Genomic DNA, 57095 nt, shown 5'->3' on the forward strand with positions numbered 1-57095 from the left:
CATTACCTTCAGCAAATTCACGCGGCCGTACATCGACAGCGTGGATAAAGCGCGGGCCATGGTACAACAAATCAACAAAGCCGCTGAAACCGACGGCTTCCGCCCGATCATCTTCGACACCATCGTCAATCAGGACATCCGTGAGATTCTCGCAACGTCCAATGGTTTCATGATCGACATTTTCTCGACCTTCCTCGCCCCGCTCGAGCAGGAACTGACCGAGCATTCTTCCTACACCGTCGGCAAGTCCCATTCGATCGGGCACAACTCCAATTACATGGAGCGTATCGAGGCGGTGAACTTCGCCCTCGACAACGACGACGGTGCGCGCACGCACTATTACGACAAGGCCGACCTGATACTAGTGGGCGTGTCGCGCTGTGGTAAGACGCCGACGTGCCTGTACATGGCGATGCAATTCGGTATTCGTGCGGCGAACTATCCGCTGACCGAAGACGACATGGAGCGCCTGACCCTGCCAGCCGCCCTGCGCGCCCACCAGCACAAGCTGTTCGGCCTGACCATCGACCCGGATCGTCTCACCGCGATCCGTAACGAGCGCAAACCCAACAGCCGCTATTCGAGCTACGCCCAGTGCGAATTCGAAGTGCGCGAAGTGGAAAACCTGTTCCGCCGCGAGAACATCCCGAACATCAATTCCACGCATTTTTCGGTGGAAGAGATTTCGGCGAAGATTCTGGTGGAGAAAGGCGTGGAGCGGCGTTTCAAATAGTTTTGTGGCGCCTGATCTGGCGCCATCGCGAGCAGACTCACTCCTACAGTTGATCTCCAGTGGACACAGATCACGTGTACGACAGAGATCCATTGTAGGAGTGAGCCTGCTCGCGATGAACGATCACACGGTCTCTGTCAGTGCGCGGTTTAAAGCCTCAAACCCCGCCAGCAACAAGCCGTCATCCCCCACCGAATTACACACACTCACCCGAATGAACTGCGGCACCGCCGCATGCCCCACCGCAAACGCCTCGGCGGTAGCAACCAGGTAGTTACGCTCTTTCAGATCAGCGGCAATCTGCGATGCGCGCCACTCCTCAGGCACTTCCACCCAGAAATGCGGACTGTGGCTATGGGTCTTGAAGCTCAAGCCCGCCAGTTCACCCGCAACCAATGCCTTGCGCCTGGTGATCTCGTTGATCTGCTCGTCCAGCAAACGCTCAGCCATGCCGTTTTCGATCCACTGGCTCGCCACTTCCATCGCCAACGGGTTGGCCATCCAGCAAGTACCGCGAATCGCCGAACTGAGGCGCCCGATCAAGGCCTGCGGCGCATGCAGATAGCCGACGCGCAACCCTGCCGAAACAGCCTTGCTCAAACTGCCGATCAACACCGAACGCTCCGGGGCGTAACAGCTCAGAGGCAGCGGGCGCTGACGGTCGAGCACCGCATGGGCTTCGTCTTCGAGCACAAGCAGGTTGTGCTCTCGACAGACCTCGGCAATCGCCTCGCGCCGTGAGGCAGACATGACCGCAGCCGTAGGATTCTGGATCGTCGGCGTGCAATACAAAGCCGAGACGCGATGCTGACGGCAGATGTCCTGCAGTGACGAAGGCAACAGCCCTTGGTCATCCATCGCGGCACCGATCAGTTTTATCCCGAGCTGACGTGCGACGCTGATCAATCCGGGGTAGGACAAATGCTCGGTGACCACGGTATCGCCGGCCTTGAGCAACCCCATCAACGCACACAGCAGGCCATGCTGCCCACCGTTGACGCACAGCACTTGATCGGCGTGCGGCACAAAATCCCCGTGCTGCAGCCACTCAGCACCCGCCGCGCGATGCCGTGGCAGCCCGCCTTCTGCGGTGTAACCGGTCAACTGTTGCAAGCGACGCGGATCACTGGCCAGGGCGTGCAGCGCCTGACTCAGCAAGGCGGTTTCCTGTCCGGGGATCGGCTGATTCCGACTCATGTCGAAGCAGGCTTGCGGTTCATCGCTGACATTGCGAAAGCCTTTGTCTTGCGGGCGTTCCATCCCGCGCTGACGCACATAAGTGCCATCGCCTACACGCGCCACCACCAGCCCAACTCGTTCCAACTCGCCGTAAGCACGACTGATGGTGCCGATGGTGACGCCCAGACTGTCAGCCAACAGCCTATGCGGCGGCAGCTTGCTACCGGCTTCGATGACTCCGGCGCCGATGGCTTTTTCGACCGCATCGGCGAGACGTTTGTACTTCACACCCACGCCATGGGCGAGGCCGTCGCGGAGGATTGACACCATGGCAATACTTACTTTGACACTCATTCTCGCCCCGAATAGCGTACTGAAAACAGGTTCAATCAGGGATAGACCTTTTCAGCGACGAGGTCAATCCTGCCGTCCGGAGCAGCCAGCATGTCATCGACCGCCGTCAGCACACCGTTGAACATCAGCAAGCCGTGGCTCGGCGGGTTCATCACCAGCCTGTTGTTTCTCATCGTCTGTCTGAGTTGGGGCACCACGTGGCTGGGGATAAAGATTGCGGTAGAAAGCGTGCCGCCCCTGACAGCCGCCGGCCTGCGCTTTCTGATTGCCTTCCCGTTGTTTCTCGGCTTCGCCGTATTACGCAAAGAACCGTTGCTGTTTCCCCGGCAAAGTCGCTGGTTTTTCGTGTTCGTCACGTTGTCGTACTTCAGCCTGCCGTACTACCTGCTCAACTACGGCGAGATGCACGTTTCTTCCGGCCTGACCGCACTGTTGTTCAGTGGCATGCCGGTGTTCATCCTGATTTTTTCCGCAGTGTTTCTGCGCGAGAAAATCCACTCCGCACAAATGTTCGGCATCGCCATCGGCTTCGGCAGTCTGTTCATGATCATCCGCAGCCAGGGCTTGCATCTGGATCAGGCGGAATGGCTTGGCGTGCTGGCGATTCTCAGCGCAGCGATCATGCATGCGCTGTGCTACGTGGTAACCAAAAAGCATGGCAGCGCGATCAGCGTGATCACTTACAACACCCTGCCCATCGGCATCGCCGGATTGATGCTGCTGGTGGTTGGCCTGGTTTTCGAAAGCCCGGCATTCACGTCCATCACCACACGCTCGTGGGGCGCCCTGCTCTACCTCGGGCTAGTGGCGTCGGTCGGCGGCTTTATCGTCTATTTCATCCTGCTCAAACGTTTGAGTCCGGTCCTTCTGTCGTTCGTCTTCATCATCTTTCCGGTGTTCGCCGTGATCATTGGCGCCTGGTACGAAGGCACGGAAATCTCTCGGGACCTGATGCTCTATTCGGCAACCCTGCTCGCCGGTTTTGCCATCACCAAGCTGCCCGTCAAACGCTGAAAAACATTCGCCGATTCACTGCAAGACTCACATTGAACATTGGAGGTTCATATGTCGGTACACACCATGGAAACCCTCAGCCTGTTTAACAATGCACCCTACCAGCGCGACTTCAGTGCCCGGGTCATCGCCGTGGTTGATCAAGCCGTCGTGCTCGAACACACCCTTTTCTACCCCACCGGCGGCGGGCAACCCGGAGATATCGGGTATTTCAGCCTGCCGGATGGCACGCGGATCAACGTCACGGGAACAGTGCGCGACCCTTTGTTGCCGTCGATCATCTGGCATCAGGTGGAGCAATGCCCGCCGCACCTATGCACGGGCGCCCTGCTCAATGCCAGCCTCGATTGGGAGCGGCGCTATCAACACATGAAGATGCACACGTGCCTGCACTTGCTGGGCTCGATCATCAATGCGCCAGTGACCGGGTGCAGCATCAGTGCTGACAAGGGACGTCTGGATTTCGACCTGCCGGAAATGACCCTCGACAAAGAGCGCATCACTGGCGAACTCAACGCGCTGATTGAGCAGGCCATTCCAGTCAGCACCCTGTCGATGCCAGCCTCGGAGTACCCCGCACTGCTGGAAAGTACCGGCAGCAAAACCGCGAAACCGCCAGTGATCCAGGGCGACCTGCGGATGGTCGAAGTCATCGGTATCGATATCCAGCCCTGTGGCGGTACTCATGTGCAAAACACCCGGGAAATCGGCCGGGTGTTTTGCGAAAAAATCGAGAAGAAAAGCAGGAACAACCGACGGGTGATCCTGCGATTTGAATGACAGCGCTGGTGCCGACCTCAGATCACCAACAGGTCGACAAAGCGGTTCACCGGGGTCGCTTCCAGCTGCGCCTGATCCTTGCACAACGCAAAGATCTTGGCGCAGCGCTGCCCGGTGAAGCGCGTGGCGAGGTTTGCCTTGAACTTGTCTTCGAGCAACGGAATGCCCTCGACACGGCGTCGACGATGACCGATCGGGTACTCCACCACCACGTTCTCGGTACTTGAACCGTCCTTGAAAAACACCTGCACGGCGTTGGCAATCGAGCGTTTGTCGGCTTCCAGATACTCACGGGTGAAGCGCGGCTCTTCGACAATGACCATTTTCTCGCGCAGCACATCGATGATCGGATGCGCCTTGTGGAAGTCGTCTTCGTATTGCTCGGCCACCAGATTGCCAAAGGCCAGCGGCACAGCGGTCATGTACTGAATGCAGTGATCGCGGTCAGCCGCGTTGGCCAGCGGCCCGACCTTGGAGATGATGCGAATCGCCGATTCATGGGTGGTGATGACGATTTTGTCGATCTCGTGCAGACGATTGCGCACTTGTGGATGCAGTGTGACGGCGGCTTCGCAGGCCGTTTGTGCGTGGAACTCGGCGGGGAAGCTGATTTTGAACAGGACGTTTTCCATCACGTAACTGCCGAACGGTCGCGAGAAACTGAAGGCGCGCTTGTCTTCGGGCTTCAACGCCAGATCGTTGTTGGTATGGCTGAACAACACATCGTAGAACCCCCACTGCCTGGCACTCAACACCCCCGGAATGCCCATCTCGCCGCGCATGGCGATGTCAGCCAGACGCACGCCGCGACTCGACGCATCCCCCGCCGCCCAGGATTTCCGCGATCCGGCATTCGGCGCATGCCGATAAGTGCGCAGCGCCTGGCCATCGGCGAAGGCATGGGACAGCGCTGACAGCAGTTGCTCGCGATTGGCGCCCATGAGTTTGGCGGTGACGGCGGTCGAGGCGACTTTAACCAGAATAACGTGGTCGAGGCCTACACGGTTGAAGGAGTTTTCCAGGGCGATCACCCCCTGAATTTCGTGGGCGATGATCATCGCTTCCAGCACATCGCGCAGGGTCAGCGCTGCTTCGCCATTGGCCAGACGTTTTTGCGACAAGTGATCGGCTACCGCAAGAATCCCGCCGAGGTTATCCGACGGATGTCCCCACTCGGCAGCGAGCCAGGTGTCGTTGTAGTCGAGCCAGCGGACGATGCAGCCAATGTCCCACGCTGCCTTGACCGGGTCGAGGCGATACGACGTGCCCGGCACTCGCGCGCCGAACGGCACGACGGTGCCCTCGACGATAGGGCCGAGATGTTTGGTGCATTCGGGGAAACGCAACGCCAGCAGGCCACAGCCCAGCGTATCCATCAGGCAGTTGCGGGCGGTGTTCAGGGCTTCGCTGGATTCGACTTTGTAGCTGAGGACGTAATCGGCGATGTCCTGCAGGACTTGGTCGTAGTCGGGACGGTTGTTCAGGTCGACGTTGGCGCTCATGTTCGATTCACTCTTGCAGTGGTTCGTTGATGGGAGCTCGGTTCAGGCTGGCAAATTTTTATTTTTGAAATGCAATCCCCTTGTAGGAGCTGCCGAAGGCTGCGATCTGTTGATCTTGATCTAAAAAAAGATCAAAAGATCGCAGCCTTCGGCAGCTCCTACAGGGGGTTATTGGTTGATCAGAAACAGTCGCCCGGGATGCGCACGTAGCCTTCCATCAGCACCCGTGCGCTGCGGCTCATGATGGCTTTTTTCACCACCCATTCGCCGTTTTCCAGGCTGGCCTCGGCGCCGACGCGCAAGGTGCCGGACGGATGACCGAAGCGCACGGCGTTGCGTTCTACGCCGCCCGCCGCGAGGTTCACCAGCGTTCCGGAAATCGCCGCTGCCGTACCGATCGCCACGGCTGCCGTGCCCATCATCGCGTGGTGCAACTTGCCCATCGACAGCGCGCGCACCAGCAAATCAACGTCACCCGCGCCAATCGCCTTGCCGCTCGACGCAACATAATCCGCAGGCTTGGCGACGAACGCGACTTTCGGTGTGTGCTGACGTTTGGCCGCTTCATCCAGATTGGCAATCAGGCCCATGCGCAGGGCGCCGTAGGCACGAATCGTCTCGAACATCTGCAAGGCTTTCGGATCGCTGTTGATCGCGCCCTGCAGTTCGGTGCCGGTGTAACCGATGTCTTCGGCGTTGACGAAAATCGTCGGAATCCCGGCGTTGATCATGGTTGCCTTGAAGGTGCCGACACCCGGCACTTCCAGCTCATCGATGAGGTTGCCGGTGGGGAACATAGAACCGCCGCCGCCCTCTTCTTCCGCCGCCGGGTCCATGAATTCGACCTGCACTTCAGCGGCTGGAAAGGTCACGCCGTCGAGTTCGAAATCACCGGTTTCCTGCACTTCGCCGTTGGTGATCGGCACGTGGGCGATAATGGTCTTGCCGATGTTCGCCTGCCACACGCGCACCACCGCCACGCCGTTGTGTGGAATGCGGCTGGCGTCGACCAGACCGTTGCTGATGGCGAACGAACCGACCGCTGCCGAGAGATTGCCGCAGTTGCCGCTCCAGTCGACGAAAGGCTTGTCGATCGAGACCTGACCGAACAGGTAATCGACGTCGTGATCGGCCTTGATGCTCTTCGACAGGATCACGGTTTTGCTGGTGCTGGAAGTCGCGCCGCCCATGCCGTCGATCTGTTTGTCGTACGGGTCGGGGCTGCCGATTACGCGCAATAGCAAAGCATCACGGGCCGGGCCGGGAATCTGCGCTGCTTCGGGCAGATCATTGAGGCTGAAGAACACGCCTTTGCTGGTGCCGCCGCGCATGTAGGTCGCGGGGATTTTTATCTGTGGTGCGTGAGCCATGGGTACTCCCTCAAAACGACCAAAGGACTCATCATCCCTTGGTCGCTTAACATGATTTAAACGGCAACCGCCGACTCTTCAAGGAAGTCCTGAGCGAAGCGTTGCAACACGCCGCCAGCCTCGTAGATCGAAACTTCTTCAGCGGTATCCAGACGGCAGGTCACCGGCACGTCGACGCGCTCGCCGTTCTTGCGATGGATCACCAGCGTCAGGTCGGCGCGTGGCGTACGTTCGCCGATCACGTCGTAGGTTTCGCTGCCGTCGATGGCCAGGGTGTGACGGTCGGTGCCCGGCTTGAACTCCAGCGGCAACACGCCCATGCCGACGAGGTTGGTACGGTGAATGCGCTCGAAACCCTCAGCGGCAATCGCCTCGACACCGGCCAGCCGCACGCCTTTCGCCGCCCAGTCACGGGACGAACCCTGACCGTAATCGGCGCCGGCAATAATGATCAGCGGCTGCTTGCGTTCCATGTAAGTTTCGATGGCTTCCCACATGCGCATGACTTTGCCTTCCGGCTCGACACGGGCCAGCGAACCCTGTTTGACCTTGCCGTTTTCCACGACCATTTCGTTGAACAGTTTCGGGTTGGCAAACGTTGCGCGCTGCGCGGTCAGGTGGTCGCCACGGTGGGTGGCGTAAGAGTTGAAATCCTCTTCCGGCAGGCCCATTTTCGCCAGGTATTCGCCGGCGGCGCTGTCGAGCATGATCGCGTTCGACGGCGACAAGTGATCGGTGGTGATGTTGTCCGGCAGCACCGCCAGCGGCCGCATGCCTTTCAGCGGGCGAGCGCCGGCCAGCGCACCTTCCCAGTACGGCGGACGGCGGATGTAGGTGCTCATTTCGCGCCAGTCGTACAACGGCGTGACTTTCGGGCCGGTGTCTTCATGGACGGCGAACATCGGAATGTAGACCTGACGGAATTGCTCAGGCTTGACCGAAGACTTCACCACAGCGTCGATTTCTTCGTCGCTCGGCCAGATGTCTTTCAGGCGGATTTCCTTGCCGTCGACCACGCCCAACACATCCTTCTCGATATCGAAACGGATGGTCCCGGCAATGGCGTACGCGACCACCAGTGGCGGCGATGCGAGGAACGCCTGCTTGGCATACGGATGGATGCGGCCGTCAAAGTTTCGGTTGCCGGAAAGCACGGCGGTGGCGTATAGATCGCGGTCGATGATTTCTTGCTGGATCAGCGGATCGAGTGCGCCGGACATGCCGTTGCAGGTTGTGCAGGCGAAGGCGACGACGCCGAAACCGAGTTGCTCCAGTTCCGTGGTCAGCCCCGCTTCGTCGAGGTACAGCGCCACGGTTTTCGAGCCCGGCGCCAGCGAGGATTTGACCCACGGTTTACGGGTCAGGCCGAGCTTGTTGGCGTTGCGCGCGATCAGGCCGGCAGCAATCACGTTGCGCGGGTTACTGGTGTTGGTGCAACTGGTGATGGCGGCGATGATCACCGCACCGTCGGGCATTTGGCCGGGGACTTCTTCCCACTGACCGGAGATGCCTTTGGCCGCCAGATCCGAAGTCGCAACGCGAGCGTGCGGGTTGCTCGGGCCGGCCATGTTGCGCACTACCGAAGACAGGTCGAAGGTCAGACCGCGCTCATACTGCGCGCTCTTCAGGCTATCGGCCCACAGGCCGGTGGTCTTGACGTAGTGCTCGACCAACTGTACTTGCTGGTCTTCACGACCGGTCAGTTTCAGATAATCGATGGTCTGCTGGTCGATGTAGAACATCGCGGCCGTGGCGCCATATTCCGGGGCCATGTTGGAGATGGTCGCGCGGTCGCCGAGGGTCAGCGCGGCGGCGCCTTCGCCGAAGAACTCCAGCCATGCACCGACGACTTTCTGTTTGCGCAGGTATTCGGTCAGCGCCAGCACCATGTCGGTGGCGGTGATGCCCGGTTGCAGCTTGCCGGTCAATTCAACGCCGACGCTTTCCGGCAGACGCATCCACGAGGCGCGACCGAGCATCACGCTCTCGGCTTCGAGGCCGCCGACGCCGATGGCGATCACGCCCAATGCATCGACGTGCGGGGTGTGGCTGTCGGTACCGACGCAGGTATCCGGGAATGCCACGCCGTCGCGCACCTGGATCACCGGAGACATTTTCTCCAGGTTGATCTGGTGCATGATGCCGTTGCCCGGCGGGATTACGTCGACGTTCTTGAAGGCTTTTTTGGTCCAGTTGATGAAGTGGAAACGGTCTTCGTTGCGCCGGTCTTCGATGGCACGGTTCTTCTCGAACGCCTGGGCGTCAAACCCGCCCGCCTCCACCGCCAGCGAGTGGTCGACGATCAATTGCGTCGGCACCACCGGGTTGACCTGCGCCGGGTCGCCGCCCTGCAACGCGATGGCGTCACGCAGGCCAGCGAGGTCGACCAGCGCGGTCTGGCCAAGAATGTCGTGGCAGACCACACGCGCCGGGAACCACGGGAAGTCGAGGTCGCGTTTGCGCTCGATCAATTGCTTGAGGGAATCGGTGAGCGTGGCCGGGTCGCAGCGACGCACGAGGTTTTCCGCCAGCACGCGGGAGGTGTACGGCAGGGTGTCGTAGCTGCCGGGCTGGATGGCTTCGATCGCGGTGCGGACATCGAAGTAGTCGAGCGGCGTGCCGGGCAGGTTCTTGCGAAATTCTGTGTTCATCGGGTCAGGACTCGGGTCACGGTAATTACAAAAGGTGGCTAACACAGTCCTGAGTTACACACTGCCTCTGTGGGAGCGAGCCTGCTCGCGAAAGCGGTAGATCAGTCGACATCCATGGTGAATGTCAGTCCGTCTTCGCGAGCAGGCTCGCTCCCACAGGGTCTTGCGGTGTTCTCTGGTTCCGGTCAGCCCACCATTCAGCGACGTTCGATTGGCACGAACTTGCGCTGTTCGACGCCGATGTACTCGGCGCTCGGGCGGATGATGCGGTTGTTGGCACGCTGTTCGAAGACGTGCGCGGCCCAGCCGGTCAGGCGCGAGCAAACGAAGATCGGCGTGAACAACTTGGTCGGGATGCCCATGAAGTGGTACGCCGAGGCGTGATAGAAGTCGGCGTTGGGGAACAGTTTTTTCTGTTCCCACATGGTCTTGTCGATGGCTTCGGAAACCGCGAACAGCACCTTGTCACCAACTTCGTCAGCGAGTTTTTTCGACCAGCCCTTGATCACCTCGTTGCGCGGATCGCTGTCCTTATAGATCGCGTGGCCAAAGCCCATGATCTTGTCTTTGCGCTCGAGCATGCCGAGGGTGCCTTTGATCGCCTCTTCCGGCGATGAAAAGCGCTCGATCATTTCCATCGCCGCTTCGTTGGCGCCGCCGTGCAGCGGGCCACGCAGCGAACCGATGGCTGCGGTGACGCAGGAATACAGGTCGGACAGGGTCGAGGCACAAACCCGCGCGGTGAACGTCGAGGCGTTGAATTCATGCTCGGCGTAAAGGATCAGCGACACGTTCATGACTTTGACGTGCAGTTCGCTCGGCTTTTTGTCGTGCAGCAGGTGCAGGAAGTGGCCGCCGATGGTTGGCTCGTCGCTGACGCAGTTGATGCGTTTGCCATCGTGGCTGAAGCGATACCAGTAGCACATGATCGCCGGGAACGCGGCCAGCAAGCGGTCAGTCTTGTCGCGCTGCTCGGAGAAGTCTTTCTCCGGCTCAAGGTTGCCGAGGAACGAGCAACCGGTACGCATCACGTCCATCGGGTGGGCGTCAGCCGGGATGCGTTCGAGCACTTCTTTCAGCGCTTGTGGCAGGTCGCGCAGCTTGCTCAGTTTTCCTTGGTATTCGTCGAGTTGCGCCTGGGTCGGCAGCTCGCCGTACAGCAGCAGGTACGCCACTTCTTCAAATTGTGCATCGGCTGCCAGTTCGCGTACGTCGTAGCCGCGATAGGTCAGCCCGGCACCGGCCTGGCCCACGGTGGACAGTGCGGTTTGCCCGGCAACCTGGCCCCGGAGCCCGGCGCCACTGAGTACTTTTGCTTCGGCCATTGCTGTCTCCAATTTTCTTGAATTTGTAGGGGAAACTTGTGGGAGCGAGCCTGCTCGCGAAGGTAGATGGAACACCTCGGTGCATCAGGGACACCACGTTATCATTGGCGTCCTTCGCGAGCAGGCTCGCTCCTACAGGGAATGAATCAGCCTTTCTTTTGTGCGAACAACGCATCGAGCTTCTGCTCGAACGTGTGGTAATCGATGCGATCGTAAAGCTCCATGCGAGTCTGCATGGTGTCGATGACATTCTGCTGAGTGCCGTCGCGGCGGATCGCGGTGTAAACGTTTTCCGCAGCCTTGTTCATCGCACGGAACGCCGACAGCGGGTAGAGCACCAGCGATACGTCAGCGCCGGCCAGTTGCTCGGTGGTGTACAGCGGCGTCGCACCGAACTCGGTGATGTTGGCCAGAATCGGCGCTTTCACGCGGTTGGCGAACAGCTTGTACATCTCCAGCTCGGTGATGGCTTCCGGGAAAATCATGTCGGCACCGGCCTCGATGCACGCTGCTGCGCGATCCAGTGCCGATTCCAGACCTTCAACGGCCAGTGCATCAGTGCGCGCCATGATCACGAAGCTGTCATCGGTGCGGGCATCGACGGCGGCCTTGATGCGGTCGACCATTTCCTGCTGGCTGACGATCTCTTTATTCGGACGATGGCCACAGCGCTTGGCGCCAACCTGATCTTCGATGTGAATCGCCGCTGCGCCGAACTTGATCATCGACTTGACGGTGCGCGCGACGTTGAACGCCGAGGAGCCGAAACCGGTATCGACGTCCACCAGCAACGGCAGATCGCAGACGTCGGTGATGCGGCGCACGTCGGTCAGCACGTCATCCAGCCCGGTAATGCCCAGGTCCGGCACGCCGAGGGAGCCTGCGGCCACACCGCCACCGGACAGGTAAATCGCCTTGAAACCGGCGCGTTTGGCCAGCAGCGCGTGGTTGGCGTTGATCGCGCCGACCACTTGCAATGGATGCTCGCTGGCGACCGCATCGCGGAAACGCTGGCCGGGAGTGTTCGGGTTGGAACTCATGACTCACCTCGTTCAGTGGCTGTCTTATTGTGGGCGCCGTCCTGGTAATGACGGGCGATGTTGCGTTTCGAGGCGCCGATGTGACGGCGCATCAACAATTCCGCGAGCTCGCCGTCACGGTCGGCGATGGCATCGAGAATCCGGTGGTGTTCGGCGAAGGCCTGGCGCGGACGATTCGGCGTGGTGGAAAACTGGATGCGGTACATACGCACCAGTTGATACAGCTCACCGCAGAGCATCTGGGTCAGCGTGCGGTTGCCGCTGCCTTGGATGATGCGGTAGTGAAAGTCAAAATCGCCTTCCTGCTGGTAATAACCGACGCCGGCCTGAAACGCGGCGTCGCGCTCGTGGGTTTCCAGCACGCGGCGCAATTCGTCGATTTCTTCGACGCTCATGCGTTCAGCCGCCAGACGGCAGGCCATGCCTTCGAGGGATTCGCGGATTTCGTAGAGCTCAAGCAATTCGGCGTGGCTCAGCGAGACCACCCGCGCACCAACGTGCGGCACGCGCACCAGCAGGCGCTGGCCTTCCAGCCGATGGATAGCTTCGCGCAGCGGCCCACGGCTGATGCCGTAAGTGCGCGCCAGTTCCGGCTCGGAGATCTTGCTGCCCGGGGCGATCTCGCCTTTGACGATGGCCGCCTGAATGCGCCGGAAGACGTTTTCCGAGAGTGTCTCGGAATCGTCGCCGCTGATGACCGGGGGATCGAGTTGATCCAGCATGATTGTCGACACCTTCAAATCCAATGCGGCAAAAACTAGCCAATTAGCCTGCATCAGTCAAAGGATAAATGGATATTGTCGACAATCGTCTAATAACCCTCTTCAACAGCCCCAAGGGTTATAGACCCGCTCGGGCGCTGGCGCCATAAACCCACCGTGCTAGAATGCCGCCCGCATTTGCTGGCCATTTGTACGGCTTGTCATAAAAAGCTGATAGGCACACGCAGGAGCTTGCGCAGTATTGCCAGGTACCTGAACCGACAACGGAACGCTGCGCACCAGGATTTATGAGACTCAAGCCTTTCCCGACATTTTTTGCTCTGTTTTGCCTGCCGGGCCTCGCTGCGGCGGGTGAGAAAACCGTGTACGGCCTCAACGAATACGCCTCCCTTGATGGCATCAATCTGGAAGTCGCGGCCAAACTCGACACCGGGGCAAAAACCGCCTCGTTGAGTGCCCGCGATATCAAACGCTTCAAACGCAACGGCGAGTCCTGGGTGCGCTTCTATCTGGCTATCGACGCCGCGCATTCGCACCCGATCGAACGGCCGCTGGCCCGGGTCAGCAAGATCAAACGCCGCGCCGGCGACTACGATCCGGAAGAAGGCAAGAAGTACACCGCCCGCCCGGTGATCGAGCGGGATATCTGCATGGTTTCGGCTTTGCGCAGCATCGAAGTGAACCTGACCGACCGAAGTGCGTACCAATACCCGCTTTTGATCGGCTCCGAGGCGCTGAAACGCTTCGATGCGCTGGTCGACCCCAGTCTTAAATACGCTGCCGGCAAACCCGCCTGCACCATCGCCGCTCATACCGCCGAGTAATTTCCATGCGTTCTCTAACCTTCCACCTGAAAATCCTGATCACCATTCTGGTGCTCCTGGGCGTTTCGGTTACGGCCTATCAGATTTTCGTGCTCGGCATTCCGGTAACCGAGGACGCCACCGACGACTTGTGGAACATCGACGCCAAGGTCGAGTTCGTCGCCAGCACCAAGGACCCGGTAAAGATCCAGATGTTCGTGCCGCCGTTGAGCCGCGACTACGTCAGCCTCAACGAAAGCTTTATCTCCAATAACTACGGCGTCGCCGTGAATCGCGTCGACGGCAACCGCAAGGTGACCTGGTCGGCACGTCGGGCCAAGGGCAATCAGACGCTGTATTACCGTCTGGTGCTGACCAAGCGTTACACCGCCGAAAAAACCAAGATCAAAGGTCCGACCTTCCGCGACAGCATCGCCATCGAAGGCCCGGAAAAAATCGCCGCCGAAGCCCTGCTCGCGCCGATTCGTCAGCACTCGGCCGACGTCGAAACCTTTATTGGCGAGGCAATCAAACGCGTCAACAACCTCAACGACGACAACGTGAAGCTGCTGCTGGCCGGCGATCCGTCGACGCCGCACAAAGCCAAAATCGTCGAACTGCTGCTGTCCATCGCTCACGTGCCGGTGGAAAAAGTCCACACCATCCGCCTCGTCGCCGATCAGCCGCAAACCCCCGAACTGTGGCTGCGCAGCTTCAATGGCAACGACTGGCTGTACTTCAACCCGGAAACCGGTGAGCAAGGCCTGCCAACCGACCGCTTGCTGTGGTGGACCGGCGACGAAAACCTGATCACCGTCGACGGTGGCAAGAAAGCCAACGTGACTTTCAGCCTGAACAACAGCGAGATGAACGCGATTCGTCTGGCCAAGCTGACGGACGAGAACACCGACGCCAACTTCCTTGAATACTCGTTGTACGGCCTGCCGCTGCAAACCCAGCAGACCTTCATGATCATGGTGATGATCCCGATCGGCGTATTGGTGATCCTGATTCTGCGCAACCTGATCGGCCTGCAGACGCTCGGCACGTTTACCCCGGTGCTGATCGCCCTCGCCTTCCGTGAGACTCAGTTGGGCTTCGGTATCCTGCTGTTTACCGTGATCACGGCGCTGGGACTGTCATTACGTTCGTATCTGGAACACTTGAAGCTGCAAATGCTGCCGCGGCTATCGGTGGTACTGACCTTTGTCGTGGTATTGATCGCGGCGATCAGCCTGTTCAGTCATAAGCTCGGTCTGGAACGCGGCTTGTCGGTAGCGCTGTTCCCGATGGTGATTCTGACCATGACCATCGAACGCCTGTCGATCACCTGGGAAGAACGCGGCGCCAGCCATGCCATGAAAGTGGCGATTGGCACGTTGTTCGCGGCGTCCCTGGCGCACTTGATCATGACCGTGCCTGAGCTGGTCTACTTCGTGTTCACCTTCCCGGCGATCCTGCTGATTCTGGTCGGCTTCATGCTGGCGATGGGTCGTTATCGCGGTTATCGCCTGACTGAACTGGTGCGTTTCAAGGCTTTCCTGAAGAAGGCTGACGCCTGATGTTCGGTTTCTGGAAGACCTGGAAGGCCCTGGAGGCGCGGGGCATCATGGGCATCAACCGGCGTAACGCCGACTACGTGCTCAAGTACAACAAGCGCAGCCTGTACCCGATCGTCGATGACAAGATCATCACCAAGGAACGGGCGATCAAGGCCGGCATTCATGTGCCGGAATTGTATGGCGTGATTTCCACCGAGAAGGAAATCGACAAGCTCGGCGAGATCATCGGCGGACGCAGCGACTTCGTGATCAAACCGGCGCAAGGCGCCGGCGGTGACGGCATCATCGTCGTCGCCGACCGCTTCGAGGGCCGCTATCGCACGGTGTCGGGCAAGATCATTGCCCACGAAGAGCTTGAACATCACATCTCGAGCATCCTCACCGGCCTGTATTCGCTGGGCGGCCACCGCGACCGCGCGCTGATCGAATACCGCGTAACCCCGGATCAGATCTTCAAGAGCATCAGCTACGAAGGCGTGCCGGACATCCGCATCATCGTGCTGATGGGCTACCCGGTGATGGCCATGTTGCGCTTGCCGACCCGTCAGTCCGGCGGCAAGGCCAACCTGCACCAGGGCGCCATCGGCGTCGGTGTCGATCTGGCGACTGGTTTGACCCTGCGCGGCACCTGGCTGAACAACATCATCACCAAACACCCCGACACCACCAACGCGGTGGACGGCGTGCAACTGCCCTACTGGGACGGTTTCATGAAACTCGCCGCCGGCTGTTACGAGCTGTGCGGGTTGGGGTATATCGGCGTGGACATGGTGCTCGATCAGGAAAAGGGTCCGCTGATTCTGGAGCTGAATGCGCGGCCGGGGCTGAATATTCAGATCGCCAATGACTGCGGGCTGACCTTGCGCACGCATGCCGTTGAAGCCCGACTGGAAGACCTTAAGGCGCGTGGGGTGACTGAGTCGGTTGAAGAGCGGGTGGCGTTTACTCAGGAAATGTTTGGGCATATTCCAGCGGTCGAGGGCTGATCCAAGACCGCATCACGGCCATCGCGAGCAGGCTCACTCCTACAGGGGGAATGCGTTCCATATGTAGGAGTGAGCCTGCTCGCGATGGCTCATTCACAGCCACCACAAGACTTGACCCTGCCGCCAATCTGCCAATCCCCGACATCCCCTCTAGGAGCATTCCCCCCAGAGGACTACAATCCCCACCCCGCCTCAATGGCCGATCTGCCCCGCCCATGTTGACCTGTTCCGTTCACCCGCTGCCCTACCGCGCCAATCCCGCCGACTACTTCGCGGCCATCCGCCACGCGCCCGGCGCCGTGCTGCTCGACAGCGGCCGGCCAAGTGCCGACCGTGGCCGTTATGACCTGCTCAGCGCCTGGCCGCTGGAACAATTGGCGGTGTTGCCGGACGAAAGTGGCAGCCATTTCCTGCAACGTCTGCGAGATCACCTGAACGGTTTGGGCGAAGCGCAATTGCCTGCGGCTTATCAATTACCGTTTGCCGGCGGGCTGATCGGTTATCTGAGCTATGACTTCGGTCGGCATCTGGAGATTCTGCCAAGTCATGCGCGTGATGATCTGCAACTGCCGGATGCACGGTTCGGCTTGTATGACTGGGCACTGGTCAGTGATCACCAGGCCGAGACCAGCCAATTGATCTTTCACCCGTCGGTGGACGACAGTCAGCGGCAACGCCTGATCGACCTGTTTACAAAACCGGTGTCGGCCACCCTGACACCGTTCAAATTGAACAGCCCGATGACCGCCGATCTCTCGGCTGACGACTACCGCCAGGCGTTCGAGCGTATTCAGCATTACATTCAGGCCGGTGACTGCTATCAGGTCAACTTTGCCCAGCGTTTCCGCGCTAGCTGTCAGGGCGATCCGTGGCAGGCCTACGGCAAGTTGCGCGAAGCCTGCCCGACACCGTTTTCCGGCTTCCAGAGCCTGCCCGATGGTGGCGCGGTGCTGAGCCTGTCGCCGGAGCGCTTCGTCAAAGTCAGCCAGTGTCATGTGGAAACCCGCCCGATCAAAGGCACCCGCCCTCGAGGCCTGACACCCGCCGAAGATGCCGCCAACGCCGCCGAACTGCTGGCCAGCCCGAAGGATCGCGCGGAAAACCTGATGATCGTCGACCTGTTGCGCAACGACCTCGGTCGCACCTGCCGCATCGGCTCGGTACGGGTGCCGGAGTTGTTCAGCCTGGAAAGCTATCCGAACGTGCATCACTTGGTCAGCAGCGTGACCGGTGAACTGGCGGATGATCGCGATGCACTGGATCTGATCGCCGGCAGCTTCCCCGGCGGCTCGATCACCGGCGCGCCGAAGATTCGCGCAATGCAGATCATTGACGAGCTGGAGCCGACCCGGCGCGGTTTGTATTGCGGTTCGTTGCTGTATCTGGATGTGCGTGGCGAGATGGACAGTTCCATCGCGATTCGCAGTCTGTTGGTCAAGGATGGGCAGGTGTGCTGCTGGGGCGGTGGCGGGATCGTCGCCGATTCGGACTGGCAGGCGGAGTATCAGGAGTCGATCACTAAAGTGAAGATCCTCCTGGAAACCCTGCAGAACCTCTAGCTTTCTGTGGCGAGGGAGCTTGCTCCCGCTCGGCTGCGCAGCAGTCGTAAGATTTTGGGGAGCGCTTCGCACTCCAGCGGGAGCAAGCTCCCTCGCCACAGGGGACTGCTTACAAACTCAGTTCGCGGTTTGAGGCTTTGAGGAATTCCTGCTTCAACTCGGCAAAGGTGTGCACGGCAGGGAATTGTGGGAACTCACGAATCACATTCTCCGGCGCATGGAACAGAATCCCCGCGTCCGCCTCGCCCAGCATTGTCGTGTCGTTGTACGAATCACCCGCCGCAATCACCCGGTAATACAGGCTCTTGAACGCCAGAACCGACTGACGTTTCGGATCTTTCTGACGCAATTGATAGCTGGTCACCCGCCCGGTTTCATCCGTGATCAGGCGATGGCAAAGCAGCGTCGGGAAGCCCAGTTGGCGCATCAACGGCTGAGAGAACTCATAGAAGGTGTCCGACAGAATCACCACCTGAAAGCGCTCGCGCAGCCAATTGACGAACTCCACCGCGCCGTCCAGCGGCTTCAGCGTGGCGATCACTTCCTGAATATCCGACAGCTTCAAGCCATGCTCATCGAGGATGCGCAGACGCTGCTTCATCAGCACGTCGTAATCGGGAATGTCCCGAGTGGTAGCCTTGAGGGATTCGATTCCGGTTTTTTCGGCGAAGGCGATCCAGATTTCCGGCACCAACACCCCTTCAAGATCCAGGCAAGCAATTTCCACAAGACACTCCCGTTTGTATTGATTATTGAGTCGAGCGAGCCCGAACTCTAGCGACTCGACCGGCGCTGTGCAACGCAGAGGAGGCCCCGATTACCGCAGCTTTTTGTTACCATCGGCCCCATATAGAGCGCCCAGCGCCACCGACCTGTAGGAAGCCGCCCTGATGAGTGCAACGTTCGACGTCGTGGAACTCGCCACGACCTATGCCAACAAATCCGCGCAAGACATCCTCAAACTCGCCTTCGCCGAGTTCGGCGATGACTTGTGGATATCTTTCAGCGGCGCCGAGGATGTGGTGCTGGTGGACATGGCCTGGAAGCTGAACAAGAACGTCAAGGTGTTCAGCCTCGACACCGGTCGCCTGCACCCGGAAACCTACCGCTTCATCGATCAGGTGCGTGAGCACTACAAGATCGACATCGAACTGGTGTCGCCGGACTACACGAAGCTGGAACCGTTCGTGAAGGAAAAAGGCCTGTTCAGTTTCTACAAGGACGGCCACGGCGAATGCTGCGGCATCCGCAAGATCGAACCGCTGCGCCGCAAGCTATCCGCCGTCAAAGCCTGGGCCACCGGCCAGCGCCGCGACCAGAGTCCAGGCACGCGCAGCGCCGTGGCGGTGATGGAAATCGACACCGCGTTCTCTACGCCTGAGCGCACCCTGTACAAGTTCAACCCGCTGGCGCAGATGAGCAGCGAAGATATCTGGGGTTACATCCGCATGCTCGAGCTGCCGTACAACAGCCTGCATGAACGCGGCTTCATCAGCATTGGCTGCGAACCCTGCACCCGTCCGGTCCTGCCGAACCAGCACGAGCGCGAAGGCCGCTGGTGGTGGGAAGAAGCGACGCAGAAAGAGTGCGGGCTGCACGCCGGCAATATCATCAGCAAGGCGTAATTTTCCCAATCGAATGATCCCCTGTGGGAGCGAGCCTGCTCGCGAAAGCGTAGTTTCAGTCAACTTCTTCGTTGCTTGATTCACCGCATTCGCGAGCAGGCTCGCTCCCACAGTGTTTTATGCCAGGGCTCAGAAAATGTGTACACACGACTGTCACCATCGGTGCCATTTATGTGTGCACTTTTTTGTTTCCGCGCCCTGAAAAGTTACATCCCGCCTGAAAACTCCCCCCTCTCGCCCACCATGAAAATCCTTCGGCAAAAATAAATACCTGTTCAACCGGTCAATTTTTAACCATTTATTTTCAGATACTTGGCGCGCTTCAATAACTTTTCGAAATGAACACCGCTGCGCATAGATCGCCAACTGGCACAGATCTGGCTTAAGTGCATACATGTTTTGTATACAAAACCGCAAAACATGCACACACTTTCGATCCGCAAGCCTGAAGCGCTCTATCCCGTACAGGCTGCAGATGCCCCGTAACCAGTGATGCTTTCACTGCCGCGACGAAGATTTGTCGAGCCTTGCGGCTCATGCACAGTCATCGCGGCCCTGAACATCAGGAGCCTGCCGGAATGCGTACAAGTCTCTCCAATAACATCGCGCTGAATCTGCCCTCCGCCGCACTCGATCAACCCTTGCCGGACGACGGTCTGGTCGAGCCGTTGCAACTGAGCCCCCGTCTGCACAACAGTGATCTGGCGCCGACCAAAGCCGAAGGTCGGCGCTGGGGCAAATACAGCATTTTTGCCCTGTGGACGAACGACGTGCACAACATCGCCAACTACTCGTTCGCCATCGGCCTGTATGCCTTGGGGCTGGGCGGCTGGCAGATTCTGCTGTCGCTGGGGATAGGCGCGGCACTGGTCTACTTCTTCATGAACTTGTCCGGTTACATGGGACAGAAAACAGGGGTGCCGTTTCCGGTGATCAGCCGAATCAGTTTCGGCATTCACGGTGCACAAATTCCTGCACTGATACGCGCCGTTATCGCCATCGCCTGGTTTGGTATCCAGACGTACCTGGCGTCGGTGGTGTTTCGCGTTTTGCTGACGGCGATCCATCCGGGATTTGCTGAATACGACCACAACTCGATCCTCGGGCTATCGACATTGGGCTGGGTGTGTTTTGTGGCGATCTGGTTCGTGCAACTGGCGATCCTCGCCTATGGCATGGAAATGGTCCGCCGTTACGAAGCGTTTGCCGGCCCGGTGATTTTGCTCACCGTCGCCGCCCTCGCCGCCTGGATGTACTTCCAGGCCAACGCAACCATCGCCTGGTCAATCCGCGAACCGCTGACCGGCGGCGAGATGTGGCGCAACATTTTTGCCGGCGGCGCGTTGTGGCTGGCGATCTACGGCACGCTGATCCTCAACTTCTGCGACTTTGCTCGCTCCTCGCCCTGCCGCAAGACCATCAAGGTCGGAAATTTCTGGGGCTTGCCGGTGAACATTCTGGTATTCGCCGCGATTACCGTCCTGCTGTGTGGCGCGCAATTCCAGATCAACGGCAGGATCATCGAAAGTCCGACCGAAATCATCGCCTCGATTCCCAATGCGTTCTTCCTGGTCCTCGGTTGCCTGGCCTTCCTGATCGTCACCGTGGCGGTGAACATCATGGCCAACTTCGTCGCCCCGGCCTTCGTCCTCAGCAACCTCGCACCGAAATACCTGACCTTCCGCCGTGCCGGGCTGATCAGCGCGACCATCGCCGTGTTGATCCTGCCGTGGAATCTCTACAACAGCCCGTTGGTCATCGTGTACTTCCTGTCCGGTCTCGGCGCGCTGCTCGGCCCGTTGTACGGCGTGATCATGGTCGACTACTGGCTGATCCGCAAAGGCCGGGTCAACGTTCCGCAGCTCTACAGCGAAGATCTCAACGGCGCCTATTACTACAGTCGCGGAGTCAATTTCCGTGCGGTGGCGGCGTTTATTCCTGCGGCATTGATCGCCATCGTCCTGGCACTGGTTCCCGGTTTCCACAGCGTTTCGCCGTTTTCCTGGCTGATCGGTGCCGGGATTGCCGGAATGCTCTACCTGATCATCGCCAAACGTCAGCCGCACTACGCGGACGTCAGTGGCGAGTCCATCGCCGTCGATAACGTCTGCCATTAATCCCTTCGCGGCCCGGTTTTCGGGCCGCAGAACTGCCCGCTATAAGGACTTCACATGCGAATTCTCGTGGTCAACGTCAACACCACCGAATCCATCACCCAGGCCATCGCGCGCTCGGCGCAGGCTGTCGCTTCCCCCGGAACTGAAATCGTCGGTCTGACGCCGCACTTCGGTGCTGACTCGGTGGAAGGCAATTTCGAAAGCTATCTAGCTGCTATCGCGGTAATGGATCGGGTGATGTCTTACGATCAGCCGTTCGATGCGGTGATTCAGGCCGGTTATGGCGAACATGGTCGCGAAGGTTTGCAGGAACTGCTCAACGTACCGGTGGTGGACATTACGGATGCAGCGGCGAGTACGGCGATGTTTCTTGGCCACGCGTATTCGGTGGTCACCACGCTGGATCGCACCGTGCCGCTGATTGAGGATCGATTGAAACTGTCAGGCCTGTGGGATCGTTGTGCTTCGGTGCGGGCCAGTGGCCTGGCCGTTCTTGAGCTGGAACACGAGCCGCAGCGTGCTCTGGAAGCGATCGTGCATCAGGCAGAGTTGGCGGTGACGCAGGACAAGGCAGAAGTGATTTGCCTCGGTTGCGGCGGCATGGCCGGGCTGGATGAGCAGATTCGCCGGCGCACCGGGGTACCGGTGGTGGACGGGGTGACGGCAGCGGTGACAATTGCGGAATCGCTGGTGCGCCTGGGGTTGTCGACATCAAAAGTGCGGACTTATGCGACGCCGCGGCCGAAGAACATTATTGGCTGGCCGGGGCGCTTTGCACGGTAGACCGCGTTATCGTTCATCGCGGGCAAGCCTCGCTCCCACAGGTTATGAGTTGTTCACACATTTTGTGTGCGACGCGAGACCTGTGGGAGCGTGGCTTGCCCGCGATGGCCGCGCCTCGGTCTCAAGCCATATTCAGATAGCACTGAACCGCTGAGCCAGTCCCTGCTGCGCAAATTGCTCAATCACAAAATCGACAAACGCCCGAGTCTTGCCCGGCAACAATTTATGCTCGGCATAGTAGATAGAGATGTTGCCGTCATCGACAAACCAGTCCGGCAACACCCGCTGCAACGTTCCCGCCTGCAGATATCCCACCGCAAACGGCATGCTCACCAGCGCGATGCCCAAGCCCTGCGCCGCGGTCCTGCAAGCGGCCTCGGAATCGCTCATGGTCATCCGTGCCTTGAGCATCAACGGGCGACAGTTCTGCGGATTGCGCCCGACCAATTGCCAGGAACGCACGCGCCCGGTTTGCGGCGAGCGGATCAGAATGCCGTCGTGATGGTTAAGGTCTTCCGGTTCGATGATGTTCGGATTGGCCTGTAGATAATCGCTGGACGCCACCAATATCCGATGCGCCGGGCTCAACTTGCGCGCGATTACCCCTTGCGGCAGTTCGAAACCACCGCCAATGGCTGCGTCGAAACCCTGCCCGATCAGATCGACCTGTCGATTGTCGAAATGCCAGTCCGGATTGATTGCGGGAAATCGTCGCAGAAACTCACCGAGCATCGGCACGATGTGCAGACAGCCAAAGGCTGCGCCCATGCTGACTTTCAGCGTCCCCGCCGGTAGCCCTTCGACACTGGACAGATTGGCCACGGCATTTTGAATGGTCGTCAGGCTGCCACTGACCTGACTCAAGAACAACTGACCGGCTTCGGTCAGGGTCAGGCTGCGTGTACTACGCTGGAACAGCCGTACACCGAGCCGCCCTTCAAGCTTCGCGACACTCTTGCCGACGGCTGCCGGCGTCAGGCTCAAACGTCGAGCGGCCTCGGCAAAGCTGCCGACTTCGGCACTGCGCACGAAGCATTCGATACTGCTGAAGGTTTCCATGATCGCCACTATAAACTTCTGGTTTACACAGACTATAGCAATCATGGTCTACACGGTTGTCGATGCGAAGCCGATACTCGGCTCCAACAACAAGGCACTCCGCCTTGAAACATCTGGAGATCGAACATGACCACTCAACACCTCAGCGGCAAAGTCGCTCTGATTCAAGGCGGTTCTCGCGGCATCGGCGCTGCCATCGTCAAACGCCTGGCCGCTGAGGGCGCAGCAGTCGCCTTCACCTACGTCAGTTCCATCGCCAAAGCTGAAGAATTGCAAAACAGCATCACTGCAAACGGCGGAAAGGCTCTCGCCATCAAGGCCGATAGCGCTGATGCCGCGGCCATTCGCCACGCGGTCAGCGCAACCGTTGAAGCCTTCGGTCGCCTCGATATTCTGGTGAACAACGCCGGTGTGCTGGCCGTCGCGCCGCTGGAAGATTTCAAACTTGAAGACTTCGATCAGACTTTGGCAATCAACGTGCGCAGCGTATTCATCGCCTCGCAGGAAGCCGCCAAGCACATGGGCGAAGGCGCACGGATTATCAACATCGGCAGCACCAACGCCGACCGCATGCCCTTCGCCGGCGGTGGTGTGTACGCGATGAGCAAATCGGCACTGGTCGGCCTGACCAAAGGTCTGGCACGGGATCTCGGGCCGCGCGGCATCACCATAAACAACGTGCAGCCCGGCCCGGTCGATACCGACATGAACCCGGCCCACGGTGATTTTGCCGAAAGCCTGATTCCGCTGATGGCGGTAGGCCGTTACGGCAAAGCCGAAGAAATCGCCAGCTTCGTCGCTTACCTCGCAGGCCCGGAAGCCGGCTACATCACCGGTGCCAGCCTGACCATCGACGGTGGTTTCGGCGCCTGATCTTTCCAGGTCGCCAGAACGAAAAACGCCGCCCCTCTTTCAACAGAGGGGCGGCGTTTTTTCATGCTGCATTCAAGCCCATTGCAGCGCAGGCAAACCACAGGCACTCGGGGTGAACGCTTTCAACGTACGAAGAATCCCGTCGGCGTGTGCGTATTTTTCATCGGCCATGGCGGCGTCGGGAATGGCGATGGCGGTCATGCCTGCCGCTTTCGCCGCCGTGACGCCAAACGGCGAGTCCTCAAAAACCAGGCAATCCTCGGGGGCGACACCCAGACGCCGCGCCGCCGTGAGGAAAATATCCGGCGCCGGCTTGGCTGCACCGACTTCCGGATCATCTGCCGTGACAATGAAATCGAACAGCGCAAACCAGTCGCGGTGCAACGTGGTTTTCTGGCCGAACGACTGTCGCGACGAACTGGTGCCCACGGCGATCGGAATATTGTGCGCCTTGAGATGACGAATCAGTTCTTCGGCACCCGGCATGGCTTGCGCCTTGGGAAAGCGCTCGCGCATCAACGGCTCGCGAATCACCAGAAACTCTTCAGCGGTGATCGGCAACTCCAGGGCCTCTACCACGTAGTTGGCCAGATCGTTGGCCCCACGGCCGATGATGTTCTGCTTGATGTTCCAGTCGAAGGTACGCCCGTAACGCTGGGCAATCAGCGAGGTGACCTCGGTGTAGATGCCCTCGGTGTCCAGCAGCAACCCGTCCATATCGAAAATCACGGCCTTGATCGGGCCGAACGCCTTCAGCGGTGCATTCATCATCGGATCCGTTTTCAAAGACATCCCGGGCGACGACTGACGCCGCTACTCGGATCTGATTAAAGGGTTCAGCAGCATAACGAGCGTAACGGACATTGGGCAACGGGCAATGTCCGTTACGGCGATGAACAACTCGCGAGTATTTAGCGAAACATCCTACAAACATCCCCTACTTGCCCGACTTCTTTCCTTTTTGATCCCCCGCAAAGTCCGCGCACCTTTTTTGCTGTGCGCGAGTGACTGCGAATGTTCCAAACCGATCGGCTTCTGGCACTGAACAACAGCATCGGCCTGCTGGTGGTTGCCGCGCTCAATCCCGAACACCCGGACTTCGAAAACCTCATCCGGGAATTTCGCCTGTGCCTGAACAACTACGAAGCCTGGGCCGAACAGTTCTGGACCAGTTCGGCACTGGATGTCGAGCAGGTGTTCAAGGTCGGCAATGACGTACACCTCAGCGCGCCGGTCAAATCCCGTAAACCCGTCAGCTCATCGGTGTTCATGTGCCCTGCCAGCGGTCCGTTGACGCTGGTGCACATGTTCGAAGCCGCACGGTTTGTGCCGATTGGCGATACGCCGGTGACGCTTGAACCGGTGATTGCCGATGTCGCTGGTGTGTTGACCTTCGGCGAACCGCTGCATCACACCATCGGGCCGAGCGGCATTCTGGAGGTGACCGACTGCGATCGGGGCCAGCGTTATCGCATCACCTTCTTTCCCGATGTTTCCACGCAGCATGTGCAGGCGCTGTATGCCTCCTACGAAGGTGTTATCGGCGGTCTGGAAGACTGGCTGCGCGGCGAATGGGCGGGATTTCAGCCGCTGTGGGCGGAGTTTTCCGGCACCGGTTTTATTGAGCGTTACGGCCAACTGCAACAAGCGGACTGGCGCGGATTCGAGAAAGCCCTGCACGGCGTCTGGGATGACATCAAACAACTGTTCGCCCTGCTCGCCGACTTGCAGGTCAACAGCGAAAAGCTGCTGGAGTACCTCAGCGAGGTCGAACTGGACGCGCTGTTGCAGGCCTCCAGCGAAGCGATCGCCAACGGTCTGCTGATCCTCAGCGACGAGCCACTACTGTTCATACATCTGGCCGCATTCACCAGTTGGCTGAAGATGTTGCCGCCGCAGTATCTGGCCGAGGTGGTGGCTGAGGTTCGTGTCGAGCTGCTGATCAGTTTCCTGTTGATGCGGGTGTCTGGCGGCGTCGGCGTGCAACTGCGCTTGAGCAGCAAAGTACTGGCGAAGATCAAATCGCCGCGCGCGCGGGAATGGCTGGCGGCTTCAGCCTTGCGTCTGGCCGAGCTGACTTCCTCGCCGGATTTGTCTCGGCATGCCGGTGCTTTGAAGCCGCTGATGCTCAATGTACGTGGCGTTGAGTTGAAACCGACGCCGTCGATACCGTTGAACATTCGTCAGGCCGATTCTGTGGTGTTGACGGTGCCGAATCCCGCCCCCCTCGCCCGGGACAAGTCGCACGCGGTCACTCGGATGGAACGTCACGAGCCTCACAACGACGCGCCGGATCAGGCAAAAAACCCCAACGGTGACAGCGCCGATTGCGTGCCAGGTACTTGCACCAACGGCTGCCCGGTGTCGATGGTCACCGGCGAGGAACTGCTGACCCTGACCGATGGTGTGCTGGATGGTTTGCTGCCATTCGAGTTCACCCGCTTGTATCGCACCAGTGCCGCCGAGATTGATCTCGGGCTGGGGTTTGGCTGGAGTCACTCGCTGGCGCATCGGCTGGAGTTTGACGGCGATTTTGTGGTCTGGGTTGACCATGAGAACCGGCGCACGCGGTTTCCGTTGCCCAGTGTCGAGCGGCCGGCGATTCACAACAGCCTGTCGCGGGCGGCGATTTTTCTCGGGGATGAGCCGGAGGAACTGATCCTTGCGCTGGCCGGGGACACCGCACGGTTTTATCACTTTCGCGCTGGAAGGCTAACGGCGATCAGTGATGGCTATGACAACCGTCTGCGTATTTCGCGGGATCGTCAGGATCGTGTTCAGCGCCTGGATAACGGTGCGGGGCGGGCGCTGTTGTTGTGCTACGACCGGGCTCATCTGGTTGCGGTGGATTACCAGCGCTTCGATCCGACGCTAAGTCTTGCTGAGCCTTGGCACACCGAGCAAACCCTCGTCAGTTACGGCTACGACGCCTATCAGCACCTGATCGAAGCGTGTAACGCCGTCGGCGACAGCGAGCGTTACGACTACGACGATCAGCACGTGATTCTGCAGCGCCAGTTGAGCGGTGGCGCGAGTTTCTTCTGGGAATGGGAACGCGCTGGCAAAGCGGCGCGCTGCGTGCGGCACTGGGCGTCGTTCTCGCAGATGAACACCCGTTACGTCTGGAATGACGACGGTAGCGTCGCGGTGCATTACGTCGATGGCACTGAAGAAACCTACGTTCACGACGACCGTGCACGGCTGGTGCGTAAGGTCGAAGCCGATGGTGGTGAGCATCTCAAGGCCTACGACGCCGCCGGGCGCTTGATCGCCGAGCAGGATCCGCTCGGCGCCGTCACCGAATACCGCTACGACGACGTCGGACGTGTAATTGCGCTACTTCCGCCGGACGATGAGCCGACGTCCTACGAATACCGCAACGGTTTCCTGCACAGCCGTTGCCGTGGCGAGGCGGTGTGGACGTACCGGCGCAATGCCCAGGGTGATGTCACCGAGGCGATCGATCCCGATGGCCAGGTCACGCACTACCACTACGACACTCGCGGCCAGTTGCTGTCGATCCGCTATCCGGACACCAGTCGGCACGTTTTCGTCTGGAACACGCTCGGTCAACTGACGGAAGAAACCCTGCCCGATGGCGGTGTGCGGCGTTTTTCCTACGATGCGCTGGGGCGACGGATTACCACGGTTGATGAACACGGGGCAGTTACGCGTCAGCACTGGGACGCGGTCGGCCGACTGATCCAGACGACTTTTCCTACGGGCGCCACCCGCGCCTACAGCTACGGCGCCTATGGCCAGGTCACCGCCGAACGCGACGAGCTCGGGCGCATCACCCGCTACGAGTATGACGATGACCTGCACCTGGTCTCGCGCAAGATCAACCCCGACGGTACGCGGGTGCAGTACCGCTACGACCATGCGCAGCTGCTGCTCACCGAGATCGAAAACGAGTCCGGCGAACAGTATCGACTGGACTACACACCGACCGGACTGATTCGACAAGAAACCGGCTTCGATGGCCGGCGCACGGCCTACGCCTACGACCTCAATGGCCATCTGCTGGAAAAGACCGAGTTCGGTGATGACGGCTCGCAGTTAGTCACTGCGTATGAGCGCGATGCTGCCGGGCGCCTGCTGATCAAGACCCTGCCGGACGGCGTGAAGGTCGAATACCGCTACGACCGCCTCGGTCGACTGACCGGTGTCGATGACGGCCAACAGCATCCGCTGGCCTTCGAATACGACCTGCAGGACCGGCTGATCACCGAGCATCAGGGCTGGGGCACCCTGCGCTACAGCTACGACGCCTGCGGCCAGCTCAAGCGCCAGCGCCTGCCGGACAACAGCAAACTCGATTACCACTACGCCAAGGGCGGCGCGCTCACTGCAATCCACCTCAACGGCGCACCGCTGACTTCGCACCGCTATGAGTCCGGTCGTGAACAGCAACGCAAACAAGGCCTGCTGCTCAGCGACTATGCCTACGACGATCAGGGTCGTTTGCTCGCCCACGCCGTAGGCCACGAGCACGCTTCGTTGTATCGCCGCGAATATGCCTACAGCGCCAACGGCAATCTGCAGCACATCGCCGACACCCGTCACGGCCAGCGCACCTACGGTTACGACGACCTCAACCGGCTGATCCGCGTCAGCCACTCGCGCGACGAACTGCCGGAATCCTTCGCCCACGACCCGGCCGGCAACCTGCTGATGCAGGATCGCCCCGGCCCGACACAGGTCAAGGGCAACCGCCTGCTAATGCAGGGCGATCGCCACTACGACTACGACGCCTTCGGCAACTTGATCCGCGAACGGCGTGGCACCGCGCAGAAACTCGTCACCGAATACCGCTACGACTGCCAGCACCGCCTCATCGGCTTGACCCGCCCCGATGGCAAAACCGCGTCCTACCAATATGACGCCTTCGGCCGGCGCATCAGCAAAACCGTCGACGGCGCCACCACCGAGTTCTTCTGGCAAGGCGACCACCTCGTCGCCGAAAGCAGCAAAACCCACCACCGCAGCTACGTCTACGAACCCGGCACCTTCCGCCCGCTGGCCCTGCTCGACGGCAAAGGCCCGAAACGCGCGTGCCCTTTCTACTACCAACTCGACCACCTCGGCACCCCGCAGGAGCTCACCGACTACAGCGGCGAAATCGTCTGGTCAGCGCAATACGACGCCTACGGCAAAGTCGCCGCAATCACCCTGGCCGGCGAGGAATACCTGGACCAGCCGCTGCGTTTTCAGGGCCAGTACTTCGATGTGGAAAGCGGGCTGCATTACAACCGGCATCGGTATTACGACCCGAGATTGGGACGGTATCTGACGCCGGATCCGATCAAGTTGGCGGGTGGGTTGAATCAGTACCAGTACGTGCCGAATCCGACGGGGTGGGTGGATCCGTTGGGGTTGAGTTCCAATTGTCCGCCGCCGAAGAAGACCGGTTGTGCGGTGCCGGGGGATGTGAGTGGCGCTAGGGTTGATGAAGGAGACACTACACTCCCATCCCTGGAACAAGAAAAAGACTACCTCTATCGCGGAGATAAGACGCATCCCGATGAGATTTTTGAGCACGGTTTCAAGAGTAAGGGAGAAAGCACAGACCTCCTGCTTCACGCAATGGACAGCAATAATCCGCCGAGCTACTTTATAAGCACCTCGCCATCCAAAGTCACTGCAATTGAATTTGGCACTCGATACCGGACGAGAAAGGGCTACTTATATACACTTAGGAAAATATTTGGCGTAGACATCAATAAGGAACTGAAGAATTTAGCGCCTTTCGCGGACGAAACTGAAATTGCAATTCCAGGAAGCATCCACACAGCTGACATCATCGGTGTAACGCCACTAAAGAAGGATGGAAGTTACGTAGGCTATTCAATACCGAACCCGAACAGAGAGTAACAATGGAACGCACCCAATTAACTATTATTGTCAACGGAGCCAAGGAGCAGGCGACGATAAAATATGACTCCGCGAAGGGAACCATTAAATTCTCCATGATCAACGGCTTTAGAAAAACATATACAGCCAATAACCTATATCTGTGCCTAGCACAGATTCGACAAGACCATCCGGATATAATTTTTTTATGCAAAGGCGCAAAGTTAAATGTCACACCATCGAGAATGTGCTCTCAAATGAGCGGAGGGGCCATTGCCTACGAATTAAAAATAGGCAAACAAGCAACTTTTGATGACATCGTTAGAATATTTGATTACGAAGAAAACAATATTTCCGAATCTTTGGAGCAACAACAATATTTTTACAAACAATGGATCACTTCGCTCATAAACAAAGACGGCTAGTCGTGGTGGTTATCCCAACGAGTTCTGATTATCGCGATATGTGCCTCACTTGTGCTCTTCTTCAACCTCTAACCGCAACTCCTCCCGACCCAATGGATCAGGAGCTGAAGGCAACGGATATTCAGGCGTATCATGAACATGATCGGCTGCCAAATCACCCCCATTGCATACCTCACAATGGGCTCAAAGAACCAAGAACTAAAAACTCAAGATTCAAATCGCCGGAACGCTGAACCCAGCCAATATTTGTTCACTGCTCATCCTCGTCGTCGTACTCGCCATCCAAAGCATCATCCGAATCATTCAACGGCACCGTCGCATCATCCATCAGCGACCCCGGATCCTCATTCCCCGGATCATTGATTGACTGCGATTCACTCTGGCCTTTTTCTTCCTCGTCTTCGGTTTCAGGGTTCATGGCTAACCTCATGGTTCCGGGCATATATAACGTTCGAAAAGCCTCACAGACAATCGTTCCCCCAACCGGTAAAAACGAAAAACCCGGCACACGACCGGGTTTCTGTTTAACCATCCATCAATGATGCCGGTTCTTGTGTTTGTTCTTGTGCTTGTGACCGCCGCCGGAATGAGACTTTCCACCATCGTCACCCAGATTATTACCAACCGCACCACCCGCCGCACCGCCCAATCCTGCACCAACAGCCGATCCGGTTGAGCCGCCCAGACTGTTACCAACCACTGAACCGCCCGCTGCACCGAGGCCACCACCAATCGCGGCCTCCGTACGATTATGTTTATTCGCCCCGACGGCACCGCCGGCTGCGCCACCCACTCCGGCGCCGACCGCCGCGCCTGTGCTGCCACCGAGTTGCCCGCCAACCACATTGCCCAGCACGCCACCCAGCCCGCCACCAACGGCTGCCGACCCGTCACCAGCGGCCATTGCGCCCTGAGCCACCAGCAATCCGAAAAACAGTGCAGATAATGACAAACGCATATGAACCTCACAGTTCCCGAATCGGGACAGTTCGCCCACGCAAGGGCCTATGTGAGATTGGAGACATCGGCGGGAAAAACGTTCAGCCATGAAAAAGCCCGACATCGAGCCGGGCTTTTTCTGACAAACATTGTGTATCAGTGACGCTTGTGACCTTTCGACAGGTTACTGCCCACCGCACCGCCGGCCGCGCCGCCCAGGCCCGCACCGATGGTCGCGCCAGTCCTGCCGCCGAGGCTGTTGCCGATCACCGAACCGCCGGCCGCGCCGACACCGCCGCCGATGGCTGCCTTGGTTCGACTGCCTTTACGTGCCGCCATCGCACTACCCGCAGCGCCTGCAACGCCAGCGCCAATCGCGGCACCGGTGCTGCCGCCCATTTTCTGGCCGACCACGTTGCCCAGCGCACCACCCAGACCACCGCCCAGCGCCGCGGTGCCGTCACCAGCAGCCATCGCACCTTGAGCAACGAAAAGCCCCAGAACCAAAGCAGGCAGTGTTAAACGCATGACGAAAACCTCAAAAAATGGGATGACAAAAAGGGCCGGGATTTAATGTCGTCAGAGCGCAAAAGTCCAGACGAAATCGCAGCGCTGCGCGCACTCGGCGCCGATTGGACAGCGATTCTGGAAAAGGTTTTATGACAGGCAAAAAAAAGCCCGCTGGGGAGACGGGCTGGAGACTTGCTTTCTAACGGATGGCTTCACCCTACTTTGGCTGACGTGAAAAGTTTGTGAAAACTTACCAACACCTGTAGGACATTTCCTCACTCAATTGCCACACGAAAAAAACCCCGTACGTTGACGGGGTTGTTCGCAGTCGGACTATTTGCGGGCGCGGGTCGCTACCCTGGGTAGAAATTTCGCCTTCGGCCCTTTCGGTGCCGTGGACTTGATCTTGCCGGTCTGCACCGGGTCCTCGCCAAAACCTGCCTGGTACTCGGTCTGGCCGCACCGCACACAGTTGTTGAAGGAAAATTCAGCGCCATCGTCTTCGATATACGGATCAGTCATGCCTTCGCCCCTTCGAATCAGGTCGACACCGGCAAAGCCTTTTTGCCTGAAAAAATATCGACCTCCAAGACTTTTGAGACTAGCCGGTCATTCCTGGACTTGTGATTCAGAAGGACTGGTGCCCGACGAATGGGCTACAAAAAATAAACAAAATCCAGGGGCGCCTATCTTACAAACCGGGCTAATCTCCACTTCCGTTGAATTGCGAAGGAATCGCGAACATGACCCTGAAAACCAGCGCCCTACTCCTTTCAGCTCTGGTGATCAGCGGCTGCGGAACCATCAGCAGTGTTTTTCAGGAGGACACCGTTGCAGGCAATGACCTGAAAACGCGCCAAACCTATTGCGACTCGATTTCCCGGATCTACAGCGGCATCGGCTACGACTTCTGTGTACTCCATGCACCTGAATTACCGATGAAAGCCTTCGGAACGGGCCGACCTGCAGCGCCGCTGGTTCTGCTCGATCTGGCGGTATCTGGCGTAACGGACACTTTGGTATTGCCTTACACCGCCTATCAACAGGTTAAACACGGCAATATCGAAATCTACCAGGCACAAACGTCGAATCAGTGATCAGCGCAACTTGACCGCCGTACCGGTCGCAAACACCACAACCATGCCGCCCTTACCGCCAGGCATGCTGATCTCGAAGTCCACGCCGACCACCGCATCCGCTTGCAGGGCACGTGCTCGCTCCCTGATTTCATCGGTGGCCTGAATACGCGCTTCTTTCAACGCCCGCTCCAGCGTCTGCGAACGGCCACCAAAGAAGTCGCGCATACCGGCGAACATGTCGCGGATCACATTGACGCCCTGCACCGACTCGGCACTGACAATGTCCAGATACGCGGTGATCTGGCGGCCTTCAATGGCGTGAGTGGTGGAAATAATCATGAAGTAGTCCCTTTTGCTGGCAAATAAAACCGTGATTGTAATCCCTGCCCACACGGAGCCCGATTTCAGCGGTGCGTCCGATAAAATCCAGACGCCAGAAACCACAAAACCCCTGACTTCTTTCGAAATCAGGGGTCTTGTGTAATCGAATATGGCGGTGAAGGAGAGATTCGAACTCTCGATACAGTTTCCTGTATACACACTTTCCAGGCGTGCTCCTTAAGCCACTCGGACACTTCACCGTATCTCTTCAAACATGTTCTGTCTGTCGAGGCGCGCTAATGTAGTCGAAAGCTTTTCCGATGGCAAACTTTTTTTAAGATTTTCATGCGGTTAAGAGAAAAAGTCGTTTTGCCCCGCCGATGGGTCATGGCAAACCGGCCAATCTTCGGTGGGCATGGCCCTTCTATATAGAAGCAGAACGGCGTGGCACGCCGGCTCCGCCGGTAATCGGTGACCGGCGGGTCAGTCACGGCGCTTTACCTGGCCTGCGGCGGTGGGTAACGTCTGCCCATCTTTCTTATAAGGAATAGCGTCATGAGTGAGTTGATTTCTTACCATCTCGAAGACGGTATCGCGACCCTGACCCTGAGCAACGGCAAGGTCAATGCCATTTCTCCGGACGTGATTGCGGCGTTCAACGCGGCGCTGGATCAGGCGGTTGCTGATCGTGCCATCGTGATCATCACCGGCCAGCCTGGGATTCTGTCTGGCGGGTACGACCTGAAAGTCATGACCGCTGGCCCTAAAGAAGCGGTGTCGCTGGTGACCGCCGGTTCGACACTGGCTCGTCGTTTGCTCTCTCACCCCTTCCCGGTGATTGTTGCGTGCCCGGGTCATGCCGTGGCGAAGGGTGCTTTCATCTTGTTGTCCGCCGATTACCGCATCGGCGTTGATGGCCCGTTCAGCATTGGCCTGAACGAAGTGCAGATCGGCATGACCATGCACCATGCCGGGATCGAACTGGCCCGTGATCGTCTGCGTCGCTCGGCGTTCCACCGTTCGGTGATCAATGGCGAGATGTTCGATCCGCAAAGCGCTGTGGATGCCGGTTTCCTCGACAAGGTGGTTAGCGCCGAGGAACTGCAAGGCGCCGCCCTCGCCGCTGCGCGTCAGTTGAAGAAGATCAATATGACCGCGCACAAAAACACCAAGCTGAAAGTGCGTAAAGCCCTGCTGGAAACTCTGGATAACGCGATCATCCAGGATCAGGAACATCTGGGTTAATCACCCGGCTCCTGGCATAAAGAAAAGCCCGACCGTCGTGTCGGGCTTTTTCATGCGTGCTCCGTTGAAAATGCCGTGACTGCTCTAGGACGCGTCTGACAACCCAGTCGGAAACATGCGCTTAAACATCGGCTATCTCCGGACTCTATAGCAGCAATTGCCGAAAACAGTGCACATCCGTACACTGCGCCACCTTTTGTCCCGGTGGGGCCTGAAAATGCTGTTCGTGTTTCGTATGTTATTGATGGGCCTGCACTTTATGGTGGCCGGTGTACTCGGGGTGATTCTCGGGGTGTGCCGTCCATTCAATCCGGACAACAGCCGCCTGTGCGCCCGCCTCTACGCTCTGCCGGCCATGTGCATTCTGCGTTTGCGCGTGAAGGCTGATGTCAGCGGCTTGACGAACAAACCCGACAGTTGCGTGATCATCGCCAACCATCAATCCAACTATGATCTCTTCGTCTTCGGTAACGTCGTTCCGCGCCGGACTGTCTGCATTGGCAAGAAGAGCCTGAAATGGGTGCCGCTGTTCGGGCAATTGTTCTGGCTGGCCGGCAACGTGTTGATCGACCGTGGGAATGCGCACAAGGCCCGCCAGTCGATGCTCACCACGACGAACACCTTACAGAACGAAGACACGTCGATCTGGGTATTTCCGGAAGGCACGCGCAACCTCGGCGAAGACCTGCTGCCGTTCAAGAAAGGTGCGTTCCAGATGGCAATAGCCGCCGGTGTGCCGATCGTTCCGGTGTGTGTCAGCAGTTACATCAAGCACATGCGCCTTAATCGCTGGCGCAGTGGGAAAATTCTCATACGCTCGCTGCCGGCCATTCCTACCGCCGGAATGACCATGGACGACATGCCCATGCTCATCCAGCAGTGCCGCGAACAAATGCGCGAGTGCATCGAATCGATGGATCGACAACTGCAAGCCGCATGAAAAACAAACCCGCTTTGTGCGGGTTTTTCTTTGCCCGGTGAACTGCGCAGATTTCACTGACTCTCAAGCAACGACACGGCTAAGCTAAAGCCTTGTATTCCCTGCCACTGCCTAGAAGAAGTGAACCACCACCATGGGTCGAGTTGTTGCCGCTGCGGTGTACAGCGCGGGTAAGAAAGTCACCAATATTTCCCTTGATGAAGGCGCCGCCTGGGCGGCGAAAACCGGCCACTTTGTGTGGATAGGTCTTGAAGAACCGAACGCGCAAGAGCTGGCCAACCTGCAAAGACAGTTCAACCTGCACGAACTGGCCATCGAAGATGCACTGGAGAAACACAGTCGGCCGAAGCTGGAAACCTTTGGCGACGCTTTGTTTATCGTCACCTACTCGCCCATTCGCGAACACGGGATCCTGCAGTTCATCGAAACCCACATTTTCGCGGGCAAGGGCTACATCATTACCGCGCGCAACGGCCACTCGGCGTCCTACGCCCATGTCCGTCAACGTTGTGAGGCGCGTCCACTGTTGCTGGAGCATGGGGAAGATTTCGTACTCTATGCGTTGCTCGATTTCGTCATCGAGAACTATCAGCCAGTGGGCGAAGCGATTCATGCCGAGATTGATGAGCTGGAGCGCAACGTGCTGTGTAGCGCGTTGAACGAACACGATATCCAGAAGCTGCACGGCTTGCGTCGTGATGTGGTTCGCTTGCGCCGATACGCAGCGCCGATGGTGGAAATCAGCGAGGAGCTACAGAAGCTGAGCTTCCCGTTCATCGACAAGAACATGCGCCCGTACTTCCGCGATGTGCAGATCCATGTGACACGGCAGATGGAAGACCTGACGACGCTGGCCGACATTGCCAGTCAGACCATCGAGATCGGTGTGTTGCTGGAAGCGTCACGGCAGAGCGTGGTGCAGCGCAAGTTTGCAGCGTGGGCGGCGATTCTGGCGTTTCCGACGGCGGTGGCGGGTATTTACGGGATGAACTTCCAGAACATGCCGGAGTTGAGCTGGCATTACGGCTACTTCGCCGTGCTGGGGTTTATTACGGTGGGATGTGTGAGTTTGTGGGCGAGTTTCAAGCGGTCGGGATGGTTGTAGACCTGTGGCGAGGAAGCTTGCTCCCGCCCGGCGGCGCAGCAGTCGCAATCCTCGCACTCATATTTTTGGCCATGGAATGCTGGGGGCCGCTTCGCCGCCCAGCGGGAGCAAGCTCCCTCGCCACAGAATCCGTATCAGGCTTTAAACGGCCTTAGCCTCAGGCTTATGCGCCACAAAACGCATCATCCACTCGGCCACCGTGGCGCCGTGGTGTTCATGCTCCAGGCTGGCCACGCCTTTGCTGTAAATCTGCGAACCCAGTGCCTCCTGACGCAGGTCCAGCAGAGCACGCGAATAATCGTGAATGAATTCCGGATGCCCCTGGAAACACAGCACTTGATCATTGATGTGATACGCCGCAAACGGGCAGAAATCACTGGAAGCAATGACCGTAGCGTTTTCCGGTAGCGCAGTGACTTGATCCTGGTGGCTGATCAGCAATGTCAGCTCTTCCCGCACAGGGCTCATCCACGGCGCTTTGGCCGCGAGTTTGTAGTTGTGGGTGCCGACGCCCCAGCCCTGCGTGGCTCGTTCACTCTTGCCACCGAGCAGCAGCGCCAGCAGTTGATGGCCGAAACACACGCCAAGCAGTTTGTCGCCACGCTCGTAACGGGTCAGCAGGTATTCCTTGAGGGTCTGGATCCACGGGTCAGTGCCAAACGAATCGGCCTTGCTGCCGGTGACCAGATAAGCATCGAAGGTCTGCTCGTCGCTCGGGTATTCTCCCTGCATCACGTTGTACACGGTGAACTCGGCGGCAATCGGTTGCTGCGAGAACAGGCGCTGAAACATCTGCCCATAACCCTGATATTGATCGACCAGTTCCGGACGCAGGATGTCGGTTTCCAGAATGCAGATGCGTAGCGACATAAAAAATACCTGACACGTGATGGGAATAATGAACACCCCAGAGCCTGCCCTGAAACACCCTGGCAAGGCAAGCCCCGGAATGTATTCCCTGTCGCCTAGAACAACTCTCCTTTCGCCGCTTTTTCCAGCAACAGCGCCGGCGGCGCAAAACGCTCGCCATATTGCTCGGCCAGATATTGCGCCCGCGCGACGAAGTCGTTCACACCGTACTGGTTGATGAACTGCAATGCCCCACCGGTCCATGCCGCGAAACCGATGCCGAAGATCGAACCGACGTTGGCATCCGCCGTCGAGGTGAGTACGCCCTCTTCCACGCAACGCACGGTTTCGATGGCTTGCACGAACAGCAACCGGTCACGCACGTCCTTTGGCGAGATTTGCCCGTCGGCTTTCTCGAAACGGTTCTTCAGCTCTGGCCACAGATGTTTCTGGCCGCCAGCCGGGTATTCGTAGAAACCGCCGCCTGCGGCCTTGCCCGGACGCTTGTATTCGTTGAGCAGCAAGTCAATCACGGCGAACGCCGGGTGCTCAATCAGCGGTTTCCCTTCCGTTTGTAGGTCCTTGGCAGTTTGTTTGCGGATATGGCTCATCAGGCTGAGGGAAACTTCGTCGGAGATCGCCAGAGGCCCGACCGGCATCCCGGCCTTGCGCGCCTCGGTTTCGATCATCGGCGCGCTCACGCCTTCGCCGAGCATGGCGATGCCTTCATTGGTGAAGGTGCCGAAGACCCGCGACGTAAAGAAACCACGACTGTCGTTGACCACAATCGGCGTCTTCTTGATTTGCAGGACGAAATCGAAGCCGCGTGCCAGGGTTTCATCGCTGGTCTGCGCGCCTTTGATGATTTCCACCAGCGGCATTTTCTCCACCGGGCTGAAAAAATGCAGGCCGATGAATTTGCTTTGATCGGGCACGGCAGTCGCCAGACCGGTGATCGGCAAGGTCGACGTGTTAGAGGCAATGACAGCATCAGCACCGACGACTTTCTGCGCCGCTGCCGAGACTTTGCCTTTCAGTTCGCGGTCTTCAAACACCGCTTCGATGATCAGATCACAACCGGCCAGATCGCCATCGTTTTCGCTGGTCTGGATCCGCGCCAGCACCGCATCCCGCTGCGCAGCATCCATCTGACCGCGAGCCACTTTCTTGTCCAGCAGCGCCGCCGAATGCGCTTTGCCCTTCTCTGCTGCGGCAAGATTGATGTCCTTGAGTACCACCTCGATACCGGCCGAGGCGCTGACGAAAGCGATCCCGGCACCCATCATTCCAGCGCCGAGCACACCGACCTTGCGTGTGATGAACGGCGTAAAACCTTGCGGACGCGAGCCACCGGCGTTGATCTCGTTGAGTTGAAACCAGAAGGTACCAATCAGGTTTTTCGAGATCTGCCCGGTAGTCAACTCGGTGAAGTAGCGGGTTTCGATCAGGTGCGCGGTGTCGAAATCCACCTGTGCGCCTTCGACGGCTGCGCAGAGAATTTTCTCTGGCGCAGGCAGCGTGCCTTGGGTTTTCGTGCGCAGGATCGACGGCGCAATCGCCAGCATCTGCGCGACTTTCGGGTTCGACGGTGTGCCGCCAGGAATCTGATAGCCCTTCACGTCCCAACGCTGCACCGCCGTCGGATTGGCAACGATCCAGGCGCGCGCCTTGGCCAGTAATTCATCGCGATTCGTCGCCAGCTCGTCGATCAAACCGGCCTGCAACGCCTGTGGCGGACGGACCTTTTTGCCTTCGAGCAGATACGGCAGCGCCTTCTCGATACCGAGCATGCGCACCATGCGCACTACCCCGCCGCCGCCCGGCAGCAAGCCCAAGGTGACTTCCGGCAGACCGAGTTGCACCGACGAATCGTCCAGCGCCACGCGGTGATGACAAGCGAGACAGATTTCCCAGCCACCGCCCAACGCCGCACCGTTAATGGCCGCGACCACCGGTTTGCCGAGGGTTTCCAGAGTGCGCAATTGCCCTTTAAGGGTCAGCACCATGTCGTAAAAAGCCTTGGCTTCGGGCTTGCCGATTTTTATCAGCTCATTGAGATCACCGCCCGCGAAGAAAGTCTTCTTCGCCGAAGTAATGATCACGCCGGCGATGCTGTCTTTTTCAGCGACAAGCCGGGCGACGCAGGCGGCCATCGCCTCGCGGTACACGGCGTTCATGGTGTTGGCGCTCTGGCCCGGCATGTCGATGGTCAGCACGACGATGGCGTCCTGGCCTTTTTCGTAACGAATGGCTTCGCTCATAACAAGGTTCCTTGAATTCGGGACTCAGAGGCGTTCGATGATGGTGGCAATGCCCATGCCGCCGCCAACGCACAGCGTCGCCAGGCCATAGCGCAGGCGCCGGATTTCCAGTTCATCGAGCAAGGTGCCGAGGATCGCGCACCCGGTCGCACCCAGCGGGTGGCCCATGGCGATCGAGCCGCCGTTGACGTTGACCTTGTCCGGGTCGACCGCCATGTCTTTGATGAATTTCAGCACCACTGAGGCGAACGCCTCGTTGACCTCGAACAGGTCGATGTCTTCCACCCGCAGGCCGGCCTTCGCCAGCGCTTTGCGGGTGGCCGGCGCGGGACCGGTGAGCATGATGGTCGGATCGGTACTGGTGACTGCCGTGGCGACAATGCGCGCCCGCGGTTGCAGGCCCAATGCCCGGCCCTTGGCTTCGGAACCGATCAACATCAGCGCAGCGCCGTCGACGATGCCGGAACTGTTGCCCGGGGTGTGCACATGGTTGATGCGCTCGACATGGCTGTAAACCCGCAACGCCGTCGCGTCGAAGCCCATCTGGCCGATCATTTCGAAACTCGGTTTCAGCTTGCCCAGACCTTCCAGCGTCGACTCGGCACGAATGAACTCATCGTGATCGAGCAGAATGATGCCGTTCTGATCCTGCACCGGCACCAGCGACTTGTTGAACGAGCCATCGGCACGCGCCCGCGCCGCTTTCTGCTGCGAGTGAAGCGCGTAGGCATCGACATCCTGACGGCTGAAGCCTTCGATTGTGGCGATCAGGTCCGCACCGACGCCTTGCGGGGTGAAGTGGCTGTGCAGGTTGGTCTGCGGATCCAGTGCCCAGGCGCCGCCATCGCTGCCCATCGGCACTCGTGACATCGACTCGACACCGCCAACCACCACGAGGTCTTCGAAGCCTGAGCGCACTTTCATCGCGCCGAGGTTCACCGCTTCCAGACCCGAGGCGCAGAAACGGTTGATTTGCACACCCGCGACGCTGACGTCCCAATCGGCCACTTGCACGGCGGTCTTGGCAATGTCCGAACCTTGATCGCCAATCGGCGTGACGCAGCCGAGCACCACGTCATCGACCTGGCTGGTGTCCAGCGAGGTGCGCTGTTGCAGCGCGGTCAACAGACCAGCGACCAGATTCACCGGTTTGACGCTGTGCAAGGCGCCATCGGCCTTGCCCTTGCCGCGGGGCGTGCGTAATGCATCGAAAATCAAAGCTTGGGTCATTACGTCCTCGAACCTGTGCGGTGAGTGATTTCTTGTGCCTCCACTCTTCGCCTGGACGGACACGGATTCAATGACCACAGCGCTCAATGGTGTTGACGCACACGCTCAGACGGACGGTCATCAGACGCTTGGTGAACCGGTTCAGGTCGGCGAGTTGTCTAGCAAGCGGGCGGCAAAGAAGCTGGCAATACGCCTCATGCCTTTTTTATCGCGAACTACGACGGCTCCATATGAAATGGATCTAAGCCAAGCGTGACGCGGGCCCTAAGGTAGAACATGTACGTCATGGTCGTCGGGTTTTGCCGAGGCAGGCGTTCTTTAACAGGAAGTGCAGCGCTTGCCGTCATGGATATGCAGGCAAGCATCAGGAAATAACAATAAAGGCGGTCAAGCCATGTTCAAACAACCGAAAGTTCGTCAAGCAGGGCTCATTCTTTTCGCCACGACGCTGTTGTTGATTTTGCCGAATCTGACCAAGGTCATTGGCTGAATCAAGCGGCAGGTGCTGTCTATCGCCACTGAATATGTGACTGGCCCGCTACCCGGGCCAGCGTGGCTGTGCCAATCTTTGCGCACTTCCACGACATGGACGGCGATCATTTGAAAGCGCTCATTGTATTCGGGGCCTTGCTGCTGAGCATGCCCCTGTCTGCCGCACAACTGGATTTGCAGTTGGGCGCAAAGAGTCGCACCTGGCAGACCGAGGAGCTGTTAAAGCATCCTCAGGTGCAAACCCTCACGATCAAGAACGACGTGTCCTACAAGAAGGACATGACTTATCGCGCCGTGCCATTGGCGGCGTTACTGGCTGGAATCAATCCCGAAGATCACCTGCAGGCCGTGGCGCTGGACGGTTTTGCCGCCGAATTGAGTGCTGCGCCGCTGCTCAACACTCAAGGCTCGAGGGCGTGGCTGGCCATTGAAGATCCGGCCAAGCCGTGGCCGCCGCTGTCGGAAGGCAAACACAGCGCCGGACCGTTTTATCTGGTGTGGACCGATCCCCAGATCGACAAGATCAGCCCGGAACAATGGCCATTCGAAGTCGCCAGCATCAAACGCATGGCGCCAGTGGCCGAGCGCTTCCCTGCCCTGCTGCCAGATCCGGCGTTGAAGGCTGATGACCCGGTGAATCTGGGGTTTGCGTTGTTTCAGAAAAATTGCTTGGCGTGTCATCGATTGAATGGCGCGGGAGATGCGCAATTCGGGCCGGATCTGAATATTCCGTATAACCCGACCGAGTATTTCGGCGCGGATTTCCTCAAGCGCTACATTCGTGATCCGCAAAGTTTGCGGCAGTGGCCACAGGCGAAGATGCCGGGGTTTTCTGCCGAGGTGTTGGCGGATGGGGATCTGGAGATGTTGGTGGGATATTTGAAACACATGGCCGGGCGCAAAGTTAAGCCCTGATCCTTGCATCGTTATCACTGACCTCATCGCTGGCAAGCCAGCTCCCACAGGGTAGCGCCGACTTCGAATCAGCGGTGATCCTGTGGGAGCTGGCTTGCCAGCGATTACGGCATCCCGAATCTTATTGCTGCTGCACGGAGATGATCGGCGCAGGTGTCGGCGAGACGAAGACCTTTGCATGCATCTGTTCGCACCCGCCGCCCCTGCGCATGCCGCGCACCGGGCAGGCGTCGAGATAGTCCAGACCCACCGCCAGTTTCAAATGTCGTTCCGGCCGGGCCAGTTCATTGGTCACGTCGAAGCTGTACCAGGCGTCATCCAGCCACGCTTCCGCCCAGGCATGGCTGGCCAGATGTTCGCAATCTTCGCTGTACAGATACCCCGACACATAACGCGATGGAATACCCAGACTGCGCGCGCAGGCCAGAAACGCGTGGGCGTGGTCCTGGCAAACCCCGGCACGCCCGGCAAACGCCTCGGCCGCGCTGGTGTCGACTTCGGTCGAGCCCGGCGTGTAGGTCATGTGCTGATTCAGACTGTGCATCAAATCGATCAGCGCAGTACGGTCACGCCGTTGCTTGCAGGATTTTGCCGCAAACGCGCGCAGGGCTTCGTCGGCCTCGGTCAGACGGGTGAAGCGCAGGAATGGCAGCGCCGACTGGCTCTCATGTTCGGCCTCGCGCAACTCGTCGATATCGACTTGCCCCCGGGCGCCGATGATGATCGCTTCGTGCGGCTCATCCATGGTCAGCACGTGCAGAATGTTGCCGAACGGATCGAGTTGCGCGCGCACCGGACGCGGCAGGTCGAGCTGCCAGCTCAGCACGTGCTGGCGCTCGCTGTCGTGAGGCGTCAGTCGCAGATACTGGATGCTCGCCCGCACCTGATCTTCGTAGTGATAGGTGGTCTCGTGGCTTATGGAAAGTCTCATGCAGCCTCCAGATATGAACTGTGAATGGCGTTGCCCAACTGGCGCACCAGCGGAATGAATTCGGTGAGCCAGGCGTGCAGGCCTTCTTCGAGGATTTCGTGAATGCCGGTGTAGCGCAGGCGCGCGTCCATTTCTGCCGCCAGTCGCTGTGCCGGCCGACCGTTGGCCCCAGGCAACTGCGCGAGAATCTGGTCGATTTCTTCGGTACAGGCGCGCAGCGAGCGCGGTACATCGGCGCGCAACAGCAGCAACTCGGCAACATGCCGGGCACCCGGCGCATCGCGATAGATTTCGGTGTAGGCCTCAAATGATGACAAGGCCCGCAGCAAGGCACTCCATTGATAGTAGGCATGAGCGGTGCCGTCACTGACCGCCTCGGCCTGATCGCCAGCCATCTCGTAACGGGCATCGAGCAGGCGCAAGGTGTTGTCGGCGCGCTCGATAAACGTGCCCAGACGAATAAAGCGAAACGCATCGTTGCGCATGATCGTGCCGTAAGAGGCACCACGGAACAGGTGTGAGCGCTCCTTGATCCATTCACAGAAACGGCTCATGCCATAGCGGCTCAAGCCCTGTTCGGCGATCCCGCGAATCTCCAGCCACGTGGCGTTGATGTTTTCCCACATGTCTGCGGTGATCCGGCCGCGCACCGCGTGTGCACTGGCCCGCGCCGCGCCGAGGCAGCTGTAGATGCTCGCCGGATTGGCCGCATCGAGAGCGAAGAAATGCAGCAGGCGTTCGGCGTGCAGTTCGCCGTGACGCTCGAGGTAATCGTCGAGGGTGCCGGTGATCAACAACGGCATGGCCAATTCGTGCAGACCATCGCCGCGACCGTCCTGCGGCATCAGCGACAGCGAATAACTGACGTCGAGCATCCGTGCGAGGTTTTCCGCCCGCTCCAGGTAACGCGACATCCAATACAGATCCGAGGCAGTTCTACTTAACATGGCAAGCTTCCTTCAATCCTCGACCACCCAGGTGTCCTTGGTTCCGCCGCCCTGTGAGGAATTCACCACCAGGGAGCCTTCGCGCAGGGCGACACGGGTCAAACCGCCGGGCACCACCCGGGTTTCGCGACCCGACAAGACAAACGGGCGCAAGTCGATGTGGCGCGGCGCAATGCCGTTTTCGACAAAGGTCGGACAGGTCGACAGCGACAGCGTCGGTTGCGCGATGTAGGCGTGCGGCTTGGCTTTGATCCGCTCGCGGAACGCATCGATTTCCGCCGTCGTTGCTGCTGGTCCGACGAGCATCCCGTAACCGCCGGAACCCTGGGTTTCCTTGACCACCAGATCCGGAAGATTGGCCAGCACATGGGAAAGTTCAGACGGATTGCGGCATTGCCAGGTCGGCACGTTCTTCAGGATCGGCTCTTCGTCGAGGTAAAAACGGATCATGTCGGTGACAAACGGATACACCGATTTATCGTCCGCCACGCCGGTACCAATGGCGTTAGCCAACACCACATTGCCGGAGCGGTAGGACGACAGCAGCCCCGGCACACCGAGCATCGAGTCCGGATTGAACGCCAGCGGATCGAGAAACGCGTCATCGAGACGGCGATAGATCACGTCCACCGCTTTCGGGCCGTCGGTGGTGCGCATGAAGACTTTGTCGTCACGCACGAACAGGTCCGCGCCCTCCACCAGTTCCACGCCCATCTCCCGCGCCAGAAAAGCGTGTTCGAAGAATGCACTGTTGAAACGTCCCGGCGTCAACACGACCACGCTCGGGTCATCGATGGGGCTGGAGCTTTTCAGCGTGTCGAGCAACAGGTTCGGATAATGGTCGATGGGCGCGATGCGCTGCGCGGCGAACAGCTCCGGGAACAGGCGCATCATCATCTTGCGGTCTTCGAGCATGTAGCTGACACCGCTCGGCGTACGCAGATTGTCTTCGAGCACGTAATAGGTGCCGTCACCATCGCGCACCAGATCGACGCCGGAAATATGCGAATAGATATCGCGGTGCAGATCCAGGCCTTGCATCGCCAACTGATACTGCTCGTTGGCCAGCACCTGTTCGGCGGGAATGATCCCGGCCTTGATGATGCGCTGCTCGTGATAAAGGTCGGCGAGGAACATGTTCAGCGCCTTGACCCGTTGGATGCAGCCGCGTTCGACGATTCGCCATTCACTGGCGGGAATGCTGCGCGGAATGGTGTCGAAAGGAATCAGGCGCTCGGTGCCCTGCTCGTCGCCGTAGAGCGTGAAGGTGATGCCGGCACGATGGAACAGCAAATCAGCCTCGCGCCGCCGTTGCGCCAGCAGCTCGTCAGGCGTGTCGGCCAGCCATCGGGCGAACTCCCGGTAATGCGGGCGGACCTGGCCGCCGGCATCGTACATCTCATCAAAATAGGTGCGGATCATGCCGTACTCCTTGTCACCCGGACATACAGGCCTTCGCAAGGCCCGTGCCATCGGCATAAACGCTTTGATTTCAATCGGTTGGATATTCACGCCGCAGGCGCCGCACCATTCCTGTGCGGCAAATGCCCCAACCTGATTGCCCCCGCTTCATTGCGACGCACTGCATCGCCTATCACCAGCATAGTCAGAGTTGATTTCACTGCTCGCCATCGGCTGCGGATAATCCGCGCATTCGCTGCAAAACTTCATCGGCCACCGCGCCACGAGGTACTCGGCTCAACTGCTCTGGACTGCCGTCGCAGCCCGCCCCGCTGTAACCCTGACCGGTTTCCTCTCCTTATCGGTCTTCCCTTTTAGCCACCCTCTCCGGTGGCTTTTTTTTGCCCTGGATTCTTGTTTCAGGGTTTTGCTACGCGGTTTCCGGACGCCGGAAACAACAACGGCCAACCCAAAGGTCAGCCGTTGCTCAACAGTTACTGCAAGAGATCAGTTCAAACGGTGGCGATTGCGCACCTCCTGCTTGACGCCCCAACCCTCGATGATGCCGCCCAGCGGTTCGACCACAGCAGAAAACCCCTGCTCGAAATCGCCGATGTCGTCATATGTCGCGTACATCACTTTGCTCAACTCCAGAGACCACGCGCCATCGTCGCGCACGCTGACCTGGGCATTGATGGATTCACCACGAAATTTGCCTGCTGCCCTGCGCGCCCGGTCCTCGTCCGGGAAAATGGCGTAGAACTCGATGGGATGGAATCGGGAAAAGTCGAAACCGCCTTCTTTCATGCGGCGCAGAACATTGCTGCTGATGTCTTCTTGATAGGCTGTGCTCATGAATCGTCCCCCTCGGATAGATGGATAGACTTTCCGTATTCCCGCCCCGGGCCTTTGGCCTAAGTACTACGGCAACGTGGTTGCGCGCGGGAAACAAGCATGTAGCTGACAAGACCAGACCTTAGCGATCCGTTCGCTGATCTCGCTTGCAGAGTAGCCCCAAGATAGAGCCGCTGCCAAGGCCTGGTGTTTCAAGTGACAGGAAGAATTTCAAATTGGCGTGATGCTGCGGATTTCGATGCTGTTCTGGGTTTTCAGGCTTTTCACGCCGGCATCGGGAGTTCGGCCGTCCAGATCGTTCAGGTCCAGTTCGGCGGCGACAGGCAGGAGCCGTTCCTTGATCAGTCGAGCAGCCTCATCGTCACTGGGGCATTCGGCACGCTCGAAGACCTCATCGACAATTTCACCATGGTCATCCACGAAAGTGACTTTCCACTTTTGCATCGGTGCCTCCTCGATCAAACCCGCAAATGGGCTTACACCTAAATCGACTGGTACGCCGAAAGTTGGTTCAAAAGGATTACAACGAGCGAAGATGAAAAAAACGACATCTTGGGTGCAGGCAGCAAAGTGGGGAGCGTGCTTTTGTGGTGAGGGGATTTATCCCCGTTCGGCTGCGCAGCAGTCGTGAAATCAGCCACCGCGGTGTATCAGGAGACCGCGGGAGCTGATTCTGGGGACGCTGCGCATTCCAACGTGGATAAATCCCCTCACCACAAGAGCTCCCTCACTGGGGAGCTCGCGGGGCAATCAGTCGTTACTTGGCTTGTTGACCGCTTGCAGCACGTACTGCGGCAGCGCGAACGCGCCGATGTGGATTTCCGGGTTGTAATAGCGAGTGACGATGCCGCTGCCAATGAAGCGCTGTTGCAGGACTTCACGGCTCAGTTTGCGGTAGGCCGGGTTGGTCGAACCCCAGGCAAACGTCATCGAACCGCCGATGTAGGTCGGTACGGCGGCCTGGTAGAAATGCCAGTCCGGGAACAGGCTGCGCAGGCGACCGGCAGTGGTTTTGACTTCGTCGATCTGCATGAACGGCGTGCCGTTCTGGGTCACGAGGATGCCGCCTTCGTTCAGGCAACGGTGGCAGGCCTGGTAGAAGTTTTCCGAGAACAGCACCTCGCCCGGGCCGATCGGGTCGGTGGAGTCGGAGATGATCACGTCGAATTTTTCCGTGGTGGTGGCGACGAAACGCATGCCGTCGTCGATCACCAGATTCAGACGCGGGTCGTCGTAGGCGCCCTTGGAGTGGTTCGGCAGGAATTCCTTGCACATGTCGACCACGGTGCCATCGATCTCGACCATGGTGATGTGCTCGACACTGCCGTGCTTGGCGACTTCACGCAGCATGCCGCCGTCACCACCGCCGATGATCAACACGCGCTTGGCGGAGCCATGGGCGAGGATCGGTACGTGGGTGAGCATTTCGTGGTAGATGAATTCGTCGGCTTCAGTGGTCTGGATCACGCCGTCCAGCGCCATCACACGGCCCATGCGCGGGTTCTGGAAAATCACCAGGTGCTGGTGTTCGGTGCGCACTTCGTGCAGCAGTTTTTCCATGCGAAAACGCTGGCCGTAGCCTTCGTAGAGGGTTTCCAGGTACTCGCTGGTCTTGGTGACGGTCATGGTGAAGTGCTCCGATGAATGCGCGGGCTTCGATCGTGAAGACGATTGCCCGGGAAAGGCGCGCATTCTACGTTGCCGAAGATGACAGGTCGAACCTCACGTCATCTGCCGACCACAATCCCTTGTAGGAGTGAGCCTGCTCGCGATAGCTATTCCACAGCCAATGAATCAGTGACTGAAAAAACGCTATCGCGAGCAGGCTCACTCCTACAGGGGGTAAATGCAGTGCTATCAGATCAGATCCGCACGTTGCCCCGCGGTCCGGCAATCGCCCAGATGATCAGGCCCAGCACCGGCAGGAGGATGATCAGCAGTACCCAGAGGATTTTCATCCCGGTCTCGGCGCCGCTCTTCAGCACGTTGATGATGGCCCAGATGTCGAGGGCAAGAATGATCAGGCCAATCAGACCGTTGAACGTGGAACCCATGGTGTCGCTCCAGAAATAGTGGCATGCACTTTTAGGATAGACGGTCGCGCGCAGGGTTCCCTTTTATTGCGCTCAGACGTGAACGGCGACCTTCAAGGCTTCCAGCGATGGCGCAGCGGCGATGCCGACTTCGGCGCACAACTCCAGCACCCGTGGCACGTCGTTGCCGTAGACCAGCACCATTTGCAGCTCATCGTCGAGCAACTGGCTGAAGTTCATCAGCGTGTAGCCGCCGTTTTCCTTGTTCAGGCTGCTCATCTGCACCTGGATGCGGTTGAGGGCCGTCAGGGCTTCGGTCTTGGCCAGTTGCTTGGACTTGAGGTTGAAGTCGACGGTCGGACCGAACGAGGCGACGATCTGCGCGAACAGATCGACATAGGTGTCAGCCTGGAACAGCACGGTTTCTGGCAGGCTGCCGACCACGACCCACTCGCCCAACGGGATCGGGAAGGTGTCGTCGTAGTTGATGTCCGGATTGGCTGTCAGAAAAGCATCGGCATCGGCGTAGGCTTGTGCGGCTTCATCGGCCACTTTCAGGATCTCGTCCTCGCCCATGCAGCCTGAGCTGATTTTGCTGATGAGTTCGACGAGTGCGGCTTTCATGAGGGCGGATCCTGTGGCGAAGGTGAATTTCGAGGGCGCAAAGGATAGCGCATTCTTCAGCACACCCGACACCTGTGGCGAGGGAGCTTGCTCCCGCTGGGCTGCGTAGCGGGCCTAAAAACTTGCCAGCGCTACGCACTGGAGCGGGAGCAAGCGCCCTCGCCACAGGGAATTACCAATCTCAGGCGAGGAGTTTTTCCAGTTGTGCCGTCGTGTCGACTGCGCCCATGGTCCGGGCCGCATCCAACGCGGTGACGCCATTGGCGTCCTTGGCTTTCGGGTCTGCGCCCTTGCTGATCAGGTATTCAACGATTGCCACGCGGTTGAACATCGCCGCCATCATCAGCGCGGTACGACCATCAAACGACGAACCTTCGATCTCGGCGCCCGCCTCGACCAGCGCCGTGACCACCGCCAGGTCGCCCTTGAACGCCGCACCGGCAATCGGGCTCTGGCCGTTGCCGTTGCGCATTTCCGGATCGGCCTTGTGTTTAAGCAGCACCTGGACCGCATCCACATGGCCGTAATAGCTGGCCAACATCAGCAAGGTGTCGCCCTTGCTGTTCTTCAGGTTCACTGGCAGCCCAGCCGTGACCAGGCGATCAAGCATCTCGGCATCACCGTCGCGCGCCTTGTTGAAAACCTGCTCGGTGAATTCGGCAGCTTCCTCAGGGGTCATCTGGCGGCTTTGGTCGGACATGGGGCAACTCCACTTTCGGTCTATCGGAAGCCGACAGTTTCCCGAGCAAGACGATAGCTGTCACCCCCTTTTTCTCAAGAACACTCATAGCCAGAATCAATAGCGATGCTTGCCTTGATCGATTTCCGCCAACAACTCATCCGTCACGCGCACGTAGGTGTGCGTACCGGGCAGCCACGCGTAGATCGGATCATCGCCCGTCTGGCCGGGGTCGAAGCCTTCGTTTTTCAGGCGCGTCTTCTGGTACTTGAAGGTGCCGGTGGTTTCCATTTTCACCTTGACCCGCAGGAACAACGGCACTGCATAGGCAGGCATGCGCTCACGGATAAACATCAGTAGCTCGGCAAAATCCAGCGTCGCGAGGGATTCCGCCGGTGTGATCGCCGCCATCCCTGCCCGACCATTGGTATTACGGATTTCCACGCCATAGGCCACCGCCTCGGAGATGTGTGGGTGTTGCAACAAGAGGTTTTCGACTTCAGTGGTCGAGACGTTTTCACCCTTCCAGCGGTAGGTGTCGCCGAGTCGATCAACAAATTGCGCGTGACCGAAACCGATGTTGCGCAGCAGATCGCCGGTGTTGAAAAAGCGATCACCCTTGGTAAACACGTCGTGCAACACGACTTTGGCGGTTTTCTGCGGATCGGTGTAGCCGTCCAGCGGCGCCTTCTCGTCGATCCGCGCCAGCAACAGGCCCTGTTCGCCCTTGCCAACCTTGCGCATAAAGCCGTCGTCGCTGCGCAGCGGCTCGCCACTGTCATGGTCGTAAGCCACCAACTCCCAGGCCATCAGCGAGAAACCAATGGTGTTGTCGAAATTGAGAATGTTGGTGAAGCCAATGTTGCCGTCGCTCGCCGCGTACAGCTCGCAGATATGGTCGACAGCGAAGCGCGTCTTGAACTCGGCCCAGGCACCAGGACGCAAACCGTTGCCAATCATCTTGCGCACGTCGTGACGGTTGTCATCGGCGCTGGCCGGTTGATCGACCAGATAACGACACAACTCGCCGACGTAACCGATGGTGGTCGCACGGTAGCGGCGCACGTCGCTCCAGAACTGGCTGGCGCTGAATTTACGGCGGATCGCGAAGCCTGAAGCGCCGTTGATCGCCGAGCCCCAGCACACGCAAAGACCGGTGGCGTGGTACAGCGGCAAAGTGCAATAAACGACGTCGTCGGGGCCCATGTTGAGCGCGATCATGCCGAAGCTGGCGGAACTGCGCATCCAGCGGCCGTGTTTGAACACGCCGGCTTTCGGCAGGCCCGTGGTGCCCGAGGTGTAAATGTAGAAACACGGGTCGTCGAAGAACACTTGCTGGCTGCTCGGCGGATTGTCGCTGGCGGCGTCGGCACTGGCGCTGATCAGATTGACGTAGCCTTCGGGCGCAATGCCCGGATGGCTGTAGGTGTCCTGATCGGCCACGAACCAGGTACGTTGCGCGGCAATCGATACTTGCTCGCGCACCGCCGCAAACGCGGAGATCAATTCTTCGCCGACGACAATCGCCACAGGTGCCACCAGATTCACACTGTGGATCAGTGTGTCGCGCGTCTGCGAGGTGTTGAGCAAGGCGCTGACCGCTCCGACCTTGGCCAGCGCCAGAATGGTCACCAGCAATTCCGGGCGATTCTCGATAAACACCGCCACCACATCGCCTTTGCCGATGCCCTGCCCGTTCAGATAATGCGCGATGCGGTTGGCCCATTGGTTGACCTGCGCATAGGTCAGCATCACATCGCCCTGCAATAACGCCGGGCCTTGTGGATTGCGCAGGGTCGCTTGTTCGAATGTCCAGCCAAGGCCACAGCTTTGGGTCGGATCCGTGACGTTGGCCACCTTCATGCCCTTGACCACCCGCGGGATGGCTTTGGCAATCATCGGCAGTTTGCGGAGCATCATGCCCCAGGTAATGGTGTCGCTTGGCGCGTGACTCATGGAAGCTCCCCGTTCGACCTTGACGTGTGGTCGGTTTTTTATTGTCGGGCTGAAACTGCCGACGCTTTTTGAGCGAGGGTCGAGTCCGAAAATACGTCAGCGCTTCTCAAGCTGTACACGCGGTTTTTGCAATGTTTTGTATCCGCTGATCAAGCGAGGGCTACAGCGATCCCCGGGTAGGCGATTGGTTCCGTTGAATCGACAACGATCCCGCAAAATGCAGGATGCACGATGGCCATTCATGCAGATTGCACGACACCCTGAATTTCGATATTTCTTAAACTATTGATTTATAACGACTTTATTATTTTCAAATGCTGGCACAATCGCTGCAACCTCCTCTGCATGCTTGCCATTCAAGTGCATACGGAGCTGAAAAACATGAGCCTGATCCAAGAAAAATTTACCTCCCTGTTCTCCAACTTCGAAGTCACCACTGCGCCACGTCCCGATGGCGGGATTCTGCTGACCCTGCGCAGCAGCGACGGCAAAGTGTTCAAGCGCGCCCTGACTTATCAGCAATTGCATGCTGGCGATCAACTGTCATGGGCGATCAGCGCGATCCGTCGTGACCTGGCCGAACAGGCCAGCGAGTTGCCGCAAATCGCAATGCTGCAAAGCCAGCAGCGGTTTGCCCTGCCGACGTATCACTCGTTGTAATTTTTAAAACGCTTTAAACAAAACAGGCCGTGGAGCATGCGATTCACGGCCTGTTTATATTTTGCGGCTAACACAAAACCCTGTGGGAGCGAGCCTGCTCGCGAATGCGGTGTGTCAGCCACTGACAAGGTTGGCTGATCGGACGCTTTCGCGAGCAGGTTCGCTCCCACATTAGATCGAGTGAGGCTAGAAGGCTTCCGGTTCGATTCCGGTGAAGCTGTCGACGGTGACATGTCCCGCCAGTTCCCCGCCCTCGCGCGCCAGACCGCAGGTTTGCAGGCCGGCCGATTGAGCGGCATCGAGTTCTTCGACGATGTCCGACAGGAACAGAATCTCCCCCGCTTCAACACCGATCGCCTGTTGAATATTCGTGTAGGACTGCGCCTCACGCTTGGGCCCCGACGTGGTGTCGAAGTAACCGCTGAACAACGGCGTCAGATCACCCGCCTCGGAGCAGCCGAAAATCAGCTTCTGCGCCTGGATCGAGCCGGACGAGTACACAAACAGTTGATAACCCGCGGCATGCCAGCGTCGCAGTGCTTCAACAGCATCCGGGTAAACATGCCCCTTCAACTGCCCGGCGTGATAACCCTGCGCCCAGACCATGCCCTGCAAGGCCTTGAGCGGCGTGGCTTTGCGATCTTCCTCGATCCAGCTCAAGAGAACTTCAACAACCCGTTCAACATCAGCCTGCGGTGCATTGCTGTCACGGCGCACGGCGTCGAGTTGCTCGGCAACATCGGCGCGTTCGGCATTCTGCCGGACGAAATCCGGCAGGTGTTTGGCCGCGTAGGGAAACAGCACGTCGAAGACAAAACTCACCGCGCTGGTGGTGCCTTCGATGTCGGTGACGATGGCTTTGATCGACATCGGCTCAGTCCTCCAGACGTGGGAAGCGACCGGCGATGTCTTCGCCAGTGAAGTTGGCAACCCAACCTTCCGGGTTGTTGAACAGTCGGATCGCCACGAAATGCGGATGCTCACCCATGTCGAACCAGTGCTTGGTGCCGGCGGGTACGGAGATCAGGTCGTTCTTTTCGCAGAGCACGGCGTAGACGTAATCGTCGATGTGCAGGGTAAACAGCCCACGGCCAGCGACGAAAAAGCGTACTTCGTCTTCGCCATGCCGGTGTTCCTCAAGGAACTTGGCGCGCAGTTCGGCTTTTTGCGGGTGGTCGCTGTTGAGGCTGATGACGTCGACGGTGATGTAGCCGCGTTCGGTCATCAGCTTGTCGATCTGCTCTTTATAAGCGCTGATCACTTCTTCCTGAGTGGCACCCGGCTGGATCTTCGCGGCGGCTTGCCAGCGGTCGAAACGCACGCCCTGCTCGGCCAGGGTCGAGGCGATGTCTTCGAAATGGGTCAGCACCTTGTTCGGAATGTCAGGGCTGGAAACGTGATAGACGGACAGGCTGCTCATTGGGGCAATTCCTCGGTATCGGCCTTGCCTTCCGGTTCTTGCAGACCGGTCGGGCACAGCATTTCATCAGGCAAATGGGCTACTTCTGGTGAAGTCAGCCTTGGCGGTTCATGACGCTGCGGGTTTTCAACTCGCATTCAAACAGAAATTCGAAAGCCTCGATCTGGCGCAGCGCGTCATTCATCTGCGCGCCCCAGGTGTAGAGGCCGTGGCCGCGAATCAGGTAACCGACACAATCAGGATGGGCGTCGAGCCAAGGCTGCACCTTGGCGGCGAGGCGCGCAATGTCCTGGTCGTTGTCGAAAATCGGCACACGCACCCGGGATTCGTGGGTCGAAATGCCGCTGAAGGCTTTTTGCAGTTCGTAGTCTTCGAACTCAATAAAATCTTCCGGGGTCAGGCGCGACAGCACCGTGGCGTTGACCGAATGGGTGTGCAGCACGGCGCCGATTTCCGTGCGCCAGCTGTAGAGCTGGGTGTGCAACAGGGTTTCGGCGGATGGTTTTTTGCCCGGCTCCAGGCTGTTGCCCGACAAGTCCGTGGCGAGCACATCATCCAGACCCAACTGGCCCTTGTGCTTGCCCGACACGGTCAGCAACGCTTCGCTGGCCGACAGGCGCGTCGAATAATTGCTGCTGGTGGCCGGCGACCAGCCGCGACCGTAGAGAAAACGCCCGGCGTCGACGATTTGCTGGGCGAGTTGTTCACGCGTAAGGCTCATGGCCTGTCCTCTTGCATACGTGTGGCAATGATAACGGCAGCAGCGAGCGCCGCGAGACTGGCAATACTAAAGGTCAATGTCGCGCCGAGGGCGTTCCAGCTGTAGCCGGAATACAACGCACCGAGCGCGCCGCCGGTGCCGGCCAAGGCTGCGTACAGCGCCTGGCCCTGACCTTGCTGGCGTGCACCAAAACTACGTTGCACGAAGGCGATGGCCGCGGCGTGAAAACTGCCGAAGGTCGCCGCGTGGAGAATCTGCGCGAACAACAGCACCCACAGGAACTCGGCGAACGAACCTAGCAGCAACCAGCGCAGGGCCGCCAGCAGAAAACTCGCCATCAGCACCCGGCGCAGGGAAAACCGCGCAAGAATCCGGCTCATTGCCATGAACATCAGCACTTCGGCGACGACACCCACGGCCCAGAGCATGCCGATCGTGCCGCGCGTGTAGCCGAGTCGTTCAAGGTGCAGGGTCAAAAAGGTGTAATACGGGCCGTGGCTCATCTGCATCAGCGCAACGCAGCCGTAAAACGCCAGCACGCCAGGGCTGCGCAGTTGTTTGAGAAAGCCCTCGCCGCTCGGCCGATTGCCTTGCGGCGGTTGCGCGTTCGGCACCCACAGACTGCTAAGGACAATGCCGGCCATGATCAGCACCAGCGCCGCCGGGTAGATATCGAGACTGAGCCATTCGAACAGACGACCGAGCACGACCACGGTGATGATGAATCCGATCGAACCCCACAGACGGATCTGGCTGTAACGAGAAGTCTGGCCCTGCAAATGCGCGAGGGTGATGACTTCGAACTGCGGCAGCACCGCGTGCCAGAAGAACGCGTGCAGCGCCATGACCATTGCTAGCCAGGCGTAGGTCTTGCTGACGAAAATCAGCGAGAAGGTCAGCAATGTACACACCGCACCGAAGCGCACGATGGCCAGGCGTTTGCCGGTGTAGTCGCCGAGCCAGCCCCAGATGTTCGGCGCCACGCAGCGCATCAGCATCGGAATGGCGACGAGTTCGCCGATGCGCGCGGGACTGAATCCGAGGTGATCGAAGTACAGCGCCAGAAACGGCGCTGTCGACCCGAGCAAGGCGAAATAGAACAAATAGAAACTGGACAGTCGCCAGTAAGGGAGCGCCGCCACGCCGGTTATGCCGCGACGGCTTTGAGGCCTGCCATTAAAGTTGACCCAGCACCGGCGTGCTCACGCGCACATCGGCGTTCTGGCCACGGTGACGCAGCAGATGATCCATCAGCACAATCGCCATCATCGCTTCGGCAATCGGCGTGGCGCGGATACCCACGCACGGATCGTGGCGGCCCTTGGTGATCACGTCGACCGGGTTGCCGTGGATGTCGATCGAACGGCCCGGGGTGGTGATGCTCGACGTCGGTTTCAACGCCAGGTGCGCAACGATTGGCTGACCGGACGAGATGCCGCCGAGGATGCCGCCGGCATTGTTGCTGAGGAAACCTTGCGGGGTCATTTCATCGCGATGCTCGGTGCCGCGCTGAGCAACGCAGGCGAAACCGGCGCCGATTTCCACGCCTTTGACGGCATTGATGCTCATCAGCGCATGGGCCAGTTCGGCATCGAGACGGTCGAAAATCGGCTCGCCAAGGCCCGGCATCACGCCTTCGGCAACTACGGTGATCTTCGCCCCGACCGAGTCTTGATCGCGGCGCAACTGGTCCATGTAGGCTTCCAGTTCCGGGACTTTGTCCGGATCCGGGCTGAAGAAGGCGTTTTCTTCGACCGAATCCCAGGTCTTGAACGGGATTTCGATCGGCCCGAGCTGGCTCATGTAGCCGCGAATGACGATGCCTTGAGTGGCCAGAAATTTCTTCGCAATCGCACCGGCCGCGACACGCATAGCAGTCTCACGCGCCGAACTACGGCCGCCGCCACGGTAGTCGCGCTCGCCGTATTTGTGGTGGTAGGTGTAGTCGGCATGCGCCGGACGGAACAGATCCTTGATTGCCGAGTAGTCCTTGGACTTCTGGTCGGTGTTGCGGATCAGCAGGCCGATCGAGCAACCGGTGGTGCGCCCTTCGAACACTCCAGAAAGGATTTCGACTTCGTCGGCTTCCTGGCGCTGGGTGGTATGACGGCTGGTGCCCGGCTTGCGGCGATCAAGGTCGCGCTGCAGGTCTTCGAGGGAAATCTCCAGGCCCGGCGGGCAGCCGTCGACAATGGCGACCAACGCCGGACCATGGCTTTCGCCAGCGGTGGTGACAGTGAACAACTTGCCGTAGGTATTGCCGGACATGCAGGACGCTCCGTGAAATCAAACCCAAATTCGTGATGCGCGCCAGTATACGCAGGCTAACCGAGTAGTTCATCCTCGAACCTTAGTGGTACTGGTGAGTCCAACCGGCACCTTGGCGAATGATGGCGTGATGATGCTGCGAGTTTTGATCTTGAGTCTTACCCTCTTTACTGGCTTTGCCCAGGCGACAGTCCTACAGCGCCCGGTATCTTTGGATACCGGCACGGGCGAACTTTTCGGCTCGCTGTTGCTGCCAAAATCCGACAACCCGGTACCGGTTGTCCTGATTATTTCTGGCTCCGGCCCTACGGATCGTGACGGAAACAACCCCGACGGCGGGCGCAATGACAGCCTGAAACGGCTGGCGTGGGTGCTGGCCAAACACAACATCGCCAGCGT

Annotated in this window: 53 protein-coding genes and 1 tRNA gene (1 of these 54 running past the window's edge); 20 read left to right on the forward strand and 34 right to left on the reverse strand. The window is 58.9% G+C overall.

Annotation, left to right across the window (positions count from 1 at the left end; translation table 11 throughout):
- Positions 1–733: pyruvate, water dikinase regulatory protein (locus ACIOWE_RS15660; protein ID WP_401392970.1), on the forward strand; the 733-nt coding region annotated here is incomplete at its 5' end.
- A gap of 123 nt (positions 734–856) precedes the next feature.
- Here the strand turns inward: ACIOWE_RS15660 and ACIOWE_RS15665 are convergent.
- Positions 857–2266: a PLP-dependent aminotransferase family protein gene (locus ACIOWE_RS15665; RefSeq protein ID WP_401392973.1), complete on the reverse strand. Its 1410-nt coding sequence runs from the start codon at positions 2264–2266 to the stop codon at positions 857–859.
- Positions 2267–2356: 90 nt separating this feature from the next.
- On the opposite strand from ACIOWE_RS15665, the gene ACIOWE_RS15670 reads away from it, so the two are divergent.
- Positions 2357–3280 carry a DMT family transporter gene (locus ACIOWE_RS15670; protein ID WP_401392976.1) on the forward strand — a complete coding sequence of 308 codons (924 nt, stop codon included), beginning with the start codon at positions 2357–2359 and terminating at the stop codon, positions 3278–3280.
- A gap of 51 nt (positions 3281–3331) precedes the next feature.
- Entirely contained in the window at positions 3332–4060 is a 729-nt protein-coding gene (locus ACIOWE_RS15675; protein WP_401392979.1) for an alanyl-tRNA editing protein, read from the forward strand.
- Between the two features lie 17 nt (positions 4061–4077).
- Here ACIOWE_RS15675 and prpD read toward each other — a convergent pair whose 3' ends face one another.
- The 6 genes from prpD to ACIOWE_RS15705 form a co-directional block, all read right to left on the reverse strand.
- The gene (prpD, locus tag ACIOWE_RS15680) at positions 4078–5562 is read right to left on the reverse strand and encodes a 2-methylcitrate dehydratase (protein WP_401392982.1); all 1485 of its coding nucleotides are present in this window, start codon (positions 5560–5562) and stop codon (positions 4078–4080) included.
- A gap of 179 nt (positions 5563–5741) precedes the next feature.
- Positions 5742–6932 carry a 2-methylaconitate cis-trans isomerase PrpF gene (prpF, locus tag ACIOWE_RS15685; RefSeq protein WP_401392985.1) on the reverse strand — a complete coding sequence of 397 codons (1191 nt, stop codon included), beginning with the start codon at positions 6930–6932 and terminating at the stop codon, positions 5742–5744.
- A 56-nt stretch (positions 6933–6988) separates the two neighbouring features.
- On the reverse strand, positions 6989–9583 hold the full coding sequence (gene acnD / locus ACIOWE_RS15690; RefSeq protein WP_401392988.1) for a Fe/S-dependent 2-methylisocitrate dehydratase AcnD: 2595 nt from the start codon (positions 9581–9583) through the stop codon (positions 6989–6991).
- Between the two features lie 197 nt (positions 9584–9780).
- Positions 9781–10908, reverse strand: coding sequence for a 2-methylcitrate synthase (gene prpC / locus ACIOWE_RS15695; RefSeq protein WP_093431756.1), 1128 nt, complete (start codon positions 10906–10908; stop codon positions 9781–9783).
- Positions 10909–11054: 146 nt separating this feature from the next.
- Positions 11055–11948 (reverse strand): methylisocitrate lyase, encoded by an 894-nt coding sequence (prpB, locus tag ACIOWE_RS15700; RefSeq protein WP_100847891.1) that lies wholly within the window; start codon positions 11946–11948, stop codon positions 11055–11057.
- Positions 11945–12667, reverse strand: coding sequence for a GntR family transcriptional regulator (locus tag ACIOWE_RS15705; RefSeq protein ID WP_172828118.1), 723 nt, complete (start codon positions 12665–12667; stop codon positions 11945–11947). Before ACIOWE_RS15705 ends, prpB begins: the two co-directional genes overlap by 4 nt.
- 290 nt (positions 12668–12957) lie before the next feature.
- Between ACIOWE_RS15705 and ACIOWE_RS15710 the strand changes: the two genes are divergently transcribed.
- The 4 genes from ACIOWE_RS15710 (at position 12958) to pabB (ending at position 17580) form a co-directional block, all read left to right on the forward strand.
- Positions 12958–13494, forward strand: a complete 537-nt coding sequence (locus tag ACIOWE_RS15710; protein ID WP_401392992.1) for an ATP-dependent zinc protease — start codon at positions 12958–12960, stop codon at positions 13492–13494.
- Positions 13495–13499: 5 nt separating this feature from the next.
- Complete coding sequence (locus tag ACIOWE_RS15715; RefSeq protein WP_401392995.1) at positions 13500–15035, forward strand: inactive transglutaminase family protein; 1536 nt, start codon at positions 13500–13502, stop codon at positions 15033–15035.
- The gene (locus tag ACIOWE_RS15720) at positions 15035–16021 is read left to right on the forward strand and encodes an alpha-L-glutamate ligase-like protein (protein ID WP_401392998.1); all 987 of its coding nucleotides are present in this window, start codon (positions 15035–15037) and stop codon (positions 16019–16021) included. The genes ACIOWE_RS15715 and ACIOWE_RS15720 overlap by 1 nt, the downstream gene beginning before the upstream one ends.
- 215 nt (positions 16022–16236) lie before the next feature.
- Entirely contained in the window at positions 16237–17580 is a 1344-nt protein-coding gene (gene pabB / locus ACIOWE_RS15725; RefSeq protein ID WP_401393001.1) for an aminodeoxychorismate synthase component I, read from the forward strand.
- 109 nt (positions 17581–17689) lie between these two features.
- Here pabB and thrH read toward each other — a convergent pair whose 3' ends face one another.
- On the reverse strand, positions 17690–18307 hold the full coding sequence (gene thrH, locus ACIOWE_RS15730) for a bifunctional phosphoserine phosphatase/homoserine phosphotransferase ThrH (protein ID WP_095047760.1): 618 nt from the start codon (positions 18305–18307) through the stop codon (positions 17690–17692).
- A 163-nt stretch (positions 18308–18470) separates the two neighbouring features.
- On the opposite strand from thrH, the gene ACIOWE_RS15735 reads away from it, so the two are divergent.
- The 3 genes from ACIOWE_RS15735 (at position 18471) to ACIOWE_RS15745 (ending at position 22105) form a co-directional block, all read left to right on the forward strand.
- Complete coding sequence (locus ACIOWE_RS15735; protein WP_401393003.1) at positions 18471–19205, forward strand: phosphoadenylyl-sulfate reductase; 735 nt, start codon at positions 18471–18473, stop codon at positions 19203–19205.
- A 578-nt stretch (positions 19206–19783) separates the two neighbouring features.
- Positions 19784–21322: an NCS1 family nucleobase:cation symporter-1 gene (locus tag ACIOWE_RS15740; RefSeq protein ID WP_401393006.1), complete on the forward strand. Its 1539-nt coding sequence runs from the start codon at positions 19784–19786 to the stop codon at positions 21320–21322.
- Between the two features lie 54 nt (positions 21323–21376).
- A complete protein-coding gene (locus tag ACIOWE_RS15745) occupies positions 21377–22105 on the forward strand; it encodes an aspartate/glutamate racemase family protein (RefSeq protein ID WP_095197270.1) in 729 nt (242 codons plus the stop codon).
- A 132-nt stretch (positions 22106–22237) separates the two neighbouring features.
- On the opposite strand, the gene ACIOWE_RS15750 is transcribed toward ACIOWE_RS15745, so the two are convergent.
- The gene (locus ACIOWE_RS15750; RefSeq protein WP_401393009.1) at positions 22238–23164 is read right to left on the reverse strand and encodes a LysR family transcriptional regulator; all 927 of its coding nucleotides are present in this window, start codon (positions 23162–23164) and stop codon (positions 22238–22240) included.
- A gap of 126 nt (positions 23165–23290) precedes the next feature.
- Here ACIOWE_RS15750 and ACIOWE_RS15755 point away from each other — a divergent pair, with 126 nt between their 5' ends.
- Entirely contained in the window at positions 23291–24037 is a 747-nt protein-coding gene (locus tag ACIOWE_RS15755) for a 3-oxoacyl-ACP reductase family protein (protein WP_401393012.1), read from the forward strand.
- 72 nt (positions 24038–24109) lie between these two features.
- Here the strand turns inward: ACIOWE_RS15755 and ACIOWE_RS15760 are convergent, their stop codons facing one another.
- Positions 24110–24805, reverse strand: coding sequence for an HAD-IA family hydrolase (locus ACIOWE_RS15760; protein ID WP_401393015.1), 696 nt, complete (start codon positions 24803–24805; stop codon positions 24110–24112).
- A gap of 246 nt (positions 24806–25051) precedes the next feature.
- Between ACIOWE_RS15760 and ACIOWE_RS15765 the strand changes: the two genes are divergently transcribed.
- Together ACIOWE_RS15765 and ACIOWE_RS15770 are read left to right on the forward strand one after the other, a co-directional pair.
- Entirely contained in the window at positions 25052–29911 is a 4860-nt protein-coding gene (locus ACIOWE_RS15765; RefSeq protein WP_401393018.1) for an RHS repeat-associated core domain-containing protein, read from the forward strand.
- A gap of 2 nt (positions 29912–29913) precedes the next feature.
- Positions 29914–30315 (forward strand): hypothetical protein, encoded by a 402-nt coding sequence (locus ACIOWE_RS15770; RefSeq protein WP_401393021.1) that lies wholly within the window; start codon positions 29914–29916, stop codon positions 30313–30315.
- Positions 30316–30565: 250 nt separating this feature from the next.
- On the opposite strand, the gene ACIOWE_RS15775 is transcribed toward ACIOWE_RS15770, so the two are convergent.
- From ACIOWE_RS15775 to ACIOWE_RS15790, 4 genes are all read right to left on the reverse strand, one after another.
- Positions 30566–30733 (reverse strand): hypothetical protein, encoded by a 168-nt coding sequence (locus tag ACIOWE_RS15775; protein ID WP_401393024.1) that lies wholly within the window; start codon positions 30731–30733, stop codon positions 30566–30568.
- 117 nt (positions 30734–30850) lie between these two features.
- Positions 30851–31273, reverse strand: coding sequence for a YMGG-like glycine zipper-containing protein (locus tag ACIOWE_RS15780; RefSeq protein WP_401393027.1), 423 nt, complete (start codon positions 31271–31273; stop codon positions 30851–30853).
- A gap of 137 nt (positions 31274–31410) precedes the next feature.
- Entirely contained in the window at positions 31411–31782 is a 372-nt protein-coding gene (locus tag ACIOWE_RS15785; RefSeq protein ID WP_103303857.1) for a glycine zipper domain-containing protein, read from the reverse strand.
- 315 nt (positions 31783–32097) lie between these two features.
- Positions 32098–32286, reverse strand: a complete 189-nt coding sequence (locus ACIOWE_RS15790; RefSeq protein ID WP_166224788.1) for a hypothetical protein — start codon at positions 32284–32286, stop codon at positions 32098–32100.
- 221 nt (positions 32287–32507) lie between these two features.
- Here ACIOWE_RS15790 and ACIOWE_RS15795 point away from each other — a divergent pair, with 221 nt between their 5' ends.
- On the forward strand, positions 32508–32861 hold the full coding sequence (locus tag ACIOWE_RS15795; protein ID WP_401393030.1) for a YceK/YidQ family lipoprotein: 354 nt from the start codon (positions 32508–32510) through the stop codon (positions 32859–32861).
- On the opposite strand, the gene ACIOWE_RS15800 is transcribed toward ACIOWE_RS15795, so the two are convergent.
- Positions 32862–33182 carry a YbjQ family protein gene (locus ACIOWE_RS15800; protein WP_201239174.1) on the reverse strand — a complete coding sequence of 107 codons (321 nt, stop codon included), beginning with the start codon at positions 33180–33182 and terminating at the stop codon, positions 32862–32864.
- Between the two features lie 152 nt (positions 33183–33334).
- Positions 33335–33424: transfer RNA gene (locus ACIOWE_RS15805), tRNA-Ser, on the reverse strand.
- Between the two features lie 295 nt (positions 33425–33719).
- On the opposite strand from ACIOWE_RS15805, the gene ACIOWE_RS15810 reads away from it, so the two are divergent.
- The 3 genes from ACIOWE_RS15810 to ACIOWE_RS15820 all read left to right on the forward strand — a co-directional run bounded on the left by ACIOWE_RS15810 (position 33720) and on the right by ACIOWE_RS15820 (position 36454).
- A complete protein-coding gene (locus ACIOWE_RS15810; RefSeq protein WP_401393033.1) occupies positions 33720–34409 on the forward strand; it encodes a crotonase/enoyl-CoA hydratase family protein in 690 nt (229 codons plus the stop codon).
- 217 nt (positions 34410–34626) lie between these two features.
- Positions 34627–35349 carry a lysophospholipid acyltransferase family protein gene (locus ACIOWE_RS15815; RefSeq protein ID WP_401393036.1) on the forward strand — a complete coding sequence of 241 codons (723 nt, stop codon included), beginning with the start codon at positions 34627–34629 and terminating at the stop codon, positions 35347–35349.
- Positions 35350–35482: 133 nt separating this feature from the next.
- Positions 35483–36454 carry a magnesium and cobalt transport protein CorA gene (locus tag ACIOWE_RS15820; RefSeq protein WP_201239405.1) on the forward strand — a complete coding sequence of 324 codons (972 nt, stop codon included), beginning with the start codon at positions 35483–35485 and terminating at the stop codon, positions 36452–36454.
- A 141-nt stretch (positions 36455–36595) separates the two neighbouring features.
- Here ACIOWE_RS15820 and ACIOWE_RS15825 read toward each other — a convergent pair whose 3' ends face one another.
- The 3 genes from ACIOWE_RS15825 to ACIOWE_RS15835 form a co-directional block, all read right to left on the reverse strand.
- Entirely contained in the window at positions 36596–37324 is a 729-nt protein-coding gene (locus ACIOWE_RS15825) for an amidotransferase (protein ID WP_401393039.1), read from the reverse strand.
- A 95-nt stretch (positions 37325–37419) separates the two neighbouring features.
- Complete coding sequence (locus tag ACIOWE_RS15830) at positions 37420–39564, reverse strand: 3-hydroxyacyl-CoA dehydrogenase NAD-binding domain-containing protein (RefSeq protein ID WP_401393042.1); 2145 nt, start codon at positions 39562–39564, stop codon at positions 37420–37422.
- Between the two features lie 24 nt (positions 39565–39588).
- Positions 39589–40794 (reverse strand): acetyl-CoA C-acetyltransferase, encoded by a 1206-nt coding sequence (locus ACIOWE_RS15835; RefSeq protein ID WP_401393045.1) that lies wholly within the window; start codon positions 40792–40794, stop codon positions 39589–39591.
- Positions 40795–41379: 585 nt separating this feature from the next.
- Between ACIOWE_RS15835 and ACIOWE_RS15840 the strand changes: the two genes are divergently transcribed.
- Complete coding sequence (locus ACIOWE_RS15840; protein WP_401393125.1) at positions 41380–42201, forward strand: c-type cytochrome; 822 nt, start codon at positions 41380–41382, stop codon at positions 42199–42201.
- 121 nt (positions 42202–42322) lie between these two features.
- On the opposite strand, the gene ACIOWE_RS15845 is transcribed toward ACIOWE_RS15840, so the two are convergent.
- The 10 genes from ACIOWE_RS15845 to ACIOWE_RS15890 form a co-directional block, all read right to left on the reverse strand.
- Positions 42323–43132, reverse strand: a complete 810-nt coding sequence (locus ACIOWE_RS15845; protein ID WP_401393047.1) for a transglutaminase domain-containing protein — start codon at positions 43130–43132, stop codon at positions 42323–42325.
- Positions 43129–44079, reverse strand: a complete 951-nt coding sequence (locus ACIOWE_RS15850; protein ID WP_201239400.1) for an alpha-E domain-containing protein — start codon at positions 44077–44079, stop codon at positions 43129–43131. Before ACIOWE_RS15850 ends, ACIOWE_RS15845 begins: the two co-directional genes overlap by 4 nt.
- Before the next feature lie 12 nt (positions 44080–44091).
- Positions 44092–45501 (reverse strand): circularly permuted type 2 ATP-grasp protein, encoded by a 1410-nt coding sequence (locus tag ACIOWE_RS15855; protein ID WP_103303811.1) that lies wholly within the window; start codon positions 45499–45501, stop codon positions 44092–44094.
- A gap of 486 nt (positions 45502–45987) precedes the next feature.
- Entirely contained in the window at positions 45988–46335 is a 348-nt protein-coding gene (locus ACIOWE_RS15860; RefSeq protein WP_401393050.1) for a ribonuclease E inhibitor RraB, read from the reverse strand.
- A 210-nt stretch (positions 46336–46545) separates the two neighbouring features.
- Positions 46546–46779, reverse strand: a complete 234-nt coding sequence (locus ACIOWE_RS15865; RefSeq protein WP_401393053.1) for a hypothetical protein — start codon at positions 46777–46779, stop codon at positions 46546–46548.
- 306 nt (positions 46780–47085) lie between these two features.
- A complete protein-coding gene (gene speE, locus ACIOWE_RS15870; protein WP_401393055.1) occupies positions 47086–47961 on the reverse strand; it encodes a polyamine aminopropyltransferase in 876 nt (291 codons plus the stop codon).
- Positions 47962–48197: 236 nt separating this feature from the next.
- Positions 48198–48389, reverse strand: coding sequence for a PLDc N-terminal domain-containing protein (locus tag ACIOWE_RS15875; RefSeq protein ID WP_003223221.1), 192 nt, complete (start codon positions 48387–48389; stop codon positions 48198–48200).
- A gap of 72 nt (positions 48390–48461) precedes the next feature.
- A complete protein-coding gene (locus tag ACIOWE_RS15880) occupies positions 48462–48992 on the reverse strand; it encodes a hypothetical protein (protein ID WP_401393058.1) in 531 nt (176 codons plus the stop codon).
- 181 nt (positions 48993–49173) lie between these two features.
- Positions 49174–49692, reverse strand: a complete 519-nt coding sequence (locus tag ACIOWE_RS15885) for an ankyrin repeat domain-containing protein (protein ID WP_401393061.1) — start codon at positions 49690–49692, stop codon at positions 49174–49176.
- 96 nt (positions 49693–49788) lie between these two features.
- Positions 49789–51627 (reverse strand): long-chain-acyl-CoA synthetase, encoded by a 1839-nt coding sequence (locus ACIOWE_RS15890; protein WP_401393065.1) that lies wholly within the window; start codon positions 51625–51627, stop codon positions 49789–49791.
- Positions 51628–52008: 381 nt separating this feature from the next.
- Between ACIOWE_RS15890 and ACIOWE_RS15895 the strand changes: the two genes are divergently transcribed.
- On the forward strand, positions 52009–52287 hold the full coding sequence (locus tag ACIOWE_RS15895; RefSeq protein WP_129391315.1) for a DUF3509 domain-containing protein: 279 nt from the start codon (positions 52009–52011) through the stop codon (positions 52285–52287).
- A 186-nt stretch (positions 52288–52473) separates the two neighbouring features.
- On the opposite strand, the gene mtnC is transcribed toward ACIOWE_RS15895, so the two are convergent.
- The 5 genes from mtnC to aroC all read right to left on the reverse strand — a co-directional run bounded on the left by mtnC (position 52474) and on the right by aroC (position 56696).
- Entirely contained in the window at positions 52474–53157 is a 684-nt protein-coding gene (mtnC, locus tag ACIOWE_RS15900; protein ID WP_401393068.1) for an acireductone synthase, read from the reverse strand.
- Between the two features lie 4 nt (positions 53158–53161).
- On the reverse strand, positions 53162–53707 hold the full coding sequence (locus tag ACIOWE_RS15905) for an acireductone dioxygenase (RefSeq protein WP_007914042.1): 546 nt from the start codon (positions 53705–53707) through the stop codon (positions 53162–53164).
- Positions 53708–53801: 94 nt separating this feature from the next.
- Positions 53802–54428, reverse strand: a complete 627-nt coding sequence (locus tag ACIOWE_RS15910; RefSeq protein ID WP_201239393.1) for a methylthioribulose 1-phosphate dehydratase — start codon at positions 54426–54428, stop codon at positions 53802–53804.
- Positions 54425–55570: an MFS transporter gene (locus ACIOWE_RS15915; protein WP_201239392.1), complete on the reverse strand. Its 1146-nt coding sequence runs from the start codon at positions 55568–55570 to the stop codon at positions 54425–54427. Before ACIOWE_RS15915 ends, ACIOWE_RS15910 begins: the two co-directional genes overlap by 4 nt.
- A gap of 34 nt (positions 55571–55604) precedes the next feature.
- Complete coding sequence (gene aroC / locus ACIOWE_RS15920) at positions 55605–56696, reverse strand: chorismate synthase (RefSeq protein WP_401393073.1); 1092 nt, start codon at positions 56694–56696, stop codon at positions 55605–55607.
- A 130-nt stretch (positions 56697–56826) separates the two neighbouring features.
- Between aroC and ACIOWE_RS15925 the strand changes: the two genes are divergently transcribed.
- Positions 56827–57095, forward strand: the start of a protein-coding gene (locus ACIOWE_RS15925; RefSeq protein ID WP_401393076.1) for an alpha/beta hydrolase. Its footprint extends 685 nt past the window's final position; the window shows 269 of its 954 coding nt (coding positions 1–269); the start codon lies at positions 56827–56829; the stop codon falls past the right edge of the window.

The organism is Pseudomonas sp. NPDC087598 (assembly GCF_044743525.1).
Classification (GTDB): Bacteria; Pseudomonadota; Gammaproteobacteria; order Pseudomonadales; family Pseudomonadaceae; genus Aquipseudomonas.

Bases quoted from the DNA above. Each gene is read 5' to 3' on its own strand.
- ACIOWE_RS15750 (WP_401393009.1), bottom strand. From the start codon at position 23,164: ATGGAAACCTTCAGCAGTATCGAATGCTTCGTGCGCAGTGCCGAAGTC.
- ACIOWE_RS15815 (WP_401393036.1), top strand. From the start codon at position 34,627: ATGCTGTTCGTGTTTCGTATGTTATTGATGGGCCTGCACTTTATGGTG.
- prpD (WP_401392982.1), bottom strand. From the start codon at position 5,562: ATGAGCGCCAACGTCGACCTGAACAACCGTCCCGACTACGACCAAGTC.
- ACIOWE_RS15770 (WP_401393021.1), top strand. From the start codon at position 29,914: ATGGAACGCACCCAATTAACTATTATTGTCAACGGAGCCAAGGAGCAG.
- ACIOWE_RS15825 (WP_401393039.1), bottom strand. From the start codon at position 37,324: ATGTCGCTACGCATCTGCATTCTGGAAACCGACATCCTGCGTCCGGAA.
- ACIOWE_RS15780 (WP_401393027.1), bottom strand. From the start codon at position 31,273: ATGCGTTTGTCATTATCTGCACTGTTTTTCGGATTGCTGGTGGCTCAG.
- ACIOWE_RS15735 (WP_401393003.1), top strand. From the start codon at position 18,471: ATGAGTGCAACGTTCGACGTCGTGGAACTCGCCACGACCTATGCCAAC.
- ACIOWE_RS15795 (WP_401393030.1), top strand. From the start codon at position 32,508: ATGACCCTGAAAACCAGCGCCCTACTCCTTTCAGCTCTGGTGATCAGC.
- ACIOWE_RS15740 (WP_401393006.1), top strand. From the start codon at position 19,784: ATGCGTACAAGTCTCTCCAATAACATCGCGCTGAATCTGCCCTCCGCC.
- ACIOWE_RS15765 (WP_401393018.1), top strand. From the start codon at position 25,052: ATGTTCCAAACCGATCGGCTTCTGGCACTGAACAACAGCATCGGCCTG.
- ACIOWE_RS15865 (WP_401393053.1), bottom strand. From the start codon at position 46,779: ATGCAAAAGTGGAAAGTCACTTTCGTGGATGACCATGGTGAAATTGTC.
- ACIOWE_RS15785 (WP_103303857.1), bottom strand. From the start codon at position 31,782: ATGCGTTTAACACTGCCTGCTTTGGTTCTGGGGCTTTTCGTTGCTCAA.
- ACIOWE_RS15830 (WP_401393042.1), bottom strand. From the start codon at position 39,564: ATGAGCGAAGCCATTCGTTACGAAAAAGGCCAGGACGCCATCGTCGTG.
- ACIOWE_RS15840 (WP_401393125.1), top strand. From the start codon at position 41,380: ATGGACGGCGATCATTTGAAAGCGCTCATTGTATTCGGGGCCTTGCTG.
- prpC (WP_093431756.1), bottom strand. From the start codon at position 10,908: ATGGCCGAAGCAAAAGTACTCAGTGGCGCCGGGCTCCGGGGCCAGGTT.
- pabB (WP_401393001.1), top strand. From the start codon at position 16,237: ATGTTGACCTGTTCCGTTCACCCGCTGCCCTACCGCGCCAATCCCGCC.
- aroC (WP_401393073.1), bottom strand. From the start codon at position 56,696: ATGTCCGGCAATACCTACGGCAAGTTGTTCACTGTCACCACCGCTGGC.
- ACIOWE_RS15850 (WP_201239400.1), bottom strand. From the start codon at position 44,079: ATGTTAAGTAGAACTGCCTCGGATCTGTATTGGATGTCGCGTTACCTG.
- ACIOWE_RS15910 (WP_201239393.1), bottom strand. From the start codon at position 54,428: ATGAGCCTTACGCGTGAACAACTCGCCCAGCAAATCGTCGACGCCGGG.
- prpB (WP_100847891.1), bottom strand. From the start codon at position 11,948: ATGAGTTCCAACCCGAACACTCCCGGCCAGCGTTTCCGCGATGCGGTC.
- acnD (WP_401392988.1), bottom strand. From the start codon at position 9,583: ATGAACACAGAATTTCGCAAGAACCTGCCCGGCACGCCGCTCGACTAC.
- ACIOWE_RS15715 (WP_401392995.1), top strand. From the start codon at position 13,500: ATGCGTTCTCTAACCTTCCACCTGAAAATCCTGATCACCATTCTGGTG.
- ACIOWE_RS15845 (WP_401393047.1), bottom strand. From the start codon at position 43,132: ATGAGACTTTCCATAAGCCACGAGACCACCTATCACTACGAAGATCAG.
- ACIOWE_RS15885 (WP_401393061.1), bottom strand. From the start codon at position 49,692: ATGTCCGACCAAAGCCGCCAGATGACCCCTGAGGAAGCTGCCGAATTC.
- ACIOWE_RS15855 (WP_103303811.1), bottom strand. From the start codon at position 45,501: ATGATCCGCACCTATTTTGATGAGATGTACGATGCCGGCGGCCAGGTC.
- ACIOWE_RS15895 (WP_129391315.1), top strand. From the start codon at position 52,009: ATGAGCCTGATCCAAGAAAAATTTACCTCCCTGTTCTCCAACTTCGAA.
- ACIOWE_RS15755 (WP_401393012.1), top strand. From the start codon at position 23,291: ATGACCACTCAACACCTCAGCGGCAAAGTCGCTCTGATTCAAGGCGGT.
- ACIOWE_RS15835 (WP_401393045.1), bottom strand. From the start codon at position 40,794: ATGACCCAAGCTTTGATTTTCGATGCATTACGCACGCCCCGCGGCAAG.
- ACIOWE_RS15745 (WP_095197270.1), top strand. From the start codon at position 21,377: ATGCGAATTCTCGTGGTCAACGTCAACACCACCGAATCCATCACCCAG.
- ACIOWE_RS15675 (WP_401392979.1), top strand. From the start codon at position 3,332: ATGTCGGTACACACCATGGAAACCCTCAGCCTGTTTAACAATGCACCC.
- ACIOWE_RS15905 (WP_007914042.1), bottom strand. From the start codon at position 53,707: ATGAGCAGCCTGTCCGTCTATCACGTTTCCAGCCCTGACATTCCGAAC.
- ACIOWE_RS15670 (WP_401392976.1), top strand. From the start codon at position 2,357: ATGTCATCGACCGCCGTCAGCACACCGTTGAACATCAGCAAGCCGTGG.
- speE (WP_401393055.1), bottom strand. From the start codon at position 47,961: ATGACCGTCACCAAGACCAGCGAGTACCTGGAAACCCTCTACGAAGGC.
- ACIOWE_RS15720 (WP_401392998.1), top strand. From the start codon at position 15,035: ATGTTCGGTTTCTGGAAGACCTGGAAGGCCCTGGAGGCGCGGGGCATC.
- ACIOWE_RS15810 (WP_401393033.1), top strand. From the start codon at position 33,720: ATGAGTGAGTTGATTTCTTACCATCTCGAAGACGGTATCGCGACCCTG.
- ACIOWE_RS15760 (WP_401393015.1), bottom strand. From the start codon at position 24,805: ATGAATGCACCGCTGAAGGCGTTCGGCCCGATCAAGGCCGTGATTTTC.
- ACIOWE_RS15880 (WP_401393058.1), bottom strand. From the start codon at position 48,992: ATGAAAGCCGCACTCGTCGAACTCATCAGCAAAATCAGCTCAGGCTGC.
- ACIOWE_RS15860 (WP_401393050.1), bottom strand. From the start codon at position 46,335: ATGAGCACAGCCTATCAAGAAGACATCAGCAGCAATGTTCTGCGCCGC.
- mtnC (WP_401393068.1), bottom strand. From the start codon at position 53,157: ATGTCGATCAAAGCCATCGTCACCGACATCGAAGGCACCACCAGCGCG.
- ACIOWE_RS15820 (WP_201239405.1), top strand. From the start codon at position 35,483: ATGGGTCGAGTTGTTGCCGCTGCGGTGTACAGCGCGGGTAAGAAAGTC.
- ACIOWE_RS15790 (WP_166224788.1), bottom strand. From the start codon at position 32,286: ATGACTGATCCGTATATCGAAGACGATGGCGCTGAATTTTCCTTCAAC.
- ACIOWE_RS15875 (WP_003223221.1), bottom strand. From the start codon at position 48,389: ATGGGTTCCACGTTCAACGGTCTGATTGGCCTGATCATTCTTGCCCTC.
- ACIOWE_RS15800 (WP_201239174.1), bottom strand. From the start codon at position 33,182: ATGATTATTTCCACCACTCACGCCATTGAAGGCCGCCAGATCACCGCG.
- ACIOWE_RS15710 (WP_401392992.1), top strand. From the start codon at position 12,958: ATGAGACTCAAGCCTTTCCCGACATTTTTTGCTCTGTTTTGCCTGCCG.
- ACIOWE_RS15890 (WP_401393065.1), bottom strand. From the start codon at position 51,627: ATGAGTCACGCGCCAAGCGACACCATTACCTGGGGCATGATGCTCCGC.
- ACIOWE_RS15775 (WP_401393024.1), bottom strand. From the start codon at position 30,733: ATGAACCCTGAAACCGAAGACGAGGAAGAAAAAGGCCAGAGTGAATCG.
- ACIOWE_RS15665 (WP_401392973.1), bottom strand. From the start codon at position 2,266: ATGAGTGTCAAAGTAAGTATTGCCATGGTGTCAATCCTCCGCGACGGC.
- prpF (WP_401392985.1), bottom strand. From the start codon at position 6,932: ATGGCTCACGCACCACAGATAAAAATCCCCGCGACCTACATGCGCGGC.